At 68.9% G+C, this 56,012-nt stretch carries 50 protein-coding genes and 4 pseudogenes (1 of these 54 running past the window's edge); 29 read left to right on the forward strand and 25 right to left on the reverse strand.

What is annotated here, in order from left to right; genetic code table 11:
- On the reverse strand, positions 1–268 hold a 268-nt coding region (locus tag ACIRQP_RS30090), incomplete at its 3' end, for an aldehyde dehydrogenase family protein (RefSeq protein WP_403895297.1).
- 295 nt (positions 269–563) lie between these two features.
- Between ACIRQP_RS30090 and ACIRQP_RS30095 the strand changes: the two genes are divergently transcribed.
- Complete coding sequence (locus tag ACIRQP_RS30095) at positions 564–1,109, forward strand: TetR/AcrR family transcriptional regulator (RefSeq protein ID WP_403895299.1); 546 nt, start codon at positions 564–566, stop codon at positions 1,107–1,109.
- 110 nt (positions 1,110–1,219) lie between these two features.
- Here ACIRQP_RS30095 and ACIRQP_RS30100 read toward each other — a convergent pair.
- Together ACIRQP_RS30100 and ACIRQP_RS30105 are read right to left on the reverse strand one after the other, a co-directional pair.
- A pseudogene (locus tag ACIRQP_RS30100) lies at positions 1,220–1,594 on the reverse strand (VOC family protein); the annotation flags it as partial.
- Between the two features lie 151 nt (positions 1,595–1,745).
- Positions 1,746–2,639 (reverse strand): LysR family transcriptional regulator, encoded by an 894-nt coding sequence (locus tag ACIRQP_RS30105; RefSeq protein WP_403895302.1) that lies wholly within the window; start codon positions 2,637–2,639, stop codon positions 1,746–1,748.
- A 235-nt stretch (positions 2,640–2,874) separates the two neighbouring features.
- Here ACIRQP_RS30105 and ACIRQP_RS30110 point away from each other — a divergent pair, with 235 nt between their 5' ends.
- Entirely contained in the window at positions 2,875–3,666 is a 792-nt protein-coding gene (locus ACIRQP_RS30110) for a YoaK family protein (protein ID WP_403895305.1), read from the forward strand.
- 70 nt (positions 3,667–3,736) lie between these two features.
- Here ACIRQP_RS30110 and ACIRQP_RS30115 read toward each other — a convergent pair whose 3' ends face one another.
- Positions 3,737–4,408 carry a TetR/AcrR family transcriptional regulator gene (locus ACIRQP_RS30115; RefSeq protein ID WP_403895307.1) on the reverse strand — a complete coding sequence of 224 codons (672 nt, stop codon included), beginning with the start codon at positions 4,406–4,408 and terminating at the stop codon, positions 3,737–3,739.
- Between the two features lie 141 nt (positions 4,409–4,549).
- On the opposite strand from ACIRQP_RS30115, the pseudogene ACIRQP_RS30120 reads away from it, so the two are divergent.
- Positions 4,550–5,673: pseudogene (locus ACIRQP_RS30120) on the forward strand (FAD-dependent oxidoreductase); the annotation flags it as partial.
- Between the two features lie 265 nt (positions 5,674–5,938).
- Here ACIRQP_RS30120 and ACIRQP_RS30125 read toward each other — a convergent pair.
- Complete coding sequence (locus ACIRQP_RS30125; protein WP_403895309.1) at positions 5,939–7,432, reverse strand: alkaline phosphatase family protein; 1,494 nt, start codon at positions 7,430–7,432, stop codon at positions 5,939–5,941.
- 719 nt (positions 7,433–8,151) lie between these two features.
- Here ACIRQP_RS30125 and ACIRQP_RS30130 point away from each other — a divergent pair.
- Positions 8,152–8,868 carry an SDR family oxidoreductase gene (locus tag ACIRQP_RS30130; RefSeq protein ID WP_403895312.1) on the forward strand — a complete coding sequence of 239 codons (717 nt, stop codon included), beginning with the start codon at positions 8,152–8,154 and terminating at the stop codon, positions 8,866–8,868.
- A 100-nt stretch (positions 8,869–8,968) separates the two neighbouring features.
- On the opposite strand, the gene ACIRQP_RS30135 is transcribed toward ACIRQP_RS30130, so the two are convergent.
- The gene (locus ACIRQP_RS30135; RefSeq protein ID WP_403895315.1) at positions 8,969–9,145 is read right to left on the reverse strand and encodes a hypothetical protein; all 177 of its coding nucleotides are present in this window, start codon (positions 9,143–9,145) and stop codon (positions 8,969–8,971) included.
- A gap of 193 nt (positions 9,146–9,338) precedes the next feature.
- On the opposite strand from ACIRQP_RS30135, the pseudogene ACIRQP_RS30140 reads away from it, so the two are divergent.
- Positions 9,339–9,809 (forward strand): annotated as a pseudogene (locus ACIRQP_RS30140) (MOSC domain-containing protein); the annotation flags it as partial.
- A 337-nt stretch (positions 9,810–10,146) separates the two neighbouring features.
- Positions 10,147–10,965, forward strand: coding sequence for a 2Fe-2S iron-sulfur cluster-binding protein (locus ACIRQP_RS30145; protein ID WP_403895317.1), 819 nt, complete (start codon positions 10,147–10,149; stop codon positions 10,963–10,965).
- A 196-nt stretch (positions 10,966–11,161) separates the two neighbouring features.
- Here ACIRQP_RS30145 and ACIRQP_RS30150 read toward each other — a convergent pair whose 3' ends face one another.
- Together ACIRQP_RS30150 and ACIRQP_RS30155 are read right to left on the reverse strand one after the other, a co-directional pair.
- Positions 11,162–13,375: a glycosyl hydrolase family 95 catalytic domain-containing protein gene (locus ACIRQP_RS30150; protein WP_403895320.1), complete on the reverse strand. Its 2,214-nt coding sequence runs from the start codon at positions 13,373–13,375 to the stop codon at positions 11,162–11,164.
- Positions 13,376–13,871: 496 nt separating this feature from the next.
- On the reverse strand, positions 13,872–15,794 hold the full coding sequence (locus ACIRQP_RS30155; protein WP_403895323.1) for a glycoside hydrolase family 97 catalytic domain-containing protein: 1,923 nt from the start codon (positions 15,792–15,794) through the stop codon (positions 13,872–13,874).
- A gap of 762 nt (positions 15,795–16,556) precedes the next feature.
- Here ACIRQP_RS30155 and ACIRQP_RS30160 point away from each other — a divergent pair.
- Complete coding sequence (locus ACIRQP_RS30160) at positions 16,557–16,937, forward strand: VOC family protein (RefSeq protein ID WP_403895326.1); 381 nt, start codon at positions 16,557–16,559, stop codon at positions 16,935–16,937.
- 153 nt (positions 16,938–17,090) lie between these two features.
- A pseudogene (locus ACIRQP_RS30165) lies at positions 17,091–17,307 on the forward strand (IS5/IS1182 family transposase); the annotation flags it as partial.
- Between the two features lie 251 nt (positions 17,308–17,558).
- Here the strand turns inward: ACIRQP_RS30165 and ACIRQP_RS30170 are convergent.
- Positions 17,559–17,741, reverse strand: coding sequence for a hypothetical protein (locus tag ACIRQP_RS30170; protein WP_403895576.1), 183 nt, complete (start codon positions 17,739–17,741; stop codon positions 17,559–17,561).
- A 403-nt stretch (positions 17,742–18,144) separates the two neighbouring features.
- On the opposite strand from ACIRQP_RS30170, the gene ACIRQP_RS30175 reads away from it, so the two are divergent.
- The 3 genes from ACIRQP_RS30175 (at position 18,145) to ACIRQP_RS30185 (ending at position 21,325) form a co-directional block, all read left to right on the forward strand.
- On the forward strand, positions 18,145–18,552 hold the full coding sequence (locus tag ACIRQP_RS30175) for a nuclear transport factor 2 family protein (RefSeq protein ID WP_403895329.1): 408 nt from the start codon (positions 18,145–18,147) through the stop codon (positions 18,550–18,552).
- Between the two features lie 226 nt (positions 18,553–18,778).
- On the forward strand, positions 18,779–19,585 hold the full coding sequence (locus ACIRQP_RS30180) for an SDR family oxidoreductase (protein ID WP_403895331.1): 807 nt from the start codon (positions 18,779–18,781) through the stop codon (positions 19,583–19,585).
- A gap of 228 nt (positions 19,586–19,813) precedes the next feature.
- Positions 19,814–21,325 carry a GMC family oxidoreductase gene (locus ACIRQP_RS30185; protein WP_403895334.1) on the forward strand — a complete coding sequence of 504 codons (1,512 nt, stop codon included), beginning with the start codon at positions 19,814–19,816 and terminating at the stop codon, positions 21,323–21,325.
- Positions 21,326–21,427: 102 nt separating this feature from the next.
- Here ACIRQP_RS30185 and ACIRQP_RS30190 read toward each other — a convergent pair whose 3' ends face one another.
- Positions 21,428–23,155, reverse strand: coding sequence for a (2,3-dihydroxybenzoyl)adenylate synthase (locus ACIRQP_RS30190; protein ID WP_403895336.1), 1,728 nt, complete (start codon positions 23,153–23,155; stop codon positions 21,428–21,430).
- A gap of 234 nt (positions 23,156–23,389) precedes the next feature.
- Here ACIRQP_RS30190 and ACIRQP_RS30195 point away from each other — a divergent pair, with 234 nt between their 5' ends.
- From ACIRQP_RS30195 to ACIRQP_RS30220, 6 genes are all read left to right on the forward strand, one after another.
- Positions 23,390–24,859 (forward strand): benzaldehyde dehydrogenase, encoded by a 1,470-nt coding sequence (locus ACIRQP_RS30195; protein ID WP_403895339.1) that lies wholly within the window; start codon positions 23,390–23,392, stop codon positions 24,857–24,859.
- Between the two features lie 110 nt (positions 24,860–24,969).
- Positions 24,970–25,725 (forward strand): Asp/Glu racemase, encoded by a 756-nt coding sequence (locus ACIRQP_RS30200; protein WP_403895341.1) that lies wholly within the window; start codon positions 24,970–24,972, stop codon positions 25,723–25,725.
- Between the two features lie 45 nt (positions 25,726–25,770).
- The gene (locus tag ACIRQP_RS30205) at positions 25,771–26,424 is read left to right on the forward strand and encodes a VOC family protein (protein ID WP_403895344.1); all 654 of its coding nucleotides are present in this window, start codon (positions 25,771–25,773) and stop codon (positions 26,422–26,424) included.
- A complete protein-coding gene (locus ACIRQP_RS30210; protein ID WP_403895347.1) occupies positions 26,421–26,666 on the forward strand; it encodes a hypothetical protein in 246 nt (81 codons plus the stop codon). Before ACIRQP_RS30205 ends, ACIRQP_RS30210 begins: the two co-directional genes overlap by 4 nt.
- Entirely contained in the window at positions 26,663–27,904 is a 1,242-nt protein-coding gene (locus ACIRQP_RS30215) for a hypothetical protein (RefSeq protein ID WP_403895350.1), read from the forward strand. Before ACIRQP_RS30210 ends, ACIRQP_RS30215 begins: the two co-directional genes overlap by 4 nt.
- Positions 27,905–28,011: 107 nt before the next feature.
- Entirely contained in the window at positions 28,012–28,725 is a 714-nt protein-coding gene (locus ACIRQP_RS30220; protein WP_403895352.1) for a TetR/AcrR family transcriptional regulator, read from the forward strand.
- Between the two features lie 188 nt (positions 28,726–28,913).
- Here ACIRQP_RS30220 and ACIRQP_RS30225 read toward each other — a convergent pair whose 3' ends face one another.
- Together ACIRQP_RS30225 and ACIRQP_RS30230 are read right to left on the reverse strand one after the other, a co-directional pair.
- Complete coding sequence (locus ACIRQP_RS30225; RefSeq protein ID WP_403895354.1) at positions 28,914–29,918, reverse strand: LacI family DNA-binding transcriptional regulator; 1,005 nt, start codon at positions 29,916–29,918, stop codon at positions 28,914–28,916.
- A 167-nt stretch (positions 29,919–30,085) separates the two neighbouring features.
- Positions 30,086–30,892: a sugar phosphate isomerase/epimerase family protein gene (locus ACIRQP_RS30230; RefSeq protein WP_403895356.1), complete on the reverse strand. Its 807-nt coding sequence runs from the start codon at positions 30,890–30,892 to the stop codon at positions 30,086–30,088.
- Positions 30,893–31,170: 278 nt separating this feature from the next.
- Between ACIRQP_RS30230 and ACIRQP_RS30235 the strand changes: the two genes are divergently transcribed.
- From ACIRQP_RS30235 to ACIRQP_RS30270, 8 genes are read left to right on the forward strand one after another with little or no spacing between them, the layout of a single operon-like run.
- Positions 31,171–32,625: an ABC transporter substrate-binding protein gene (locus ACIRQP_RS30235; RefSeq protein ID WP_403895359.1), complete on the forward strand. Its 1,455-nt coding sequence runs from the start codon at positions 31,171–31,173 to the stop codon at positions 32,623–32,625.
- Between the two features lie 57 nt (positions 32,626–32,682).
- On the forward strand, positions 32,683–33,696 hold the full coding sequence (locus ACIRQP_RS30240; RefSeq protein WP_403895361.1) for a carbohydrate ABC transporter permease: 1,014 nt from the start codon (positions 32,683–32,685) through the stop codon (positions 33,694–33,696).
- Entirely contained in the window at positions 33,696–34,550 is an 855-nt protein-coding gene (locus tag ACIRQP_RS30245) for a carbohydrate ABC transporter permease (protein ID WP_403895364.1), read from the forward strand. The genes ACIRQP_RS30240 and ACIRQP_RS30245 overlap by 1 nt, the downstream gene beginning before the upstream one ends.
- A gap of 5 nt (positions 34,551–34,555) precedes the next feature.
- Positions 34,556–35,755, forward strand: coding sequence for a hypothetical protein (locus tag ACIRQP_RS30250; protein ID WP_403895367.1), 1,200 nt, complete (start codon positions 34,556–34,558; stop codon positions 35,753–35,755).
- Positions 35,752–36,741, forward strand: coding sequence for a hydroxyacid dehydrogenase (locus ACIRQP_RS30255; RefSeq protein WP_403895370.1), 990 nt, complete (start codon positions 35,752–35,754; stop codon positions 36,739–36,741). Before ACIRQP_RS30250 ends, ACIRQP_RS30255 begins: the two co-directional genes overlap by 4 nt.
- Positions 36,738–37,715, forward strand: coding sequence for a D-2-hydroxyacid dehydrogenase (locus ACIRQP_RS30260; RefSeq protein WP_403895373.1), 978 nt, complete (start codon positions 36,738–36,740; stop codon positions 37,713–37,715). The genes ACIRQP_RS30255 and ACIRQP_RS30260 overlap by 4 nt, the downstream gene beginning before the upstream one ends.
- Positions 37,716–37,731: 16 nt before the next feature.
- Entirely contained in the window at positions 37,732–38,880 is a 1,149-nt protein-coding gene (locus ACIRQP_RS30265) for a mandelate racemase/muconate lactonizing enzyme family protein (RefSeq protein ID WP_403895375.1), read from the forward strand.
- A gap of 29 nt (positions 38,881–38,909) precedes the next feature.
- Positions 38,910–39,734 carry a polysaccharide lyase family 7 protein gene (locus tag ACIRQP_RS30270; protein ID WP_403895378.1) on the forward strand — a complete coding sequence of 275 codons (825 nt, stop codon included), beginning with the start codon at positions 38,910–38,912 and terminating at the stop codon, positions 39,732–39,734.
- 85 nt (positions 39,735–39,819) lie between these two features.
- Here ACIRQP_RS30270 and ACIRQP_RS30275 read toward each other — a convergent pair whose 3' ends face one another.
- From ACIRQP_RS30275 to ACIRQP_RS30295, 5 genes are all read right to left on the reverse strand, one after another.
- Entirely contained in the window at positions 39,820–42,225 is a 2,406-nt protein-coding gene (locus ACIRQP_RS30275) for an ATP-binding cassette domain-containing protein (protein ID WP_403895381.1), read from the reverse strand.
- Positions 42,222–42,389: a hypothetical protein gene (locus ACIRQP_RS30280; protein ID WP_403895383.1), complete on the reverse strand. Its 168-nt coding sequence runs from the start codon at positions 42,387–42,389 to the stop codon at positions 42,222–42,224. The genes ACIRQP_RS30275 and ACIRQP_RS30280 overlap by 4 nt, the downstream gene beginning before the upstream one ends.
- Positions 42,390–42,679: 290 nt before the next feature.
- Entirely contained in the window at positions 42,680–43,090 is a 411-nt protein-coding gene (locus ACIRQP_RS30285) for a VOC family protein (RefSeq protein ID WP_403895385.1), read from the reverse strand.
- A gap of 10 nt (positions 43,091–43,100) precedes the next feature.
- Positions 43,101–43,544, reverse strand: a complete 444-nt coding sequence (locus ACIRQP_RS30290; RefSeq protein ID WP_403895388.1) for a helix-turn-helix transcriptional regulator — start codon at positions 43,542–43,544, stop codon at positions 43,101–43,103.
- Between the two features lie 165 nt (positions 43,545–43,709).
- Positions 43,710–45,353 carry a SpoIIE family protein phosphatase gene (locus tag ACIRQP_RS30295; RefSeq protein ID WP_403895390.1) on the reverse strand — a complete coding sequence of 548 codons (1,644 nt, stop codon included), beginning with the start codon at positions 45,351–45,353 and terminating at the stop codon, positions 43,710–43,712.
- Between the two features lie 225 nt (positions 45,354–45,578).
- Here ACIRQP_RS30295 and ACIRQP_RS30300 point away from each other — a divergent pair, with 225 nt between their 5' ends.
- The gene (locus ACIRQP_RS30300) at positions 45,579–46,268 is read left to right on the forward strand and encodes a LuxR C-terminal-related transcriptional regulator (RefSeq protein ID WP_403895393.1); all 690 of its coding nucleotides are present in this window, start codon (positions 45,579–45,581) and stop codon (positions 46,266–46,268) included.
- Positions 46,265–47,341 carry a sensor histidine kinase gene (locus ACIRQP_RS30305; protein ID WP_403895396.1) on the forward strand — a complete coding sequence of 359 codons (1,077 nt, stop codon included), beginning with the start codon at positions 46,265–46,267 and terminating at the stop codon, positions 47,339–47,341. Before ACIRQP_RS30300 ends, ACIRQP_RS30305 begins: the two co-directional genes overlap by 4 nt.
- Positions 47,342–47,351: 10 nt before the next feature.
- On the opposite strand, the gene ACIRQP_RS30310 is transcribed toward ACIRQP_RS30305, so the two are convergent.
- On the reverse strand, positions 47,352–48,377 hold the full coding sequence (locus ACIRQP_RS30310; RefSeq protein ID WP_403895399.1) for an MASE1 domain-containing protein: 1,026 nt from the start codon (positions 48,375–48,377) through the stop codon (positions 47,352–47,354).
- 108 nt (positions 48,378–48,485) lie between these two features.
- Between ACIRQP_RS30310 and ACIRQP_RS30315 the strand changes: the two genes are divergently transcribed.
- Positions 48,486–48,824 carry an antibiotic biosynthesis monooxygenase family protein gene (locus tag ACIRQP_RS30315; RefSeq protein ID WP_403895402.1) on the forward strand — a complete coding sequence of 113 codons (339 nt, stop codon included), beginning with the start codon at positions 48,486–48,488 and terminating at the stop codon, positions 48,822–48,824.
- Positions 48,825–48,936: 112 nt separating this feature from the next.
- Here the strand turns inward: ACIRQP_RS30315 and ACIRQP_RS30320 are convergent, their stop codons facing one another.
- The 4 genes from ACIRQP_RS30320 to ACIRQP_RS30335 all read right to left on the reverse strand — a co-directional run bounded on the left by ACIRQP_RS30320 (position 48,937) and on the right by ACIRQP_RS30335 (position 53,046).
- Positions 48,937–49,791, reverse strand: coding sequence for a hypothetical protein (locus ACIRQP_RS30320; protein WP_403895405.1), 855 nt, complete (start codon positions 49,789–49,791; stop codon positions 48,937–48,939).
- On the reverse strand, positions 49,788–51,656 hold the full coding sequence (locus ACIRQP_RS30325; RefSeq protein ID WP_403895408.1) for a GMC family oxidoreductase: 1,869 nt from the start codon (positions 51,654–51,656) through the stop codon (positions 49,788–49,790). Before ACIRQP_RS30325 ends, ACIRQP_RS30320 begins: the two co-directional genes overlap by 4 nt.
- Entirely contained in the window at positions 51,653–52,078 is a 426-nt protein-coding gene (locus ACIRQP_RS30330) for a hypothetical protein (protein WP_403895411.1), read from the reverse strand. The genes ACIRQP_RS30325 and ACIRQP_RS30330 overlap by 4 nt, the downstream gene beginning before the upstream one ends.
- A gap of 173 nt (positions 52,079–52,251) precedes the next feature.
- Complete coding sequence (locus tag ACIRQP_RS30335) at positions 52,252–53,046, reverse strand: LysR family substrate-binding domain-containing protein (protein ID WP_403895413.1); 795 nt, start codon at positions 53,044–53,046, stop codon at positions 52,252–52,254.
- Positions 53,047–53,104: 58 nt separating this feature from the next.
- Here ACIRQP_RS30335 and ACIRQP_RS30340 point away from each other — a divergent pair, with 58 nt between their 5' ends.
- Positions 53,105–53,509, forward strand: coding sequence for a DUF5997 family protein (locus ACIRQP_RS30340; protein WP_403895416.1), 405 nt, complete (start codon positions 53,105–53,107; stop codon positions 53,507–53,509).
- On the opposite strand, the gene ACIRQP_RS30345 is transcribed toward ACIRQP_RS30340, so the two are convergent.
- The 3 genes from ACIRQP_RS30345 to ACIRQP_RS30355 form a co-directional block, all read right to left on the reverse strand.
- Positions 53,457–54,800 carry a Gfo/Idh/MocA family protein gene (locus tag ACIRQP_RS30345; protein WP_403895419.1) on the reverse strand — a complete coding sequence of 448 codons (1,344 nt, stop codon included), beginning with the start codon at positions 54,798–54,800 and terminating at the stop codon, positions 53,457–53,459. The two genes, ACIRQP_RS30340 and ACIRQP_RS30345, sit on opposite strands and share 53 nt — an antisense overlap.
- Positions 54,801–54,866: 66 nt before the next feature.
- On the reverse strand, positions 54,867–55,730 hold the full coding sequence (locus tag ACIRQP_RS30350) for a ketose-bisphosphate aldolase (RefSeq protein ID WP_403895422.1): 864 nt from the start codon (positions 55,728–55,730) through the stop codon (positions 54,867–54,869).
- Positions 55,731–55,852: 122 nt separating this feature from the next.
- Positions 55,853–56,012 carry the 3' end of an SIS domain-containing protein gene (locus ACIRQP_RS30355; RefSeq protein ID WP_403895425.1) on the reverse strand. Its footprint extends 734 nt past the window's final position, so the window shows 160 of its 894 coding nt (coding positions 735–894); its start codon lies off the right edge, out of view; its stop codon occupies positions 55,853–55,855.

Below are 56,012 nucleotides of genomic sequence, written 5' to 3' on the forward strand. Positions count from 1 at the left end.
CCGCGGCGATCTCGTCCGCGCGCTTCGCGCGCAGCGCGTCGTAACGCCGGACGATCACCTGCCGCTCCTCGGGCGTGGTGCGTGGCCAGGAGCCACGGTCGAATGCCTCACGTGCCGCGGCGACGGCCGCGTCCACGTCGGCGGGGCCGGCCTGGGCCACGCGGCCCAATAGGGACTGGTCGTGCGGGGAGAGTATGTCGAGCAGCGGGTCCGGGGTGCTGGGGGAAACCCAGGAGCCGCCGATGTACAGCTTGTCGCGGACAGTCATGTCTCTCAGTTCCTTCATGCCGGACGGGCTGGGGAAAACAGGGGATCGGGGGCGTGTCCCGGGCCGGCCGCTTCTGAGTGGGACCCCAGTCCCTGTGAACCGCCGGTGATCAGCCAAGTCCACGCCATGGCGCATTTCTCACGTCGTCACTGCTTCGCTGCCCCCGACGGGGCATGACTCCAAGGTAGGAGTTTTCCCAGAAAACGCAACACCCATGTTGTAGTAACTTAAGGATTCACTTCTCAGCGTGGGATGTTGGCGATGTAAACGCAGCCAAGGGTAGGGTTGGCGGATCATGAGAGCTGATGCCGCACGCAACCTGATGGCGGTCCTCCACGCTGGGGCCCGTCTCCTGGCCGAGGATCCGGGCACCCCGATGGGGGTCATCGCCGTTGCCGCAGGCGTGGACCGCACCACTGTCCATCGCCGCTTCGCGAACCGGGAGGCACTGCTCAGCGCCGTCTTCCAGGCCAAACTCGACTCGACCGAGCGGGTCCTCGACGAGGCGCGACTGACCGAGGCCCCGGTGCCGGTGGCCCTCCATCGCTACCTTGAGGGGATCATCCCCGTCAGCCGCGAGTGGCCTGTCGACACGCGCCGCATGATGCAGCAGGACCCCGCGGCCCGCACCCGCCGCCAGGAGCAGAGTCGGCGGGTCGACGTCCTCATCCAGCGCGCGGTCAACGAGGGCTATCTTCGCGCCGATATCGAGGCGGCCTGGGCGCGCGTGGTCCTCGACGACCTCGTCGACAGCATCGCCCACCGATTCCCCGCGGTGGACCCTCCACGGGCGGCCGACCTCGTTGCCGACACTTTCCTCAACGGCGTCGGCGTGACGTGACCCCGTGTTGACGTGAGCGATTGTCAATTCCGGTGGACGGCTGGGTCATCGTGGGCAGCAGCCAGTGGTGGTCGATGCTGGGCCGACCGGCGTTTTCCATCCGCTCCGCGTCAGGACGGCGCGAGGACGCAGAACTCGTGGCCCTCCGGGTCGGCCAGGCACGTCCACGGGACGTCGCCCTGGCCGAGGTCGAGGTCGGTGGCGCCGAGGGCCCGCAGCCGGGCCACCTCCGCTGCTTTGTCGTCACCGGGGTACGGCAGCAGGTCAAGATGGACGCGGTCTGGCACGGTCTTCACGTCGGGTGTGCGGAGGAACTCCAGATACGGGCCGACACCCTTGGCGGAGCGCAACACCGCACGCTCGTCGGTCACCTCGTGCAGGGTCCAGTCCATCGCCTCGTCCCAGAACCGGCCGACCGCCAAGCCATCAAGAGCCTTTATGTTCACCTGAACAGGTCGCAGTGCCATGCCGGCGATCCTATGCACCCGCTCCGCAACGACATCCGCACTGTCGCCAAACAGAGATCGACTCGCTCACCAGCCGCAATGCTCAGCGGATGCCATCGTCGGCTCTTGCGACGGGCACAGCGCAGCCGTGCGGGGGCGGTCGGTCCCGGGGACAGGCCGCGGCGCCGGATCAGGTGTGGCCTGGGCCGACGGCGCCGTTCGCAGCGGCGGTGAGCGTTTCGAGGAGGGCTTCAGCGGCCGCCGTCGGACGGCGGTGGGCGCTGACGGCCGCGGACAAGTGCCATGTCAACTCCGGCGCGTCGAGGGGAATCACGCATACGCCGTCGCAGGTCACCGCCGAAGCGGGCATCAAGGTCGCGCCGAATCCGGCCCGGATGAGCTTGACCATGAGCGCGTAGTCGGCGATCTCGGTCGTGGAATCCACCGGGCCGAGCACCCGATCCACGGTGTCCCGCATTCCCCAGCCCGGTGGGAACCGCAGAATCGGCAGGGCCGACAGTTCGGGCAGTGTGATCAGGGCCCGCCCGGCCAGCGGATGGTCCGCAGGGCAGACGAACGCGAGCGGTTCGTCGGTCAGGGGCCGCAGCACGATCCCGTCGGGCGGCCGCTCGCCGCTGGCCGTCAGCGCGATGTCCAGCGAACCGTCCAGGACCGCCCGCAGGTTGCCCGCGGACCCGGCCGAGGACTGGCGCAACTGGATGACAACCTCCGGATGGCGCGACCGCATGTCGGTGAGCACCACGGCGAGATCGAGCGGACCCGTGCTGAACGTGCTGCCGAGCATGACCGTTCCCCGCACCCGGCCGGAGACGGCGTGGACCTCGTCCCGCGCGGTCCGCACGGCGTCCAGCACCCGCTGGGCGGCCGTACGGAGGGCGGCCCCATGCTCGGTCATGGCGACGGGTGTTACCGAGCGGTCGAACAGTGCCGTACCCAGATCCCGTTCCAGCCGGGCGATCGCGCTGGACATCGCGGATTGCACGATGTGCATCTTGCGAGCCGCGGCGCTGAAGCTCCCGGTCTCGCAACAGGACAGGAAGTACTCCAGGTCGCGGATCTCCACAACGCGAGTCTAAGAGCTGTCCCGCTAACCCCCGGCGGGTGGGACAGCCCTTAGGGAATCGATCGCTGAAATCGCTGGGCCCCATCGATTGTGATCGTTGGACACGATGAGGAAGGGGGCGGACGCTCAAGGCAACGCCCCGCGGCACCGGTGGCGGTGCACGTAGGGCCGCCGTTCGCTCATCGGTCCCCGGGCCGGCCGCCGCTCATCCCCACCCTTCGAAACGAGAGCCCCCATGGCCGTCCTCTCACCCCTCAGCCGCCGCCCGACGGTGGCCGCCATGCTGGTACTGACCGCGGTGACCGGGCTCATCGACACCTACAGCTATCTCAGCCTCGGGCATGTCTTCGTGGCCTACATGACCGGCAACGTCGTCTTCCTCGGTGTTGGCCTCCAACCGGGCGCTGATCTGGCGTGGGTCGTACCCGCCGTCGCCGTCGGCGGGTTCGCCCTCGGATCGCTCACTGGAGGTCGCCTCGCCGCCCGTCTGTCCGGCCGACCGCGCCGCTGGCTGGTCGCGGCCCTGGCCGCGGAGGCAGTTCTGCTCGCCCTCGTCGCGGTGGTCAGCGCCGGCGGTCTCATGACGCCCGACGGACGAAGCGCGCAACACGGCGGCGCACACGCCGGTGGTCCCTGCGCATACGTGTCCATCGCGCTCCTCGCTCTGGCGGCGGGACTGCAAAACAGCACGGTCCGCCACTTCGGCGTACGCGAACTCAACACCTCCGTGCTGACGTTGACGCTCACAGGGCTGACCGCCGACAGCACCCTCGGCGGAGGGCCGGGGGCGAAGGCTCACCGCCGGGTCGGCTCGATCGCCGCGATGCTTGGCGGCGCGGCGGTCGCCGCGACCCTGTTCCGTATCTCGGCCACGGCCGTCGTCGTTCTCGCCGCGGTCCTGGTCGCGCTGGTCTCCGGCGCCTTCGCGACCGGGAGGTCCGCGGCGTCCGGAGCGGACGTCGTCGCTGGGAAAGGTGGAGCGGGCGAGGAATGGCCGGGGGAGTTTCAGTCAACTCGATCCGGTTGACATGACTTTCCACTGTTCCGGTGTCCCAAGGCCGCGAGAAGCCGACTACTACCGCGGAGGGGCCGGCCCACTACCGACGAGCCGCGATACCGGCGAGGATGAGGTCGATGCTGGCGAGAAACTCTGTTCGGTCGTCGTGATCGCGTAGTTGGCCGGCGACGTTACGGGTGAACGCGTACTCGTCGGGATCGAGGCTTGCCCACGCGGCCGCGACGGTGTCGAGGAACTCGGTCCGGCTCGTGTCCGGCTGGAGCAAGCGGGCGTTGGCCGCGTTCTGTCCGCCCACTCCGAGGATGTAGTTCCACAGCGCGGACGCGACGGTGAACTGGGCGGTGTCGGGTACTCCGAGCGCCTGGACCTGGCGCCCGATGTGTTCGAAGACCCGCAGCATCGGCGATTGCCCCGGGGTGCGGGCGAGTTGAGCGCCGATCCACGGGTGGGCGTCGATCGCGTCGAACACGCCGAGCGCGAGGGCGCGGATCGCGTCCTGCGGCGTTGCATCGGTGGTGTCCGCGGTCATGGCGCCGGCGACGACGGCGTCGGTGGCGGCACTGAGGAGTTCATCCTTGCCCGCGACATGCCAGTAAATCGCACCGGGCCCCGTGGCGAGGCGCTCGGCCAGCGCGCGGAACGTGAGTCCGCCCTCGCCCGCCGTGTCGAGAAGCCCGATCGCGGCCTCGACGATGCGCTCCCGGGAGAGCGGTTCCTCCCGTCGCTCTGGACGGCGCGTCCTGGTTGCCATGCGCACATCCTGACACACGCCTGGAACCCTGTTCCAGCTTGACATCTCTGGAACGCCGCTCCAGTCTGGCGTTGGAACGCCATTCCAGAAATGACCTGCCGGGTGCCCACCCGGCAGCCGTGCGACACACAAGGAACCGCCATGACCACCGACATCACGATCATCGGCGCCGGGCTCGGAGGGCTGACCCTCGCCCGCGTCCTCCATGTCCACGGCATCCCCGCAGCGATCTACGAGGCGGAGCCCTCGGCGGAGGCACGCACGCAGGGCGGCCGGCTCGACATCCACGAGCACGACGGGCAGCTCGCGCTCGAAGCGGCCGGCCTCACCGACCAGTTCCGCGCGATCATCCACGAGGGCGGCGAGGCTTCGCGCGTGCTCGACTGGACGGCACGGTGCTGCTCGACGAGCCCGACGAGGGCACGGGCGGGCGCCCCGAGGTGCTGCGTGGAGACCTTCGTCGGATCCTGCTCGACTCCCTGCCCGACGGGATGGTCAACTGGGGACGCAAGGTCACCGATGTCCGGCATCTCGGTGACGGCCGGCACGAGCTGACCTTCGCGGACGGGCCGACCGTGACCACCAGCCTCCTCGTCGGTGCCGACGGTGCCTGGTCGAAGATCAGGCCGCTGCTCTCCGACGCCAAGCCCGAGTACGTCGGCACGACGTTCATCGAGACCTACCTGTTCGACGCCGACGAGCGGCACTCCGTGACGGCCAAAGCGGTCGGCGGGGGCGCGATGTACGCGCTGACCCCGGGAAAGGGGATCGCCGCCCACCGCGAGGCGGGGAACATCCTTCACACGTACGTCCAGATGAACCGCTCCGCCGAGTGGATCGCCGGCATCGACTTCACCGACGCCACCGCGGCGACCGCTCAAGTCGCGGCCGAGTTCGACGGGTGGGCGCCGGAGCTCACCGTACTGATCACCGACGGCGAAACCGCACCGATCCCGCGCATGATCCACGCACTCCCGGAGGCACACCGATGGGACCGCGTGCCCGGGGTGACGCTCCTCGGGGACGCCGCGCACCTGATGCCGCCGTCCGGGGACGGCGCGAACCTGGCGATGTTCGACGGCGCCGAGCTCGGCAAGGCGATCGCCGCGCACCCCCGCGACATCGAAGCGGCACTCACCGCCTACGAAGAGGCGCTGTTCCCGCGCAGCGAGTCGGCCGCCGCGGACGCGCACCTGACCCTGGAGCTCTGCCTCGGCGACCGCGCACCTTTCGGAGTCATCGACCTCATCGCCGGCGCCCCCGAGGAGGAGCGCGAATCACACGGGCAGCTCCCGGTCCACACCGCCGACGGTCCCGGTGCGATCGCGGTCAGGTCGGACGGACGCGTCGTCGGCCCGCGGACCGCCCACGCCGGACAACCCGGCGGGGCGGCACTACGAGTTGGTGCGGTGGCGGTCGGCCTGGGCGTCGCCGCCCATGGTTGGCCCGATCCGGGTTACGGACCACGGACTGCCGAGAGCGGCGGAAAGGGCTCACGATTCTGAGACCGCCGAGCGTGGTCGTCGGGTGTCAGGAGGTGTGCGGGCGTTTGCCCGGCTCCTGGCGCGGCATCCTCTGGTTCGAGGTGGGCGCTACCGGCAACGGCAGCTGACTGGCCTCGTACTGGGCAAGGTTGTACCGACTGTTGGTGCCAGGCAGCGACGGGGCCTTCTTGCTCGCGTCGTGGAATCGGAACGCCGACGTCAGGTCGCCGACCGTACGGCGCCGCCACTCGCTGATGTTGGTTTCCTTCACCCCGGTCACGGCTTCGAGGAAGCGCAGCTGCGAGGTGTGGTCCGAGATTTCGGAGCTGACCCAGCCGCCCACCGTCCACGGTGAGACGATGATGGCGGGCACCCGGAAGCCGAGGCCGACCGGCAGACCGGCACCGTCGATGCCGCTCGGCGAGGTCTTGGTGACGAACTCGTCCGGTGTGCCGGTCTTCGGGGTCGGCGGCACGACGTGGTCGAAAAAGCCGTCGTTCTCATCGTAGGAAAGGATGAAGGCCGTCTTGGCCCACACCTCGGGATTCGCCGCGATCGCGTCGACGAGGCCGGACACGAACTGGGCACCCGCAGCCGGGAGGTGGTCCGGGTGCTCGTTGAACTCATCCGGAGGGAGGATCCAGCTGACAGTGGGCAGCTGGTCGTTCATGGCGTCGTACTCGAACTGCCCGATCGGCGAGGTCGCGATGGTGCGCCGGTACAGCTCCGAGTCGGGCGTCAAGCTCCGGTACTGCTTCATCTTCTGAATCGGCGACAGTCCGGTCACGGGGCCGTCCGAGTGGTAGAACTTGAAGCTGACCCCTGCTTCGAGCAGTCGTTCGGGGTATGTCTTCCAGGAGTACGTGCCCTTGAGGGCGTTGTTGTCCAGCGCGGGTCCGCCGGCCAGGCCGTTCGGGTCGATGGTCCCGCTCATCCACATGTAGCGGTTCGGGTGGGTGGAAGCCATCACGCTGCAGTGATAGTTGTCCAGCACAGTGAACGCCTCGGCGAGCGCGAACTGGAACGGAATGTCATCACGGTTGTAATAGCCCATCGTGTACGGGCCGTTGGCGCCGTCGGCGGCACGGTGCGCGGGCAGCCAATTGTCCATCTTGCCCTGGTTCCAGGCCTCGTGCTGGACTGCCCAGGAGTGTTTGATGGACGGGATGGCCTGGGCGGAGGTGGTCCTGCTGTCCAAATGGTAGGGGAGCAGGTGGCCTTGAGGGCCCGTCGGGTCGGGTTGCATGAAGACCGGGTCGCCATTGGGCAGTTTCGCGGCCTTCGGGTCACTGAAACCTCGGACGCCCGACAGGGTGCCGAAGTAGTGGTCGAAACTCCGGTTCTCCTGCATCAACAGGACCACGTGCTTGATGTCCGAGAGCTTGCCGCCCTTGACCTGGCCGGCTGCCACAGCCTTGCGGATGTTGGCGGGCAGCGCCGCATCGACAGCCGCGAGACCGGCGACCGTCGCGGCGGAGCCAAGAATTCGCCGCCGCGTCAATTTGGAGGTCGCATTGCCCACTTCGGGAGTGTCGTTCATCGAAATCCTTTCAAGATCGGCAATGAGCCGATTCCGGGGACGCGAGAACACTCACTCCGTTAGTTGCTGACTACATCTGTCCCGAGGTGACCATGGACTGAATTCCGCTTGAAGTAATCGACGGTTGGTGCACCAACTGCCCACTGGACACAGTTCCGTTGCCTGGAATTCGCCCTGGTGGCGCCTCGTCGGCCCGGCTCCTCCGGTTGTCCGCGCCATGGCCATGGGCGCTCCGCAACCCGCAAACCGTGACCGCTGCGGACACCGACCCCACCGATCCCGACCCAGCCCCCCGCGCGATGCGACGCGCAGCCCCTTCGCGCACGTCGCACCCGCGCCGTCGGGATGGCGGCTGATCCGCGCGGGCTCGGCGATTACGGGCCGGCCGCCACGGGCTTCGACACGGGACGCCGGCGGAAGGCATCGCCGAGCTGATGAGCGGGCTCGGGTGCGACTCCTGCCGTGTCGTCGGCGAGGACCGGAGCGCCGCGGTCGCCCATCGGCTCGCGGCCCGCCCCCGATCGAGTACGGCAGCTGGTCTACCAGGAGGCATTCCCGGCGGGCTTCGGCCGGGAGGAGGTGACCCACCCAGGACGCCCGTGGGGCCCGCCGTCCGGGGATCGTTCCCGCCTTGTGTTTTGATCATCCAGGACTTCTATGTGCGAAATGTTCATGTATGGGCGCGAGGCTCTTGCCTCGCGGACCAATCGAAGGAGCAGATGGTGGCGGGTTCTTTGCAAGGCGAGACGGTCCTCGTGGTCGGGCGCGGGAGCGGCATCGCGCGGGCGATTGTCGACGCGGCCGCGGCCGAGGGCGCACGGGTGATCGCCGCGGGTCGCAACCGGGAGGCGCTCGAAACCGCGTACAAGGACACGACCGTCGCCGTGAAGAGTGTCGACGTTACGGACGAGACCTCGATCGCGGCTCTGGCCGACGAGGTGGGCAGCGTCCATCATGTGGTGTCCACCGCATCGGCCAGGGCCCGCGGCGCCGTCGCGGAGCTGAACCCGGAGGCGATCCTGCTGTCCTTCCACACGAAGGTCGTGGGTCCGATCATGCTGGCCAAGCACTTCGCACCGAAGATGCCGAGGACAGGGTCGTTCGTACTGTTCTCCGGGGTGGCCGCTCTTGAGCCGGATCCCGGATATCTCGGGGTGGCGGCGACCAATGGCTCGGTGAACGTGGTGATCCGTTCGCTGGCCGTGGAACTCGCCCCACTGCGGGTGAACGCCATCTCCCCGGGGACCGTCGACACCGGGGCGTGGGACGGGATGGGCGAGAAGAAGGACGCCTTCTTGGAGAGCAAGTCCGCGACCAACCCCGCCCGCCGGATCGGCACACCCGAGGACATCGCCCAGGCCGTGCTCTTCGCCTTGACCAACACCTTCATGACCGGCGTCAGCCTGGCGGTCGACGGAGGGCAGCCGCTCGTATGAGCGTGCCCGGCCATCCTCGGTGAGGCCAGCTCTCAGCAGAGCCCCGGGCTCCGCATGTCAGTCGCAGCCAAAGGCTGACAGGCTATTCCTCGCGTTCGGGCTATTCCTCGCGTTCGAGCTCGGCCCGGGCACGCTCGGCGTCGAGGTCCTCCTGTGCGGCACGGTAGATGTCGCTGGCCAGCTTGCGGGCGGCCTGGGGGTCGTGCGCCGAGGAGACCCTCCGGATCCGGTCGGCCCATTCCTCTATGTCGCGAGGCGTTTCTGGATTCTTGCTCACATAACCTTTGTACCTTTTAGAGGGCTTCTCTGCCTCTCGTGGCGGAGTGCGGACCTGGTGTGCGGCGTCGCTGAGCTGGGAGGATGCGATGGCAACCCTGCTGTCAGTCAATGTGGGACTGCCCAAGGACGTGCGCTGGCAGGGCAGGACGGTACACACGGGCGCGTGGAAGTATCCCGTCGACGGCCCTCGGATGGTGCGTCGCCTCAATATCGACGGAGACGGCCAGGGCGACCTTCAGGGCCATGGCGGGGAGCAGAGGGCGGTCCTCGTCTACCAGACGCAGTCGTACACGTACTGGCGCGAGGCTCTTGAGCGTGACGATCTCGAATTCGGTCGGTTCGGGGAGAACTTCACCGTGGACGGGCTGGCGGACGACGAGGTGTGCATCGGCGACCGGTACCTGATCGGCGAAGCCGAATTCGAGGTCACCCAGCCGCGTGTCACCTGTTACCGGGTCGGCATGCGGCTGAACGAACCGCGCATGGCCTCCCTGCTGGTCGCCCACCATCGCCCCGGCTTCTACCTCCGTGTCATCACCGAGGGCCGGGTCCGGGCGGGAGACCGGATCACCCGGACCCGCACCGGCGAGGGCTCGCTCACCGTCGCCGAGACCGATGCTCTTCTCTATCTCCCGGGGGCCGATCCGGCCAGGCTGCGTGCCGCCCTGAGCATCGAGGCGCTCAGCCCCGGATGGCAGCAGTCCTTCCAGGACATGATCCACCGGCTCGACCAGCCGCCCGGCCCCGCACCCGCCGCGCCGGGCTGGAAAGGCTTCAAGCAGCTGCGCGTGAGCCGGATCGTCCCCGAGACCCCGGTGGTCTCCTCGTTCTACCTGCGGTCCGCGGACTCCCAGCCACTGCCCGAGGCCATGCCCGGCCAGTACCTGAGTGTACGGATCCCCAAAAGAGGGCCGGCCCAGTCTGGTGCGTTCGTATTCGCTGTCCTCCGCTCCCGGTGCCACCGAGTACCGGATCAGTGTCAAACGCGAGGACCGCGGCGTGGTCAGTACCTATCTCCACACTCATCTGAACAGAGGCGACGTCATCGAAGCGGCCGCCCCACGTGGGACGTTCGTGCTGGCCGACGAGCGCACGCCCGTGGCACTGTTCTCGGCGGGCATCGGCGTCACCCCCGTTCTGGCGATGCTGCACCAGCTGGCCCGCGAACACAGCTCCCGCGCCGTGTGGTGGGTGCACACCGCGCGCGACCCCGGGCAACACGCCTTCGCGGAAGAAGCCCGGCAACTGCTCGGGCGGCTGCCCAACACCCACGCCTTCATCTACTACACCGCCCCGGATCTCAAGGTCACCGAGAGGCCGAACGTCACCCACGGACGCATGACCGGCGGAGGCATCCGGAAGCTGGGCATCCCCGCCGACGCGCACGCCTACCTGTGCGGCCCCACGGGCTTCATGTCGGACGTGACATCCGCTCTCCAGCTGGCGGGGCTGAGCGGTTCGAACATCCACACCGAAGTCTTCGGAGCGCTGGCGTCCATCAACCCCGGCGTCACCGATCCAGTCACCGGACGACCCCACCAGCCACCCGGCCCCCAGGGCACGGGGCCCTTCGTCACCTTCGCCCGCAGCGGACTGTCCACCCGCTGGTCGGACCAGTACGCAACGCTGCTGGAGCTGGCGGAGGCATGCAACATCCCCACCCGCTGGTCCTGCCGTACCGGGGTGTGCCACACCTGCACCACCCCCCTGCTCGCCGGTCAGGTCCAGTACACAACGCAGCCCCTGGAGGATCCTGCCTCGGGTGAAGCGCTGCCATGCTGCAGCATCCCCACCACGGATGTCCTTCTGGACCTGTGAGGTGACCGGACCGCGGACGGCGTCGATGCCCGGCTGGATCTCAATCTCCCTGGTACGTAAGCCGATTGCGACGATGCCGGCACCTTGGCCACGACGGTCCGGCCGGTGCGCCGGGACCGGAAGGGCAAGCCGCCGACAGTCGCCGCCGTCGGAAGGGAGGGTACGGGTGGCCGATCCCTTTTCTGTTCGGCCCTGATCAGGCGGGCAGCCCCCACCGGGGGGCCGGTTCGTTGGGTGTGACGGGGCGGATGGTGAGGTCCGGGGCGTCGCCGGCCGCGGTGATGAGCGCCGCTTCACCCTTGCGGAGGGGGATGCGGATCTCGCCTTCGCCGGTCTGCTCGTACCTCCTGGGCCGTCCCCGGCTGTCCCGGACTTCGATGGCTCCCACTATGCCGTGGCGTACGACGCACACGGCGCCCGCCTCGCTGGTGAGCCGCACCCAGCGGGTCGCGCCCTTCTCCCGTGCCGCGCTGAGCAGGAAGGCACCCTGAGTACGGAAGTCGTGCACGACCAGATCGCGCCAGACGGCGGGGAGAGCCGGGAACACCCTGATCGTGCCGCCCCAGGACTGGCACACCATGTCGTGCAGCGACTGGGCGGCGGACAGCGGGGTCTCGATGACCGGGCCCGACTCCTTGTACATGGTGTTGGGCTGGATGAAGCGTGTCATCAGTTGACCGAGATAGCTGAGCGCGTCGTCGCCCTTGCCGAGGAGAGCGGACATGGAGGCCGCACCGGTGAATGTGTAGCCCTGGAGGGCTCCTTCGAAGCCGACCCAGTGGGCGAGCGACTTCTCGATCAGCGCGCGCTCGTCGGCCGTCCGGCCCGTGACCTCGTACAGCGGATAGACGGCGAGCATGTGCGAGTAGTGGCGGTGTGACTTGGCGAACGGGACCCCGGCCCCGATCATGTAACCGTTGCCGTCCACCGGGTACGGCGTGAGCCTGGCCAGCACCTCGCGCCAGCCGTCCGCCAACGGGTCCCGCTTGCCCAGCAGTTCGGCCGAGTCGAGGAGGGTACGGCAGCCCCAGCGCAGCAGCATCAGGTCGTAGTTGCAGTCGGGCGCGTTGACCCCGTACTCGGGGGAGAAGGTCGCCGGGAGGTGCAGCTTGCCGTCGGTGCCGGGGGACAGGAAGTGCAGATAGTAGTTGACGGCCCTGCGCAGCAGCGGGAAGAGGACATCGCGCAGGATGGCCTCGTCCATGGTGTGCCGGTAGCTGAGCCAGACGTTGTGCAGGGCCCAGGTGAGGTTGCCGACCTCGGGGGTGGGCGGGTCCTGGCCGGGGATGCCGACGCCGTAGCCCAGATCTCCCGATGTGGCGCCACCGTTGACGAGCTGGGGGTCGGTGGTGCGCGGAATGCCGTACGAGTCACCGCGATAGGGAGCGGCGAGCTCCACACCCAGCTGATCCCGGAACTCACTCAACGCGCGTGTGACGGCGTCGAGTTCGAGATGGTTGGAGCCGTGGATCAGCCAGTACTCGAGCTGGACGTTGAGGTTCCACCAGGTGTTGGGCCAGGGCGTCGGCTCCAGCCACGGCCCGGAGGTCGCCATCACCGGCGCGTCCTTGCGGGCGGCCGCCGCGACCTTGTAGAGCTGGAGCCAGTAGAAGCGCTGCAACCGGGCGTCGGGCAGCGACAGGAAGCCCTTCCGGTAGTAGCGCTGCCACAATGCGCGGTGGGGGAGCGCGTGCACGTCGTACGGCACTGCCCGAGCCGTCCGCACGGAGCGCAGCGCACGGTCACGGGCGGTGGTCGCCGGATGGGAGTGCGCGACCGTCGCGTAGAGGGTGCGGGTGCGCCTGCCGTGGCGGGCCACCTCCTGCCAGGCGGTGACGTGCTGGCCGCCCGCGAGCAGCGGCTGTACGGCGGCGGTCACGTCCCCGTGTTGCTCGATCGTGGCCGGTGGATTGGCCACGTATCCCGCGGGGATGGGTTTGGACTCGGCGCGCGGGCTGATCGCCTCGGCCGGGTGGAAGACCCAGCGAAAGCCGCTCTCTCCCTCGCTCGGCGTGACCTCGATGGCGAGCAGGTCGGTCGAGGAGTGCACGAAAGCGCGCACCGTCAGGGAGCCCGCGGTGGTGGTGAGGGTGCCGGTCAGCTCGGCGTCGCGCAGCCGCAGCCGCCAGTCGAGGCCGGTGATGGTGCCGACGGGCTCCAGCGTGAAGTAACCGATCGGCAGCCGGGCAAGGCCGAAGAGCGAACCGAACTCCGGCCGGTGATCCTGGACTTCGGAGTGTTGGACATTGAAGCGGACCGCGTTCTTGTCCGGTTCGGCGTAGATGCCGGAGCCGAGGAAGCCGTTGCCGAGGAACGGACCCTCGTACCAGGTCTTCGGCATCCGCTGCCATACCGGGTCGGCGTCGTCGAGAACAGTGCGCCAGGTGTCCGGGGATACGTGTGGTTCCATCGGCGCGTTCCGTGGTGATGCGGATTCCCCGGCGGGGGAAGCGGCCTGGGCCGACACGGCCGTGCCGCCTCCCACGACCAGCGCGCCGCCCAACGCGGTGCCTGTAGCGAGCAGGGCCCTTCTCGACGGATCTGGTGCAGTGGCCATGGTGCCTCCCGGCGGCTCGTACAAGATGACGTGATTGATCAGAGCAATCCCTTGAAGGAAGGGAGAGATAGGGAGATGTACCGGTCAATGAGGCGGGAAAGATCCGATGTGTGAGTCCGTCTTGATCACCCGCGTCGATGACCTTCGGATGTACCCGCCCGGGGCACGACCCAGTGGCGGGAGGGGCGGCGCCAGGGCGTGTCGCGAAAGTCCCGCCTGGACTACGGCGCCCGGTACACGCGCTTGTTGTGTTGTCGGGGTCTCCCCAGTACGTCCAGTCCTGGGGAGACCCTCCGCCTTGCGATCACACGCACCGGCCGCCCCGGGCCCGCCCTTCGGGCGGACGGCGCTACTTTGAAGACAGGCCCTGGCGGTCGCAGCTGGTACGGCCCTGATACCAGTGGCACGCCACCGCCGCGAAGCCGCCGTTCGCGACCACCGGCACGGAAAGCTTCGCGTCACCGCGCAGCATCCTGCCCTCGCGCACCGGGCCACCGGGGCCGTCGGTGACCGTCTCCACCAGCCACTTGCCGTGGCCGAAGCGCAGCGGGACCTCGGCGGTGCGGGCCGCGCCGGCGAAGGTGCCGCCGATGAACCAGCGTTCGCCGTCGCGCCGGGCCAGGACCGCGCTCCTGCCCGGGTCACCCGCCAGCAGTTCCGTCTCGTCCCAGGCCGCCGGGATCTGCTCCAGGAAGCGCCGGGCCTCGGGGCGTTCGTCGTACGACTCCGGCGTGCCCGCAAGGTTCTGGATGCCGGACTCGTAGAGCACGGAGAGCCCCAACTCGCCCGCGTCCGAAGCCGCGTTGGGACGCTCCGGTCGCTGGAAGGCGCCCGGCGTGTAGTCCATCCCACCGATCACATTGCGGGTGAAGGGGAGCGTCGCCAGGTGCTCCGGGGTATTGGTCTTCTTCTCCTCGCCGTTGACGCCCTCCATCGTCATGACCTGCGGCCACGTGCGGTGGATACCCTTGGGGATCGTCGAGCCGTGGAAGTTGACGAGGAGGTGGTGTTCCGCCGTCCCGGCCAGGATCGCGTCGTACCAGCGGAAGGTCTCCTGCGCCTCGGAGTCCATAAAGTCGATCTTCACGCCCTTGACGCCCCACTCCTCCAGCGTCGGCAGCCACTGCTCCCGTTCCTCGGGAGTGTCGAGGTCACGGTGGTGGATCCAGACCTGGATGCCGACGCCATGCTCACGGCCGTACCGTACGAGCTCCGGCATCCAGCTGTTCGTCTGCCAGTCGGGATCGGTGACGTCCCACTGGTCCGGGTCGAAGTACCAGCCCGCGTCGACCACGGTGTACGGCCAGCCGCGCTGAGCCGCGTAGTCCACGTACGCCTTCTGCTTCTCCAGGCTCTGCCCGGCCGGCCTGCCTCCCGCGAGCCAGGTCCACAGCGCGGGCGCCGGCTTGATCCAGGAGGTGTCACGAACCTTCGAGGCGGGAGCGATGTCATCGACGAATGTGGACTCGGTGACGATCGCCAGATCGCCGGTGATCACGGCACGCCAAGGCGTGGTGAGCGCCCCGTCGACCTGCACGTGCTCGTCCCAGAGCTTGACGCGGTAGGTGGCCGACCCCGTGTCGTGCACGAGGCGCGCGCCCGAGTAGGTCCCGGTGAGGTCGGACTCCGCGACCAGCGCGTAGCTGTCACCGGCCTTGAACAGCGCCTGCATCATGTACTCGCCGGCGGGGGCGCCCGCCGCGTCGTACTGGGCGAACAGATTCTCGTTGTCCTTCCGGTACTTGCCGAGCCAGGCCGCCGAGCCCGCGGGCAGAGTGAACGCGGAGGCTTCACCGACCACGTTGCCGGTGTCGGCGGGCAGGACATAGCGGTAGGCGACCCCGTCGCCGGAGACCCGCACGAGCAGATCGAGCCTGGCCCCGTCCGCGGTGCCGAAGCGGAAGCGCGCCTCGGTCATCCGGGCATGGCGGGTGCGGTCCTTGCCCACGGTGGTGCGGTACGACTCGGAGACCTTACGGTCGCTGCGCCCGAGAAGGCGCAGCCCGGTGGAGAGGTCGGCTCTTTCCGTGATGATTCCGAGGGGAGAGGGCTCGACGACGGTCTGCCCGTCGTGGGTCACCTCCAGCGACGGGCTGCCGCTGGAGGGATCGAGTCTCAGTACGGCACCAGGACCGTGCCCGGCATGCGCGGACGGGGCGGAGACCTTCCAGACGGCCGGCTCGGCGCCGGCCGGCAGCGCGGAGACCAGCACGCCCGCGAGAGCGAGACAGAGCATCAACACAGTGGTGCGGATGCGGACATGGACCGCCATGCGGATCCACCCTTCCCCAAGTCATCGGATGAATCGGAGCGTGGCGGAGATTTGAGGGCCTGTCAATGCACCTGACACGTAATTCATCGGGTGGCTGGGTGGTTCAGCTTGACTACATGTCATGTGGGTCCGACCTGACCCCGGGACGACCGGAGCCACACCGACCGAAGCACCCGCGTGCCGACGGCGCGGGACGGCTCGCCCCAGCGGCGCCCGCTACTAGGTCCTGTCCGGTCGATCTTCGTGGATCAGTCTGCGGCGTCTGGTGCGGTGCATCGCAAGGCGGAGGATCGTCGTTGTGGATGGCCCGGCCTTACGAGGACGACTCCGACAACGCCGCGAGGTGCCGTGCCAGGCGTCGCGGGCCCACGAAGATCGGCCGGACAGAACACCTAGGGCCTGTCTTCAAAGTCCCGCCTGCCCGGCGACGCCCGGTACGCACGCTCGCCGCGTTGTCGGGGATCTCCCCAGTACGTCCAGTCCTGGGGAGACCCTCCGCCTTGCGATCGCACGCACCGGACGCCGCCGGGCCCGCCCTTCGGGCGGACGGCGCTACTTTGAAGACACACCCTAGGCGTGTCTCGAAGTCGGTCGCGCGGCCTACCGCCGTCGCCTGGCGGACCGGCCGGGCCAGGGCCTGAAATCAATTCGCCACTGCGCGCGTCGCCCAGTACGGTCGCGAGAGTGTCCTCACTGCCGGGAGCCCCTGAGATCTGCGCGCGGCCACCCCGGCGGTTCCCACGCTGAGAGTAGGTTTCGTCAATGGCATGCCGTATCGGAGAGCTCGTGTTCGGTTGCCGCGACCCCGAGGTGCTGGCGCGGTTCTGGTGCGAGGTCCTGGACTTCGTGGTGCTCGATCGCGAGGACGACGGAAGCGTCGAGATCGGGCCGCGCGAAGGGTTCGGCGGCGCGCAGCCGACGATCTTCCTCAGCCGCAGAGATGAGCCGGAGCGCGGGAAACCCCGGCTGCACATCGACGTCAACGCCACCGACCGCGATCAGGACGCCGAGCTCGAACGCCTCCTGAAGCTCGGAGCGCGCACGGCCGACATCGGCCAGACCGGGGAAGAATCCTGGCACGTCCTGGCCGATCCCGAAGGCAACGAGTTCTGCCTGCTCAAGGCCCGCCTCGCGCCACTCTGACGCCCCTCGTCGGCAACGAGCCAGCACCCGGGGTGGTCGTGATCGTGGACAAGATCAGCGTCCCGCCACTCGGCACCGGCTGACGAGCTCGCCGTCCGCTACGAGGCTACCCTCCACATCGCCGTCATCAACGACTGGCCCCTGACCTCACGTCGAGCCGACAGCCGGGCCGCTCGCCTACGCAAGGGCTCACGCGGCGGAAGGCCGCCCGGCTTCGACAAGGAGCGGTATCAAGAAGCGCAACACCGTCGAACGGGCGATCAACCGCCTGAAGCAGTCCCGGGCGATCGCCACTCGCTACGACAAACGCGGCTACGTCTTCCTTGGCACCGCGACGACGGCAGCCATGGTCATCTGGCTTCGGACCTGACGATCCGGGGCGCAGGCCCGGGACCGCCCTCGGCCGGCCTCTTTCGCCCACACGGCGCTGGGGCTTCGTTCCTGTCGAGGACCTCGGCGTCGTTCCCCGAGTTCACACAGACCGCAACGGGGGCTTCGTGGCCCGACCACGTCCGGCGTTGTTGTCCAGGGCGTGTCGTCGAAGTCCCGCCTGCTCGGCGGCGTCCGGCGGCGCCGCCGGGCCCGCCCTTCGGGCGGACGGCGCTACTTTGAAGACACGCCCTAGTCGTCCGAGCTCGGGCTCCTCCGGTCCGTACGCCCCGCCCGGCTCACAAGCTCACCCGCCGTCCGCGTCGCGACGGCCACCGCGCGCACCCAGCGCGGGCCGCCGCGCGCCGCCCACACGACGCAGACACACCCTCCGACGGTGAGCACGAGGACGCCGGACAAGACGAGCACGAGCATGCTCATCCCCCTCCTTCTGTTGCGATCCGCGTCATCCTCTCAGCCTGCGAAACAGGTCGTCGCGGTGGCCCGGGTCAGGTCGGGCGGACGGCGCTCCGCGCACCCCGCACCCTGTGTGCGAGTTGCGCGGGTCGTTTTTTGCCCGAAATCGGCGTACTCGATGTTGTGGATGACCGTGTGCCGGACGGCGATCAGTCCATAGTCATTCGCGTCGATAATTTGACGTCAATGAGGAAGTGTGTGATGGTTGATCTCGTCGGTGCTCCTGTCCGCCCACCCCTATCGGCCGGAACCGCGCCATCGATCGACGCGATTCGCGGTGGTGATGCGGTGCTGCCGCCGTCCCTCGGGGTGAGGTGAGCGCGAGCGCACGCAAGTGACGGGTCGGCTGGAAGGAATGCTCATGCCAGGAAACGCAGACCTACTCCGCTTTGCGTCGGACCTCGAAGCGAGGCGAGGTGCTCTGCTGGTCTCCGGTGACACGGACGCGTTGGCCGTTCTTCTCTCCGAGGAGCTCTATTACGCCCACTCGACGGGGCTGGTGGACGACAAGAAGTCCTTCGTGGAGAAGTTCCGCAACGGCTCGTTCGTCTTCCGGTCCGTCGACGCCCAGGTGGAGTCGGCCCGGCAACTGGGGGAGCACGCGTTCCAGGCCGGCGGGGTGCTCACACTGCGGGTTCTGGTCGATGGCGCAGAACGGTCGATCGTGGCCGGCTATCTCGTGGTCTGGCGGCAGGAAGAGGGGGCTTGGCGGCTGATCGGTCATCAGGCGACCACCGCGCCGACCGAACCGGAGAGGGCGACGGCCTGACCGCACTCGGACCGACGAGTCGGCGTCGGTCGTACCGTCGCGTGACGGTCTGACGGCTGTCGGGCCGAGCGCCCGGCGGGGGGCTCGGCCAGGGGGTTCGTGTCGCCGAATCGACCGGGCTTCAACCGTGCCGCGCTCTGGCGTGCTCAACTCCTCGCCCCTTCCTGACAGTTCCGAAGGTGTCGGCGGTGTCGGCGGTGTTGTGCGATGCCGACGGTGTTGTGCGATGCCGGCCGAGATTCTGGCGAGCCATAAGGCGCAGGAAATCCCAAGAAGGAATCGAGGAATCATGAAGAGACTTGACGGCAAAGTGGCCCTCATCAGCGGCGGCGCTCGCGGGATGGGCGCGGCTCACGCGCGTGCGATCGTCGCCGAAGGCGGCAAGGTGGTCGTCGGGGATCTGCTTGACACGGAAGGTCAGGCCCTGGTCAAGGAGATCGGCACGGATGACGCCGTGTACGCGCACCTGGACGTCACGAGCTACTCCTCCTGGGAAGCGGCCGTCCAAACGGCGGAGGACACGTTCGGATCTCTCGGCGTCCTGGTGAACAACGCGGGGATCATGAACTTCGGGAGTCTGGAGGAGTACAGCCTCAAAAGCTGGGAAAAGATCATGTCGGTCAACGTGACGGGTCAATTCCTCGGCGCCAAGGCAGCGCGCGCGAGCCTCATCAATTCCGCCCCCGCATCCATCATCAATGTGTCGTCGGTAGCGGGATTCCGGGGTTTCGCGGGGCTCCACGGGTACAACGCGTCGAAGTTCGCGCTGCGCGGTCTGACCAAGTCCCTTGCCCTGGAACTCGCCGAGTTCCGCATCCGGGTCAACTCGGTGCACCCCGGCGCTGTCGCCACGGCGATGACCGAGGGACTCGACGTGGCTCAGCTGAACCCCATGAAGAGGGTCGCCGATCCGGCGGAAATCGCGGGGCTCATCGTCTATCTGGCCAGTGACGAGTCGAGCTTCGCCACGGGCTCCGAGTTCACCGTCGACGGAGGCGAGTTGGCCGGCGGCGGAACCATCGCCGCAGGCTGAGGCGCTGCGCGACGACGGCGGGAGAGAGGTCGGTTCCTGGCCCCTCTCCCGCCGTCGTTGTGGTGGCCGCATCGAGCGTGCCGTCGCAGCCACAACGGCCTCGCACGGTTTCCGTGGGCGAATTCGACACTTGCGTTGAAAATTTGACGGTCATGACGTACGGTGGTGCGTGAAGGTGAACATGAGCCGCGCGTTTCCGGCGTGGCCAGGCCAAGGGACGTGCGTGCAGTGACTGAGCAGAACTTCGATGTGATCGTTGTTGGAGGCGGGTCCGCGGGAGCGGTCCTCGCGAATCGCCTGACCGAGGACGCCTCCCGGACGGTGCTCCTGCTGGAAGCGGGCCGGGCGTACGCCCCCGACGAGTACCCCGACGTGATTCGGAACAGCGGCCGGGTGGGTGGCGACGCGGACCATGACTGGGGTTACTCCGCCGCCACGGGCCAGGGTGACAATGAGATCCCGGCTCCGCGGGGCAAGGTGCTCGGCGGCAGCTCCGGCGTCAACGCGGGTGTCGCGCTTCGCGCGCGTTCCGCCGACTTCGCCGCCTGGCGCGCCCACGGTCTCTCGGGCTGGACCGAAGCCGAGGTGCTGGAGGCGTACAAGCGGCTGGAGACCACCCCGGCAGGTGAGGACAGCCTCCGCGGCCGCTCGGGACCGCTGCCCGTCCACCAGCAGGGATACGAAGAGCTGACCCCGTCGCTGCAGGCGTTCATCGACGCCGCCGCCACCGAAGGGTTCAAGCACCTGGAGGACGTCAACGGAGTTGACCAGGACGGAGTCACGGCCTACCAGCTCAACGTTCTGGCCGGAGTTCGCCAGAACACGGGCATGGCCTATCTGACCGACGAGATTCGGCGGCGCCCCAACCTGACCATCCGTGGGGGTGCGGAGATCGACCGGGTACTCGTCGACAACGGTGAGGCTCGGGGAGTCGTGACGACCGACGGCACGGTCTTCACCGCCGGTGAGGTGATCCTCTCCGCCGGCACCTACGGCAGCCCTGCCATCCTGATGCGCTCGGGCGTGGGACCGGCCGACCACCTGCGGGCCCTGGACATCCCCGTCGTGGCCGACCTGCCGGTGGGCCTGCGTCTGCGGAACCAGCCCTTCTACTTCAACGTGTACTCCCTGCGTCCGGGCAAGCTCGGCATGACGCCGCCGGGAGGCGCGCTGGTCTGGACGGGAACCAGCGAGGCAGGCGAGGACGAACTCGACATCCACATCTCCGCGACTCACCTGATCGATCCGGCATTCAGTCCGACGGGCGGCGCCATCGTGCTCGCGGTGTCGATCGTGCGGCCGGACTCGATCGGAACCTTCCGGCTCCGGAGCCGCGACCCCAAGGACGCCCCGGTCATCGACTACAACTTCCTTGCCGAGCCCCGTGACGTGCGGCGCATGGTGGAAGCGGTCAAGCTCAGCCGGCGCATCGGGGCCAACGACGTGTTCGCGAAGGTGGCCCAGGCCGAGCTGCTGCCCGGGGACGCCGTCCAGGACGACGCGACGCTCGAAGGCGTCATCCGCGACAATCTGGGCTCCTACGAGCACCCCACCTCGACTGTGCCCATGGGTGGAGACGACGACGAATGGGCCGTGGTGGACAGCGTGGGCGCGGTTCGCGGGGTGGGCAACCTGCGGGTGGTGGACGCCTCGATCTTCCCTGAGGTCCCGTCGACCGCCACCAATCTCACGGCCATCATGACCGCCGAGTACATCGCCCAGCAGGCATACGGCAAGTGAGTCGCCGGACCGAGTAGGGGAGCCGGCGGACCCGGCTCCCCTGCGCGCGTTCGCTCCCCTGCGCGCGGTCGCCCGCCGCGTCCCCCGGAGGAGTCAGAGGAGTCAGGACCGGCTGCCGGGGCGGTCGGGCAGGTCCTCCTCCTCCGCGAGCTTGGCCTCGATGTCCTCCCGCAGGGACTTCTTCGAAACCTTGCCCACATGGGACAGCGGCAGGCCGGCCACCACCTCGACGCGCTCGGGCAGCTTGTACGTGGCCAGGCCCTGCGTCAGTAGGAACTCGCCCAGCGACCGCATGGTCAGCGGCTCTCCGCCGGGCTCAAGGACGAGACAGGCGCATCCGCGCTCTCCCAGGACCTTGTCCGGCATGGCCACCAGGGCGGCATTGGAAATGGCGGGGTGCCGCATGATCAGTTCCTCGACCTCGTCGGCGTGGATCTTCTCCACCCCGCGGTTGATCACGTCCTTGATGCGGCCGTCGATCGAGTAGCAGGTCAGGCCGTCGATGACGTGCCGCCTGGCAAGGTCGCCCGTGCGGTAGAACCCGTCCGCGGTGAAGGCCTGCGTGTTGTGCTGCTCCGCGTGGTAGTAGCCGCGGATCGTGTAGGGGCCGCGGACGCACAGTTCACCGATCTCGCCGGGTGGGACCTCCGTGTCCTGGCCGGGCCGCAGGATACGGATCTCGTCGGCGGGGGAGAGCGGCTCACCCACGGTGTGGTGCCGCACTCGTTCACCGGCGTGCGCGGGCGTGACGAGGAACATCCCTTCGGCCATGCCGAACTTCTGCCGCACCGTGATGCCCAGTTCGTCCCGCAGGCGCTCGGCCACGTCCTCGGCCAGTTTCTGCCCGCCGATGATGAAGTCCTTGATGGAGGACAGGTCGGTCTTCTTACTGCGCGGGTCGTCCAGCAGCCGGATCGCCAGGGTGGGCGGCACGAGGGGGATCACCTCCGGGCGGGTTGTCTCGATCAGGTCGAGCAGGGTGCCGACGTCCGCCGAAGGGGGCAGTACCAGCGTGGCGCCGCTGAGCAGCGCGGGCTGCAGGGCCAGGGCGATTCCCGCGTTGTGCATGATCGGGAGGGGATACAGAATCACGGTTCCGCTGCCCCAGCCCAGTGTTCGGGCCCAGACGCGGGCGTTGTAGGCGTATTCCTCGTGCAGCCGGGGCGCGATCTTCGGCAGGCCTGTGGTGCCTCCGGAGAGCTGGAAGACGGCGATCCGGCGAGGGTCGCAGTGGTGGTACGGCAGGGCCTCGGGAGCGGCGGCCGTCCCGGATGCGAGCAGTTCTTCGTACCCCACGAAATCGGATGTCCGACCACGGGCCACGACGACGTCCTCGATGACGCCACTGGCGACGAGCACACGGGCGTTCTCGGGCAGCGGCCCGCGCCCGAAGTCGGCCTGCAGGACGAGGCCACGGGCGCCGATGTGCTGGGCCAGCACGCTGATCTCCCGGACACCGTGCTGCGGCAGTGTGCACACCGGCCGCACCCCGGCCAGCAGGCAGCCCAGATAGGACACGACGGTCTCGGCGACGTTGCCCATCTGGAACATCACGGCGTCCCCGGGCCGCAGGCTCGTCGACTCCAGCAGGCCGGAGGCAAACCGCTGGGCTTCGCCGAAGAGTTCCCGGTAGCTCCAACTATCCTCGGGAGTGATCAAAGCCGTGCGTTCGGCATACACGGATGCAGCGGACATCAGTTCCACCGGCAGCGACCGGCCGGACCAGAGACCGGCTGCCCGGTAACGGGCCTCGACCTCTGCCGGGTACGGAACGAGTCCCGGCTCGTCGACTTCGCCGCCGGGGAATGTGCGCGCCGTTGTTTTCGCCATGCTCCGCAATCTAACGACACTCCCTCCGAAGTTCCCTCCTTGGTGTCGAATATTCGACGATTACGTCACTCGAGTGCGGGTGCCCCGCGATGAGGTCTTGACTTGATCGTCGATAGTTCGACGTTTATGTTGGCGGGGTTGCGTGCCGGGTTCATTGTGGGACGCGAGCCGTCTCGGCGGGCGCTGATGGGACTTGTCGCGCTCCCGGGGCACGTGACCAGCGAGGAGACGTTCATGTCCAGCACACTCTTCGCGCCCTCCGGCGCGTGGAACGGCAAGATCTACAGTAACGGCTGGAAGGAGCCGGGCCTCGGGATCGAGACGGTGACGGAGAAGGCCACGGGCGTCGTCCTGGGCCACACCGGGCTTGCCTCGGCGGACGATGTCGCGGCTGCCGCGGCCACGGCCAGGGTGGCGCAGGCCCCCTGGGCCCGGGTCCCCGCCCCCGAGCGCGGAGACGTCCTCCGGAGGTTCTCGGAGCTTCTCCTGGAGCACGTCGACGAGATCGCCGAGCAGCTCATGCGGGAGACCGGTGCCATCCGCCTCAAGGGGGAGTGGGAGGCGCGCATGACCGCCCGCGAGATCCTCGAAGCCGCCGCACTCGGCAGTCGGCCGACGGGCATCCTGGCGGCCAGTGCGGAACCGGGACGCCACAGTGTGGCCCGCCGGATTCCGGTGGGGGTCGTCGGCATCATCACGCCGTGGAACTCTCCCCTTCTGCTGGCCGCACGTGCCGTGGGTCCCGCGCTGGTGATGGGCAACGCGGTTCTGCTCAAGCCCGACATCCAGTCGCCGGTGTCCGGTGGCGTCGTCTTCGCGCAGCTGCTGGAGGAGGCCGGACTTCCCTCGGGGCTGCTGCATGTACTGCCGGGCGCGATCGAGACCGGGCAGGCCCTGGTCAAGGACCCGGCGGTCGACATGGTGAGCTTCACGGGTTCGACCCGCGCGGGCCGTGAGATCGGCTCCGTGGCGGGCGGCATGCTCAAGCGGGTGTCCCTGGAGCTCGGGGGCAACAATCCCTACATCGTGCTGGACGGCACCGATATCGAAGCGGCGACCAGCGCCGGCGCCTGGGGCTCCTTCTTCCACCAAGGACAGATCTGCCTCACCGCCGGACGCCACCTGGTGCATGAACGGATCGCGGATGCCTACACCGAGGCGCTGGTCAGGAAGGCCAAGGCGCTGGTGATCGGTGACCCGACGACCGAGGGCGTGACGGTGGGGCCGATCGTCGACGAGCGTCAGGCGGCACGTGTCGAGCGGATCGTCGGAGACACCCTTTCTCGAGGAGCGCGAGCTCTCGCGGGCGGTTCCCGTGACGGAGTCTTCTTCGAACCGACCGTACTGACCGGTGTCGCTCCGGGCATGCCGGCCTTCGACGAGGAGATCTTCGGCCCGGTCGCGCCCATCACCACGTTCAGCACCGATGAAGAGGCCATCGCCCTGGCCAACCGGACCGGCTACGGGCTGGTGGCGGCGGTCGTCTCGGCGGATCGGGCGCGTGCCCAGCGGATCGCGGACCAGCTCCGTTCCGGAGTCGTCCACATCAATGACCAGACGGTGCTGCACGAGGTGTACGGGCCGATCGGTGGCGTCGGCGCGTCCGGCAACGGCTTCAACCACAGCACGCACACCAACGCCGACCAGTTCTCCGAATGGCAGTGGGTCACCAGCCGCGCCGAGATTCCCGAGTACCCGTTCTGAGGGGAGCCTCGGACCGGCCGAGCCACCGGCCGCATTGCGGGCGCACCACTTGACATGCTGACGCTGGTGTCGAAAAATAGTCATGAGAGTCAACCCGGAGGGAATGTCTCATGCCTGCACCGATTCGGATCGGACTCGTCGTGCCCAGCTCGAACGTGACGGTCGAGACCGAGATGCCACAACTGCTCGGCCGGCACCCCGAGGCGAACTTCTCGTTCCATGCCAGCCGGATGCGCATGCACACGGTGTCCCCCGAGCACCTGCGAGCGATGAACGCGCAGCGCGAACGGTGCGTTCTGGAACTGGGTGACGCGGGTGTCGACGCCGTCCTCTACGCCTGTCTGGTGGCGCTGATGGTCGGCGGACCGGGAGAGCACCAGCGCGCCGAGTCGGCGATCAGTGAGCAACTCTCCACCGGCGGGGCGAACGCGGCGGTGCTGTCCAGCGCCGGCGCGCTGTCGGAAGGACTGCGCGCCCTGAAGGCGCGCAGGATCGCCCTGGTCACCCCGTACACGCTCCCCCTGGCGCGGAAGGTCGTCGCCTACCTGGAAGCGGAGGGGTTCGACGTCGCCGACTGGCGGGCCCTCGAAGTCGAGGACAACGAACAGGTCGGCCGCATCCCGGGCGTGCGTGTGATGAGTGCCGCACGAGACCTGGACCTGGACGGGGTCGACGCGCTTGTCATCTCGGCCTGCGTGCAGATGCCCTCACTCGACCTCGTCCAGGCCGCGGAGGACGAGTTCGGCGTTCCGGTCGTCTCGGCGGCGACAGCGGGCGCGTACACCCTGCTCCGCAAGCTCGGACTGACCGTCGACATCCCCGGAGCCGGGAGCCTGCTCCGGCTGGATTCCCCGGTCGCCGGTTGACCCGCTGCCACCCATCGATCCGCTACGAGTACGAGGAGGTCCGACATGAATCAGCCCGAGCACCGGGTCAAGGGTGTGGACCACGCCGCTTTCCCCACCTTCGACCCCGTTGGCACCGTGCGCTTCTACCGTGATGTGCTGAAGTTCCCGGTGGTTCACTCCATCTGCGCCGCGGGCTGGGGCCCCGAGCGACACCCGGACTTCATCCACTTCTTCTTCGACATCGGCAACGACGACCGCATCGCGTTCTTCTACTACTTCGGATTCGAGCCCCCGGCCGGAGCCGGTGACGCGGGTGACGTCTACGCGAGGTTCGCCGATGACGTGCCCCAGTTCTTCATCAACTCCCGCCACCTGGCCATCCATGTGGACAACGAGCAGGACCTGCTCGAATACCGCGGTCGTCTCGACGCGTCCCAGTGGCCGGTCGAGATGCAGGTCATGCACGAAACCATCGAGTCGATCTACACCCACGACCCCAATGGCTACATGGTCGAGATCACCCGCGCACTGCGGCCGGTCACGCCGCAGGAAGACCTCGACGCCGCCCTCACGGTCGGCGCTCTGGTCGACGTGGCCTCGGGGCCGGAGCCCAGTATGGACAAGCTGCTCACCCGCAAGGCGGAGCTCATCGTCGAGCGGGCCGCGCAGTGGGAGAAAGACCGCGTCGGCACCGCGGAGGAGCTGACCCGAGGATGAGCACCTTCTTCGTTCTGGACGTCCCGGAGAACACCACGATTCCCGAGGTCGCCGCGCAGGACCCCGCTGTGGAGGTGGACAGGATCGGACCGTACTTCCGCATCACCTCCCCCAGGACCATCGTCGTGGACCGCCGGGCCACGGGGTGCCGGCACGCTGTCTGGTACAGCGCGGTGGCCGGGCTCGTGGACTCCCGGATCACTCAGCAGGACAAGAACGCACTACGCGTGGAGGCACGGTGAGCACCTCCGGCCGACTGGGAGCCGGCCGGTACATCACCGCCCGCGCGATCCCCGACTCGACAGTCTCCTCGCTGCACGAACTGACAACCGCGGACGGTGCGACGGTGACGGGTGTACTGCGCCGCCTTCCCGGCGCCCGCACGGTCGTCTGTCTGATGCACCCGCGCCAGGACTTCACCCACCACGTTCTGGTGCCCGAGCTGCTTGCCAGGGGAGCGGCGGTGTGGACACAGGGAACGCGCTCGGTCAACAACGACCTCAACCTGCTTCACGAGCAGGCCGTACTCGACCTGGCCGCGGGCCTGACGTTCCTTCGGAGCAGCGGCTTCGATCACATGGTCACGCTCGGACACTCGGGCGGTGGCACACTCGCCGCGCTCTACCATGAACAGGCCGGACTCCTCCCCGAGCAGCGGATTTCCCGCACACCCGCCGGCCGCCCCGTCGATCTGGCCGGCGCCGATCTGCCGGTCGTGGACGCAGCCGTCTTCATGGCGCCCCATCCGGGACAGGGCGCGCTGTTGCAGCGCCTGATCGATCCCTCGGTCACCGACGAGACCGACCCCATGTCCGTCGACCCCGGTCTCGACCCGTACAGCGCCGCCAACGGCTTCGCCCCCGCTCCTCGGAGCTCCGCCTACCCGGCCGAGTTCGTCGCGCGCTACCGGGCGGCCCAGCGAGCCCGTATCGAGCGCATCGACGCCCACGCTCGGGAGCTGGCCGACGAAGCGGCTGCCGCGCGCAAGCGCTTCAAGCGGAGCGGCGACGCCGCCGACCGGCGACGGGCGCTCGCCCCGAGGATCATCACGGTCTACCGCACCGACGCCGACCTGCGGAGCGTCGACCAGGCCCTGGACGCCAACGAACGCCCCTACGGGTCACTCTTCGGCAGCCGCCCCGACCTCATCAACTACGGCCTCGTGGGATTCGGGCGACTGTCCACACCGGAAGCCTGGCTGTCGACCTGGTCCGCCGTATCGACCAACGCGGACTTCCTCCGCTGCGCACCCGGCATCACCGCACCCACGCTGCTTGTCGAACTCACCGGGGACCAGGCGTCCTTCCCGCAGGACTCCTCGGCCATGGTGAGCAGTCTCGGCTCGGCGGACGTGACGCATCGCAGCGTACGCGGGCTGCACTTCGGCGGCCCCATCGCACCTGGTGAGCCGACCGGCAGCAGTCTCGCGGCCGAGGTGATCGGCGCCTGGCTGGCCGACCGGTTCCCTCTCGCGGTGTGAACGAACGTCCGCTGCCCGCGCCGGGAACAGCGTTTCGGCCGGCTACGGCCCCCCGGACCGGGAGCGAGGATCCGCCCCGGACGGCCTTCTCGCCTACGATCTCAGACATGGCCAAAGCAAAGACACCCGAAAGCGGGCGGCGGAGTACCGCGCGACGCTCACTCGTCACGCGTGATGTCCTGGAGAAGGCGACCCAACTGTTCGCGGAAAGGGGATACGAGGCAACCACCCTCCAGGACATCGCCGAGGCGGTGGGAGTCTCCCGGACCGCGCTCTACCACTATGTCTCCAGCAAGGAGCAGTTGCTGGAAATGCTGGTGGAGCAGATCGGCTTCGCGCTCGCCGAAGCGGTTGTCAGCCTGCGCGCTCGTACCGACCTCTCCCACGAGGGAAAGCTACGGGAACTCACCGACCTGGTCGTACGTCAGCGGGCCGCCTCTCCCAGCCAGTTCCGGGTGCTCGACCAGTCCGAGTCGATGCTCCCGGAGCCCTGGCAGGTTCGTCACCGCGAGGCGCGACGCCAAGTGCTGGCGGAGCTGTCCGGAATCATCGAAGACGGCATCGCCGCAGGGGAGTTCAAGCCGCTGGACCCTCACGTGGCCGCCTTCAGTGTGCTGGGCATGTCCAACTGGGTGGCGTGGTGGTACCACCCCGGCCTCGACTACGACGTGGACGCGGTCGCCAGGCAGATCACCCAATCCGCCATCGACATGCTTGTCGTCGAAGGTGCCCGTGGGCCGGCCGACTCGGTCCGCTCGGCTCTCGTGATGGCGCGATCGAGTCTCGACGCCCTGGAACGACTGTTGCCGGGTGGGGCGTGACACCTGGGTGTGGTGGCGGTTCGGGCGCACCACCGTCATCGCTCGACCGGGGCGCGCTCGGGTGGCGGCCGTTGCCGGGTGACGGTGCGCCGTGGACGCCGGCCCACCCGGAGAACGGCTCCACAGCCTGAAGGACAGCCTTCGGGCAGGCGGCGAGGGACGGGAAGGTGCCGCGGGTCGGGGAGGGCCTACAGCGCGTGCGACGGTCTCGTGGGCCCGGGAGGGACACTGGTGTCCCTGATGACCAACTCCATCGGGATGAGGCATGGTTCGCTGTCGAATTCCGAGGTCATGAGCAGCTCCAACCGCTCGGCGGCCTGCCTGCCGAGCTGGTCCCGGGGCCCCGACACCGTGGTGAGGAGGCGGCCCGAGGACGGCATACGGTCGAGCGAGAGGTTGTCGCACCCGATGACGGAGATGTCCTCGGGGACCTTGATGCCTCGTTCGTCGAATCCGGCCATGGCCCCGAGGGCCACGAGGTCGTTGTACGCGACGATCGCCGTGATGCCGGAGTCCGGCAGCGAGGCGATCGCCTCGTACCCCTGGCGGGTGGTGGAGCCGCAGGGGACGACGGTGACGTCGAGGCCGAAGGCCGCGGCCGCGGCGAAGGCCCGTACGCGCTCCGCGTTGGCCCAGGAGGCTTCAGGGCCACTGAGATAGGCCACCCGGCGGTGGCCGAGCTGGGCGAGGTGGCCGCAGACCAGTGTCATGCCGCCGTAGAAGTCGACCGAGACCGAGGGCGTGCTGAGCCCGGGAACCACCCGGTTGACCATGACCATCGGGGTGCCCTGGAGACTCAGGGCCACCAGCGAGGCACGGTCCATGCGGGTCGAGCAGAGCAGTACTCCGTCGCAGCACCGCATCAGGTCCTGCGCGTATTCGTATTCGCTCGCCGCGATCTCGTCGGATTCCATGATCATGACGCGGCGCCCGTGCGTACGGGCCACGCTGGAGACCGCCTTGAGGATGTCGGGGAAGTACGGGTTCGCCAGATCCGGGACCAGGACTCCGATCGCGCCCGCCTCGCCGCGGGCCAGCCCCTGGGCGGCCGCGTTGGGCCGGTAACCGAGGTCCGCGACGGCGTCGTGCACCCGCTGAACGAGCGAAGGGTCCACCTTGGCGGTGCCGTTGAGTACCCGGGACACCGTGGATGTCGAGACGCCGGCCGCCGCGCCCACTTCACGGATGGTCACCCGGGACCTCCCTGTCTCGCTGCCTGATCTGCTGATCCGCGACCTGCTCAACGAGCGCCTCCGAAAGTTCGGGAGAGAACAAGAAACTCAAGCGGGAACCATCTGGGGCAAGCCCCCGGCCGGTCGCAGCGAAGGCCGTGGGCGTACCTCTGACAGGGTAAATCGATTCACCGCGTCTCGTTTTCCCTCCGCGCGTCCGCGACGAGGCCCCGTAGGTGGTCCACGTCCCGCTGAAGCACATGCTCCAGGGACTCGAACGGGTAGTGGACGTGGAGCGAGAGCGGACCCCGGTAGCCGCGCCGGAGCAGTTCCGGGAGGATCTTCGGCCAGTTGACCACGCCACCGTCGGCGAGCGGCTGCCAGTCACACTCCCAGCCCCGCGTGCCTCGCCGCCACACCGCGTTCTTGACACCGACGCAGCCGATGCGCTCGATGCCCAGCATGTCGAGGCCGAGCCGCCAGTCCTCACTTCCCTCCTTGGCCTGGTTGCCGGGATCGGCGTAGACCAGAACGTCGCCGTGTCCCTCAAGGAGCCGCAGAGCGTGTGCTGCTGAGATGTGCAAGGTGCCGTGGTGCAGTTGGAGCGCCGGCCGCACACCGTGTGCGGCGGCGAGGTGTACAAGACTGTCCAGCTGACGGCGGGCTTCGTCCAGGCATGTCGCGTAGTCACCGTGCTCGGGGTATCGGTAGAAGCCGATACGCACCAGAGGGACCCCCGCTTCGGCGCAGCTCCCGATGATCCGCTCCGCCTGCGGCCCGGCGGTCGTCAGATCGGTGGTGACGATGTCGAGCCCCAGCCCCGCGCGCACCAGGGTGCGTGCCGCGGCGCCAATGCCCTCCGGTGCGTCCGGGGTCACCGCTTGCCCCGCACGGACGAGAAGGTCGGCGCCGTCCACTCCCAGGGAAGCGAGCCGGTCGGCGAGCCGGCCGACGCCGGTGGATCCGAACGGTTTGGTCAGGACGATCAAGCGCACGGTGGCGGTCCTTCCGGTCTCGGTCCTGGTGCGTGAAAGCGTTCCCTGAAATCTACCAGTCAGATCATTCGCCTGGTCGACCTGGCATGAGGTGCAGCTCAGAGGCGTGGTGGAGGAGCTTGCTCCAGGGCATTCCTAAATGATCTTGTGAAAACGCTTGCACGGGTCTTCCGTCGCCCCTAGCCTCGTCCGCACCTCGGGCCCCGGGTTTCCTGTGGGGCCGTTCGGTCGGCAGAGGCCATGCGTGCCTTCGCCGCGACGCCAGCAGGAGGACTCCGATGCTCAACAGACGACGTTCGCGGACACTCGCCGCGCTGATGACGGGGGTGGCGGTGGGCCTGTCCGGCTGCGGGACAAGTGGGGACGGCCCCGCGGAGGACACACTCACCATCTGGGACTTCTCCGTGGAGCAGGCCGGCTTCCATGACAAGGTCGTCGAGCAGTACGTCAAGGAGCACCCCGGCACCAGAATCGAGTGGCGGTCGATCTCGCAGGACGAGTATCAGCAGACGCTCCCCCTGGCCTTCCAGAGTCACCAAGGGCCGGACATCTTCTACTGGAGTGCCGGTGGCCCGTCGAATATGGCCCAGTTGCTCGACCAGAAATGGATCCGGCCGCTGACTCGCGACGGCAAGGTCTCCGAGGACTTCACCCGCCGTTGGCCGGAGGGCTCCTTCGTCGAGGGGATCAACACCTACCAGGGGAAGACCTACGGCTTTCCCTTCTCCGAGAACCTCTACTGGGGTCCCGGATACATGTTCCTGAACAAGAAGGTCTTCGAGGACGCCGGACTCGACACGGCGAACCCGCCACGGACCTGGTCGGAACTGAAGGACTCATGTGCCCGGATCGAGGCCAGGACCTATGCCTTTTGCATAGCCTCTCCCAGCAAGGAACAGGACCTGCAACGTCTGTGGTTCGCGCTCGCGTCGGGAGCGTCGACGGACCTGTTCTTCAATTTCCACGAAGGCAAGTTCTCGTTGGACGACCCGCAGGCCCTGAAGACGTTCTCGTACATTCAGGAGCTCGAGAAGGCCGGTCACCTGGCCCCCGGGCTGAACGACAAGAACTTCTCCCGCCAGCAGTTCGCCGTCGGGCAGGCCGGGATCTACCTGGACGGGACGTGGGTACCCAGTGTCTGGAACAGCCAGGGTTTCACGGCCGGCAAGTACACCGTCGCCGCCCGTCCCGTGCCTGACGGCGGGGCGACCGGCGCCTTGGCCCGTCAGCACGACGGCAACAAGTACTGGGTGAGTTCACAGACGAAGAACGGGGACGCCGCCTCGTCATTCCTGCAATGGATGACCGAGCCCGACGGTTACTTCGCGAAGGAGTACCTCAAGGCCGGCTTCGGAACGCTCGCGTTCGCCGATGCCGCCGAACACGTCACCGACCCCGCGGTTCAGCAGATCATGAAGATCGCGGATCAGCCCGGCTACCGCGTGAACGTCCCCGTTCCCGTCCAGAAATGCCCCGATCTCGTCAAGTCGACGGCGTATCTGGATGCCATCTCCAAGCGGCCCAACTGGGAGTACGAGGCGATGGTCGAGGCACTCACGAGCGGAAAACCGCTGGCCCCGGAGGCCAGGAAACTGGTCGCGGACCGTCAGAAAACCCTGGAGGGCGGGCTCAAGAAGGAAGCGGCGTCGGGCCTGAAGGTGTCGATCGACTGCTACACCTTCCCCGACTGGACCTACACCGAGGACTACTCGCGGGACCAGCGGCGTCCATGAGTTCAACGCGCCCGGTCCGTCCTGGACAGCCTGTGCTTCCCCGCGAGAGGACCTTTCATGACAGCCGTTCAGATCGCCCCGCCGGCCACACCCTCTTCAGCGGAGTCCGCTTCGCGGAAGGACGCGTCGCGGGAGCCGCCGCCCAGGCGTGAGGCACCACGGGAGCGGGCCAAGGGATGGGACCGCCTGTGGGTGGCGCTCTTCATGGCCCCCTTCCTCCTTCTGTACATCGGATTCACGATGTGGCCACTTGTCGCGACGGTCTACTACTCGTTCTTCGACTGGTCGGGCAGTGGGCCGATGGACAACTACGTCGGCGCCGGGAACTACCGGTCCATCCTCGGCGACGGCCTTTTCTGGCTCGCCGTGGCCAACACCTTGATCTTCGCCGTCCTGACGACAGCGATCAAACTCCCGCTCTCTCTCGTCGTCGCCGTGCTCTTCACACGGAAATGGCTACGGGGCAAAAGATTCTTCCGTACCGTGTTCTTCGCGCCGTTGATCATCCCTGTGGCCATGGCGGGCCTCGTCTTCACCTACCTGCTCAATCCGTCGAACGGCGCGCTCAACGCGATTCTGCGTGATCTGGGGATCATCGACGAGTCGGTCGATTTCTTCGCCTCACGGTGGAGTTCCCTGCTGGCTCTCGTACTCATCTCGGTATGGCAGGTGTTCGGCCAGTACGTCATCTACTGGATGGCCGCCATCCAGAACGTCCCCGACGAGCTGTACGAGGCGGCCGAAATCGACGGCGCGAGCGAATGGAAGAAGCTCACCCGCATCACGCTGCCGATCATCAAACCGGTGGCGGTCATCATCCTCTTGCTCGGGCTGGTCAATGCCATGCATCTGTTCGGGCTGGTCGTCACCCTCACCGGCGGCGGTCCCGGCACCAGCAGCTATGTCGTGTCGTACTTCATCTACGAAGAGGCGTTCGGAAGTCTGCCCTTCTCCTACGGATACGCCTCGGCCGCGGCGCTGCTCTTCTCGGTCATCGCCTTCGTCATTGTCATGAGCCAGGGCTTTTTCGTGCGCCGGGCGCAGAAGCTCCGGAAGGAGTACGGCGTCTGATGAGCACAACACGAGAGAGCTTCCGACTGCGCCGGGCGACCCGGGCCAATCTCATCACGCTGCCCCTGCTCGTGGTGGTCTCCCTCATCTGGATCTACCCCTTCCTCTGGACCGTCTCGGGGGCGTTCAAGACCCAGACCGGACTGTTCACCGGGGGCGCGGGGCTCATCCCCGACCAGTTGAGCTTCGACAACTTCCGACGCGCCTGGGTGAACGCCGGGTTCTCGCGATACTTCCTCAACACCGTGCTGTACACGGTGATATCCACCGCCGTCGAACTGGTGAAATCAGCTCTGTGTGGTTACATCCTCGCGCGCTACGATTTCCCCGGCCGCAGACTGCTCCACCGGACCATCGTCGCGACCCTGTTCATCCCGGTCGCCTCGATCATCATTCCCCAGTTCGTTCTGGTGGACCAGCTGGGCCTGCTCAATACCAGGGCCGGTGTCATTCTCGCGATGTCGGGAGCGGCGGGCGCTCTGTACGTACTCCTCTTCATCGGGTTCTTCTCCAGCGTGCCCCCCGCTCTCTTCGACGCGGCCAAGCTCGACGGCGCGGGCTTCCTGCGCACCTTCCGCCTCGTCCTCCCGCTCGCGAAACCGGTGATAGCGGTGGTGGTCATCTTCCAGTTCGTCAGCAACTGGAACGAGTTCAATATCCCACTGGTCTTCACCCTGGGGCAGCCGGAGCTGCAGAACCTCGCCGTCGGAATGCTCTCGTTCAAGGGCGAACACGCCGTGGACTGGACCGGGTTCGCCGCCGGGATGACGATCTCGTTCGTTCCCATGCTCCTCGTCTTCCTCTTCTTCCAGAGCTACTTCGTGCGTGGCCTGGCCGGCGCGACCAAGGAGTGACACGCGTGATTCGAGCGACTCTTCCCGCCGGCCGGTCCACGGGCCCGGCCCGGGGCCGCGACGGGACGTTCGCCTACACCTGGGACATCGTCGGCGATCCGGCGGCGGCAAGCCGGATCGCCGACCTGGGGGTGGGCACGGTCACCCTCCAGGCGACCTATCACGCCGTACGGGCGATATCCCCCCGGCACCCGCGCCACAGAATCGTGCACGCGGCGCACGCCGCCGCGTACTTCCCGCTCACCCCCGAGATCTGGCGGGGGCGGCCACTCACGCCGCTGCCCCCCACCTGGGGGGTGGACGTGCCGGACCGGTTCGGCGCCGCGGCGGACGCCCTGAGCACGGCGGGGCTCCGTGTCGAGGCATGGCTGGTCCTCACGCACTCGTCGGTCCTCGGCGCGCGCGCCCCCCACCTCACGGTCCGCAACGCCTTCGGCGAGCACTACCCGTACGCTCTCTGTCCGGCCCATCCGGAAGTGCGCGCGTACGCCCTCAATCTGGTCCGGGAGATATGTGGCCGGTACGACGTACCCAGCCTGATGCTGGAGGCCTGCGGCTGGCTCGGATTCGAGCACGGCAGCCATCACGAGAAGACCCATGGCGCGGACCTCTCGCCCGGCTGCCGCGATCTGCTGTCGGTCTGCCTGTGCCCGGCCTGCGCCGCGGCGCTCGCCGACAACGGAGTGGACCCGGACACCCTGGCGCGCGACATCCGTGCCGCCGTGGACGACGAACTGGTGCACGGCCGCCCGGCCCCCGCAACACTCGCCGAGACGCTGGGGGAGGACCGCGCACTGCGGCTTTTCCGTCACCGGCACGCCGTCATAGCCGAACTGACCAGCGCTGTCGCCTCCGTGGCCGCGGACCGTGAACTGCTGCTGATGGCCGATGACAACCCCCAGGCGACCGGCCCCGACAGCGGGCTGGACGTCACCTCGTTCGGCGGATCCGCCGATGCCTTCGTACTGAAGTGCTGGGGCGACGAGGACAGCGCGGTCGCCAGAGTCGAACAGGCCGTGCGGCGCACGACCGTTCCCGTCATCGCCAATGTCTCCGTACTCGAAGGCCCGCCGGACACGATCGCGCGGCGCGTGGCGCGGCTCGGCGCCGCGGGCGCCCAGCGGATCCGCTACTACCACGCGGGACTGGCCTCGGCCGCCCGGCTCGCCGCACTGCGCACCTTCGTACAAGGGGAACAGCGATGACACTCACCGGCATCTATGCCATGAACCCGGCCCTCTTCGACGGTGTCTACGGTCCCGAGGAACGCGCCGCCATCGAACAACATGTCCACATCCGGCAACCTCTGTGCCCCGGCGACGCACTCACCCCGGACCACCTCGCCGAAGTGGACGTCCTGATCACCGGCTGGGGCGGCCCACGGCTGAACGCCGAACTGCTCGCGGCCGCCCCCCGCCTCGGTCTCGTGCTGTACGGCGCCGGTTCCACACGCGGCCTGGTCACCCCCGATTCCTGGGCCCACGGCGTCAGGGTCACCTCCGCGGGACCGGTCATCGCCGAGACCGTGGCCGAGTTCACGCTCGCGCAGATCCTGTACGCGCTCAAACACGGATGGCGCTACGCCCTTGGCTCCCTGCGCCACCGGGCACCGGTACCCAGGCAGCCCGAACTCGGCACCGGCGGCTCGACCGTGGGCCTGGTCTCGCTCGGCGCCGCCGGCCGCGCGACGGCGCGTCTGCTCTCCCGCCACGACGTACGCGTCCAGGCATACGACCCCTACGCGAGGCCGGACATGGCCGCGGAGCTCGGGGTCCGGCTGATCCCCCTGGACGAACTCTTCGCCACCAGCGACGTGGTGAGCCTGCACACCCCATTGCTTCCGGACACCGAGCGCATGGTCGGCACCCAGCTTCTCGACTCCATGAAATCCGACGCCACTCTGATCAATACCGCGCGCGGTGGACTGATCGACGAGCCCGCGCTCATCGAGGTGGCCCGCCGGAGGCCGGACCTGTTCTTCGCACTCGACGTCACCGATCCGGAACCACCGCCGGCCGGTTCGCCCCTCTTCTCCCTGGACAACCTTGTGATCACACCTCATCTCGCCGGAAACCTCGGACCGGAGCGCCGTCGCCTCGGCCGCGCCATGGCCGACGAACTGGCGCGTTACACGACGGAGCGCCCACTTCGCCACGAAGTGACGGCCGACGGAACGCGGCACGCGGCATGACCGGGGACCGCTACCTGCTGGTGATGCTGCCGCCCCACGACCAGCGCACCGCTCAATGGCCCGCCCGGCTGGAAAGCGCCGTACCGGCGATCAGGGTCGTACGGCCCGAGACGCGGGAGGAGACGATCGAGGCGCTGGGCCGGGCCGACGCGGCGTACGGCGCGCTCCCCGAGGAACTCCTGCCGCACGCCGGCCGGCTGCGCTGGCTACAGGTCCCACAGGCGGGACCGCCGCCCGGCTTCTACTATCCGGAACTCGTGCGGCACCCCGTCCGCATCACCAACATGCGTGACACCTATACCGACCATGTCGCGGCGCACACCATGGCGCTGATCCTCGCCCTGGCCAGGGGCCTGCCGCGATACATGCGGAACCAGCTCGCGCCGCTGTGGGCCCCCGACTGGTCGCCGGAGTCGGTGACCCCCCTCTCGGAGATTCGCGCCCTGATCGTCGGAACGGGAGCGGTGGGCGCCGAGGTCGGGCGGCTGCTCGCCGCGTTCGGTACCGAGGTCGACGGCATCGACGCCCGGCAGACGGCGGTCCCGCCCGGGTTCACCCGTCTCCACCGGCCGGAGCGGCTGGAGGTCTGCCTCCCCGAAGCCGACCTCGTCGTGGTCACTGTCCCGCACACACCGCACACGGAAGGGCTGTTCAACGCCGAGCGGCTGGCGCTGATGAAGCCGACCGCCTGGCTGGTCAACGTCGGCCGTGGCCAGACGGTTCGGCTCGACGCACTGACCGAGGCTCTCGACCAGGGGCGGCTCCGGGCCGCCGCCCTGGACGTCTTCGAAACCGAGCCGCTCCCGGCGCACCACCCCCTCTGGCGTCGCCCCGATGTCCTGATCACCCCTCATGTCGCCGGAGCCGGCCCGCACGCCGACGAGCGCCGCCTCGCCGTCCTCCTCGACAACGCCAGAAGATTCGCGGAGGGAAGACCGCTGGTCAATGAGGTCGAGAAAGCCGATTGGTACTGAGGAGACACGGACCGCCATGAACCATCACACGCCTGGATCGCCCACCATCGACCGCGTCGAAACCTTCACCATCGCCCTGCCCACCCTGCGCGACTTCGCCGTCGCCGGCGGGCCCGTCACCCGCGGCGACCGGCCCGCCATCCGTGTCGTGGTCAAGGTGACGGCCTCGGACGGCAGTACGGGCTGGGGCGAGGCGACACCGATCCCCTCGTGGACGTACGAGACCACCGAGTCGATCGTCTCCACCATCGACCACTATCTGGCACCCGCGGCGACCGGACGGGCACTCTGGGATCTCGACGGACTCGTCAGAACCTTCGACCGGACCATCAGCCGGGGCTTCTCGATCGGAATGCCCCTGGCCCGTTCCGCCGTCGACGTCGCCTGCCACGACGCGCTCGCCCGGTCACGGGGCCTGTCCCTGGGGGAACTGTGGGGCCGCCGCCGCAGCGATACCGTCGAACTCGCCTGGATAGTGACGGGCACCGACGCGGCGACGGCCCGGGCATCCGTCGCCGAAGGCCAGGCCCATGGCTACCGCCACTTCAAGGTCAAGACAGGGATCGCCACCGGGGCCGATGACCTCGCCGTCGTCACCGCTGTCCGCGAAGCCGCGCCGGACGGCATCCTCTGGGTGGACGCGAACCAGTCCTGCACCGTGGACTCCGCGCTGCGCATGGCACGGGCACTGGAGCCCCTCGGCATCACAGCGTTCGAACAGCCGCTTCCCGCCAACGACATCGACGGTCTGCGCAGACTGCGCGATCTGAGTCCGGTGCCGGTGGCGGTCGACGAAAGTCTGCGCCACCCCAGCGATCTGGCCACCTTCGTACGCCTCGGCGCCATCGGAACAGCCGTCGCCAAGGTCCAGCGCTGCGGCGGCCTCACCCTGGCGCTGCGCCAGTGCCAGCTCGCCGAGGACTGCGGAGTGGAGATCATGGGGTCGGGTCTGACCGAGTCCGACATCGGCCTCGCGGCCTCGCTCCATCTCTTCGCCGCCTTCGGCATCAGCACACCCGTCGACCTCAACGGTCGGCAGTTCCTCACAAGCCCCTACGCCACCGACCCGGTCATCCCCGTCACCGAGGGGACTGCCGAGGTGCCCGCGGGACCGGGCCTCGGAATCGGGATCAACGAGGAGGTGATACGCGAACTCTCCGTCTGACCCTCGAAATCCCCGAACAGGAGTCGTATATGTACCAGTTCACGTCCCCGATACGGCGCCGCGGGTTGTACTGCGGTCTCGCCTCCCTCGCCACCTGCGTCACGCTGGTCGCCGGCAGCCCCGTGGCCTTCGGCCGGCCGGCTCAGCCGTCGTCGACGGGAGGGACCCCGGCCGCCTGCCCCTCGCCGTCCTCGGTGCTCGGGCTCACCGGTAACTGGAAGCTCCAGCTGCCGGTGGACGATCCCAACGCCTCGGGCACCCAGCCCCTGGAGATCAAGCAGCCCGCACTCGCCTCGTACAACAGCAACCCCTGGTTCACCCCGACCTCCGACTGCGAGGGAGTGAAGTTCCGCGCGGCGGTCAACGGGGCCACCACGACCAACACTTCCTACCCCCGCTCGGAACTGCGGGAGATGACGAACAACGGTGGGTCCCTCGCCAGTTGGTCCTCGTCCTCGGGCACGCACACGCTCATCATCGACCAGGCCGTCAACCGTCTGCCCGCGACGAAGAGCCATGTCGTCGTGGGACAGATCCACGACGGCAACGACCGCTCGGTCTTCCGGCTGGAAGGAACCAGCCTGTACGTCACCAAGGACAACGACACCCACCACAAGCTGGTGACCGGCGACTACCGGCTCGGCACCGTCTTCGAGGCGAAGTTCGTCGTCAGCGGCGGCAAGATCAAGGCGTACTACAACGGGGTCCTCCAGACCACCATCACCGCGGCCTTCACCACCGGGTACTTCAAGGCAGGGGTCTACACCCAGGCGAACTGCGGCAATTCCTCGCCGTGTAACAGCGACAACTATGGCGAGGCCACGATCTACAACGTCAGCGTCAAGCACAGCTAGGGCATCTCTCTGAAGTGATGCCGTCCGCCGCTGGGCGGGGCCGCGCCCGCGGCGGTATGTCGCCGCGGGCGCGGGCCGGCCTCGGTCAGGCGCCGACGTAGGCCGCGAGGTGCTCGCCGGTGAGAGTGGAGCGGGCGGCGACGAGGTCGGCGGGTGTGCCCTCGAACACGATCCGGCCGCCGTTGTGGCCGGCGCCGGGGCCCAGGTCGACGATCCAGTCGGCGTGCGCCATGACCGCCTGGTGGTGCTCGACGACGATGACCGACTTACCGGAGTCGACAAGCCGGTCGAGCAGGCCGAGCAGCTGCTCGACGTCGGCGAGGTGGAGGCCGGCGGTCGGCTCGTCGAGGACGTAGACGCCGCCCTTCTCGGCCATGTGCGTGGCCAGCTTGAGCCGCTGCCGCTCGCCGCCGGACAGTGTGGTGAGCGGCTGGCCGAGGCTGAGGTAGCCGAGCCCGACGTCGGCGAGCCGGTTGAGTACGGCGTGCGCGGCCGGCGTACGCGCCTCGCCGGCGCCGAAGAACGACTCGGCCTCGGTCACCGACATCGCGAGCACCTCGCTGATGTCGCGGCCACCGAGGTGGTAGTCCAGCACCGATGCCTGGAACCGCTTCCCCTCGCACTCCTCGCAGGTGGTGGCGACGCCGGCCATCATCGCCAGGTCGGTGTAGATGACGCCCGCGCCATTGCAGTGGGGGCAGGCGCCCTCGGAGTTTGCGCTGAACAGCGCGGGCTTCACGCCGTTGGCCTTCGCGAACGCCTTACGGATCGGGTCGAGCAGTCCGGTGTACGTCGCCGGGTTGCTCCGCCGCGAGCCGCGGATCGCGCCCTGGCCGATCGACACCACACCCGCGTCGGCGGCCCCCGACCGTTGTGGCAGTGACCCGTGCACGAGCGAGCTCTTGCCGGAGCCGGCGACGCCGGTGACGACGACAAGCACCCCGAGCGGGATGTCGACGTCGACGTCGCGCAGGTTGTGCGTCGTCGCGCCGCGGATCTCCAGCGTGCCGGTGGGCTTGCGCACCGTCTCCTTGAGGGAGGCCCGGTCGTCGAAATGGCGGCCGGTGATGGTGCCGCCGGCCCGCAGCCCCTCGACGGTGCCCTCGAAGCAGACGGTGCCGCCCGCGGTGCCGGCGCCGGGGCCGAGGTCGATGATGTGGTCGGCTATCGCGATCGTCTCCGGCTTGTGCTCCACGACGAGCACGGTGTTGCCCTTGTCCCGCAGCCGCAGCAGCAGGTCGTTCATCCGCTGGATGTCATGGGGGTGCAGCCCCGTGGTGGGTTCGTCGAAGACGTAGGTGGTGTCGGTGAGCGAGGAACCGAGGTGGCGGATCATCTTGACGCGCTGCGCCTCACCGCCCGACAGCGTGCCCGACGGACGGTCGAGCGAGAGGTAGCCCAGCCCGATCTCCACGAACGAGTCGAGGGTCTGTCCCAGCGTGGTGAGCAGCGGTGCCACCGACGGCTCGTCGAGGCCGCGCACCCACTCGGCGAGGTCGCTGATCTGCATCGCGCACGCGTCGGCGATGCTGATCGCGCCGATCCGCGACGACCGGGCCGCCTCGCTGAGCCGGGTGCCGTCGCACTCGGGGCATGCGGTGAAGGTGACCGCGCGGTCCACGAACGCGCGTATGTGCGGCTGGAGCGCGTCCTTGTCCTTGGAGAGGAACGACTTCTGGATCTTGGGGATGAGCCCCTCGAAGGTGAGGTTCACCCCCTCGACCTTCACCTTGGTCGGCTCCCGGTAGAGGAAGTCCCGCATCTCCTTCTTCGTGAACTCGCGGATGGGCTTGTCCGGGTCGAGGAGGCCCGACTCGGCGTAGACCCGCACCGTGAAGAAGCTGTCGGACTTCCAGCCGGGGATGGTGAACGCGCCCTCGGCGAGCGACTTGGAGTCGTCGTAGAGCTGGGTGAGGTCGATGTCGGAGACCGTGCCCCGGCCCTCGCAGCGCGTGCACATGCCGCCGGTACGGCTGAAGGTCTGTTTCACGGTCTTGCCCGCGCCGCGTTCGACCGTGATCGCACCGCTCGCCCGGACCGAGGCGACGTTGAAGGAGAACGCGTTGGGCGAGCCGATGTGCGGCTGCCCGAGCCGGCTGAAGAGGATGCGCAGCATCGCGTTCGCGTCGGTGGCGGTGCCGACCGTGGAGCGGGCGTCGGCGGCCATCCGCTGCTGGTCGACGATGATCGCGGTCGTCAGCCCGTCGAGTACGTCGACCTCGGGCCGCGCCAGCGTCGGCATGAAGCCCTGCACGAAGGCGCTGTACGTCTCGTTGATCAGCCGCTGCGACTCCGCGGCGATCGTGCCGAACACCAGGGAGCTCTTGCCCGAGCCGGAGACGCCGGTCAACACCGTCAGCCGGCGCTTCGGGATCTCGACGCTGACGTCCTTGAGGTTGTTCACGCGCGCGCCGTGCACGCGGATCACATCGTGGCTGTCGGCGACGTGCTCCGCAGGCGACCGCGTGTCCGTCCTCATGGCCATGCTCATTGTGACTTCTCCATCTGTTGGGCGGGGCCGCCTTCGCGGTCTCCGTCGGCGTCCCCGCTGCGGCCCGTGGCACACGGGGCCTCGGCCACGCGGGAGATACGGAACCAGTGATACGTGGCCGACGCGGCCGGGGCGATACCGGTGTGCGCGACGAACCGGTCCACCCCGCTCCCGCGTCGGCGCGCCGATCTCAGGGATCTCGGCTTCGCCCTCGATCACGCATGCGTCGCGGGTGTGGTCAGGACCAAGCCGGACGGCCCGGGTGGCCGGGTTCCTGCCGGTCGGGCTGTCCGTCGGCGCGGCCGTCAGCAGCGCCTCGCCGTCCCGGTCGGGCGGCAACGGTATCAGGCACGGCGCACCGTCCGCCGAGGTACCGGCCACCCGTACCGCCTGCCGTGCGCGGGCACCTTCACGGTGCCGTGCGTGCGGGTCATGCCGGCGATCACCGGATGGTTCAGCGGACCTCGTTGATGCGGATCAGGTTGCCCGCGGGATCGCGGAAGGCGCAGTCGCGCACCCCGTACGGCTGCTCGGTCGGCTCCTGGACGACCTCGGCGCCGTCGGCCCGCAGCCGCGCGAAGGTGCCGTCGAGGTCGGCGGTGGCGAGGATGACGCGGGTGTAGCTGCCTTTGGCCATCATCTCGGCGATGGTGCGGCGCTCGTCGTCGGTGATGCCGGGGTCGGCGGCCGGCGGTTCCAGGACGATGGACGTGCCGGGCTGGTCGGCGGCGCCGACCGTGATCCAGCGCATTCCGCCGTATCCGACATCGTTGCGGACCTCGAAGCCGAGTATGTCGCGGTAAAAGGCCAGGGAGGCGTCAGGGTCGTTGTGCGGGAGGAAGGTCGTGTGAAGTGTGATGTCCATGGCCGTCACACTAGGTGTGGCTCGGTGACCGCGCTTCTCGATTCCTGATCGGTCTGGTCACCTGTTTCGCCACGCAGGACGGCATCCCCGCCGTCGCGCGTGCCGCCTCGTGCCGATAGACGCTGGGTGGCATACCGACCAGCTCGGTGAAGCGCGTGCTGAAGGTGCCCAGCGACGCGCAGCCGACCGCGAAGCAGACCTCCGTGACGCTGAGATCACCACGACGCAGCAGCGTCATCGCGCGCTCGATGCGACGCGTCATCAGGTAGCCGTACGGCGACTCGCCGTAGGCGAGCTTGAACTCGCGGCTGAGGTGCCCGGCCGACATGTGCGCGCCGCGGGCGAGCGCCTCGACGTCCAGTGGCTGTGCGTACTCCCGGTCGATCCGGTCGCGGACGCGACGCAGCCGCGCCAGGTCGCGCAGGTGCCGCTCCGAGGTGGGTCTGCTGGTCACATGCGCGATGGTACGTCGTGCCGGAACTGTCGCCCGAACCGTTCCCACAGGCCGGTGACCGTCAGCGAGGACGTGATGCTCGCGGGTCATCGAGCCGTGGCCCGTCATGACGGCGGAGCCGGCGCAGGCGTCGGCCTCGCGTCACCGGGTGTGGCCGTCATGCCGTCATACCGGGAGGGGCTGCTCGGTCCAGATGATCTTGCCGGAGGAGGTGTAGCGGGTCCCTTGGTTCTGGGTCAGTTCGCCGACGATCGACAGGCCGCGGCCGCCCTCGTCGGTCGCTTTCGGCTGGCGCCTGTGCGGGCCCGAGCCGCTGGTGTCGGAGACTTCGCAGATCAGTGTGTGGACGTCCCTGATCAGGCGGAGACCTATGGGGCCATCGGAGTAGCGAATGGCGTTCGTGACGAGTTCACTGATCACCAGAGTGGTGCTGTCCGCGAGGTCGCCGAGCGTCCAGGTAGCCAGCTGACGGCCGGCCCAGTCGCGGGCGGCGGGGACGGCGACGGGATCCGACGGCAGGGTCAGAGCGGCGACACTCCTGGCCTCCAGCGCCCGTGTGCGGGTCAGGAGCATGGCCGGTTCCCGGTCCGGTGGCAGGTCGCGCAGCACGAGGTCGAGGAGTTGTGACATATCGGGTCCTGATTCGGCCAGCGCCTCGTGGAACCGTTCCATGACCGGGGCGGCGGCGGGTTGTGGTGTGGGGGAGCGGCCGCCGTTCAGGAGCAGGGTGCTCCCCGGGGGCGCGTCGAACTCGGTGTTCTCGAAGGGCTGGTCGTCGGAGCCCAAGGGGGAATGGGAGGCGAGGCGGGGGGCACTCACGTCGCCGTTCGGCTGGGCGACCACAAGCGTCGGGTCGCCCGCACGGGCGGAGACGCAGCGTTCCGTGGCGGGATCGTAGACCACGTAGAGGCAACTGGCCCCGGCCTTCCGGTCGCAGGGGCCCTGGCGCGAGACCGGGCGTTGACGTTCCAGGCGACTGACCGTGTCGTCCAGGCGCGTGAGCAGTTTGTCGGGCCGCAGGTCGAGCGCCGAGAGCGTGGTGATCACCGCTCGCAGCCGGGTCATGCCGATCGCGGCGTCAACTCCCGTCCCCTCCGCCGTCCCCACCACCAGGGCCACCCGCGCGCTCGACAGCGGGAGGACGTCGAACCACTGCCCCGGGGAGGCCTCCGCCGGGACGTGGCCGTGGGCCGCTTCGATCGCGCTGAGAGGTGGCAGCCGCTCAGGCAGCAGCGAATGACGCAGAAGCCGGGCAAGAGCGTCCTCGTCGATCTGGCGGCGGACGGTCTCCAGGCACCCGGCGGCACTGTCCGCGAGCTGGGCGGCTTCCCGGAGGTCGTTCTCGTTGAACGGGCTCGATTTGTCCCGCCGGTACAGAACGAACAGACCGAGGACCACGCCCCGGACGGTCAGCGGCAGCACGATGAGGGAGTGTGCCCCCGCTTCACGGAGCAGGCGCGCGCGCCGGGGGTCACGGACCAGCCACCGGCTGTTGTGGTTCAGATGGCGGATCAGGCGTGGACGCAGATCGGAAAGGCTTCGCGCGTAGGGTGTCCCGGGCCTGATCCGGCTCACTTCACCGACCGCGTACGCACCGCGGGCCGCCTCTCCCCGCGTACTCAGGAAGGCGGCACGTCGCAGCTGTTTGCCTCCGTCCACCGGTCCGGGCGGGGGCACCTCGCCGCGAAGCAGGACTTCGAGGACGTCGACGGAGCAGGCGTCGGCGAGCTTCGGCACCGCGGCGTCGGTGAGGTTCCCGGCGACCTGGAAGAGCCTTCGGGTGTGGAGTGAAATAGTGGGATAGGTCATGATGTCCAACCTGCGGAAGGGCGCTCAGCTGCTCTCCTTCCGAGCGTGCTGCCTGGGCATCTCCGCGGCGTCGGCACTGATCCGCAGGCGGTCCTCCGCGTTGCCGCACCGCCGGTTGCGGGTGATCCCGCCCGGCCCGCGGCAGCGCCGCGAGGCTGTTGCGGGTTCCCCGCCGCCCTGGCCGTCGCGCTCTCGTGAACGGAGTTTGCGATTTACGGTGGGGCTATGAAGGTCGATCGCGTCATCAGCGGGGAGTCCGCGTCACACCTGACCGTGGTGCTCGCCGACGACCACCTGGTCGTGCGCGCGGGCATGCGGCTGCTGCTGTCCCAGGACCCGGCGTTCGACATCGTCGCGGAGAGCTCCACTCTTCCCGAAACCTTTCTGGCTGTTGAGCGCCACCACCCGTCGGTGCTGGTCCTGGATCTGACGCTGGCGGGGCAGTCCAGCCTGCGGTCGATCCCGGAACTGCTGGCGACATCGCCCCGTACCCGGATCCTCGTCCTCACCATGCAGGAAGATCCCGCGTTCGCCCGCGAGGCATTGCGGATCGGCGCGGTCGGCTACCTGCTGAAGGAGGCAGCCGCGGAGGAGCTCCTGGGGGCTGCCCGCCAGGTCGCCGCGGGGGCCACATACGTACAGCCCTCGCTGGGCGCACGCCTTGCGGTCACCGGCCCCGGCACCTCGGCTGCGGGGGCGGGGGCGGGGGCAGGGGCGGAGGACTCGCTGACGGCGCGAGAGGTGGAGGTGCTGTCCCTGCTCGCCCTGGGCCACACCAATCAGGAGATCGCGGAACAGGTGCATGTATCCGTTCGGACGGTGGAAACGCACCGGGCCAGGATCCGGGAGAAGCTCGGGGCCGCGACCAAGGCGGACCTGGTCACGGCGGCACGAGAGCGTGGGCTGCTGGCATGACCCACCTGTCGCGAGCACGCGCCGGCGCCGTCATGGAGACGACGGGCACGTTCCTGCTCGTGGCCACACTGGTTCTCGAGATCGTGCACCATTCACTGCCTGCCGAAGCCGGGCTCTGCCTCGCCGCGGGCGCCGTCTTCCTGGTGGCCGCGGCGCTGAGTCCGGAAACCCGGCGGTCGTGGCTGGCGATCATAAGCGGGATGTCGCTCGTGATCGCTGTGGCGCTCCTGGTCCGCATCGTCGAGGCGCCGCTTCTCAACGGTCTGCACCTCGTGCCTCTCACGCTGATCGCCAGTGCCGCCGCCATCGGACATCGTTCGGATCAGCGCCGCCGCAGCCTCGACCGGGAGCGGACCCGGGCCCGACATGACGGAGAGGAACGAGAGCGCCGGCACTGGGCCCGCGAGCTGCACGACGACACGCTCCAGGAACTGGGCGCTGTTCAGATCGTGCTGGCCGGGGCAACCGCCAGTAGCCGCCCCGACGTCATGAAGAACGCCATCGAAGAGGCGCGGCGCCTGATCGGCAACCAGATCACCTCTCTGCGGCACTTGATCGCGGAACTGCGCCCGGCGGCCCTCGACCAGCTCGGACTGCGCCCGGCCCTGGAGGCTCTGTGCCGGAGCACCTCGGAGAACTACGGTATAGACGCCGAACTGCGCGTGGGGGCGGAGTGGGACCGGTTCGGCGCGGAGCTGCCTCCCGAGGCGCAGGTCCATGTCTACCGGATCGTGCAGGAAGCGGTGACCAACGCGGTGAAGCACGCCCGGCCGACACGGATCCTCGTCGAACTCGACAGCGACGAGCACACCCTCTCCACGAAGGTCACGGACGACGGCAGCGGGATGACGCCCGAGCCCGCCTCGGCGGCCATGCGCACTCCGCCTCAGGCGATCGCCTCGGGAGGCATGGGCATGGCGGCCATGCGGGAGCGCGCTCACTTGCTCGACGCGCACCTCACTGTGGACTCGGCGCCCGAGGAAGGCACGCGCGTCACCCTGCGGATGCCGCGCCACGGCAGACTCGGGAGACGGAACCGGTCCAGGCCGCGGAGCCCCGGGCAGTACGTGTGACGGTGGTCGGTCACGTACTGTTTTCGTCTCCGTCCTGTGGTGGCAGCACCGGCATCTGTCTCGGCGCGAGCCGCTCCACCACCGCGGCCAGTTCGTCACATGCCTGCTGGAGCTTTTGCCGGATGTTCTTCTGCTCGGCGACGGTCGCCGCCAGTAGCAGGGATGTCAGTGCCACGGCCCCGTTGAGCAACTGAAGGCTGACCAGCCGTTCCATCAGGGTGTGTTCGGCGAAGGCTCCGTAGCGTTCCCCCGCCTCGAAGATCGCGAGCACGGAGACGAGCAGCGCGTAGGGCGCGCTCCCGGCGAGCTGGAAGCGCAGGGCCGCCCAGATGAGGACGGGAAAGAAGAGGAAGATCAGGGTGAGGGATCTCGTAATGGCGAGTGGTGTGATGACGGCGGCGGCGAGCACCAGGGCCGTTGCCTCGGGCCAGCGGTGGGTGCGCAGGGGCAGCCGGACACGGCAGACGAGGAGCAGGAAGGGTGTGACCACCAGAACGCCCATGGCGTCGCCCGTCCACCATGCCAGCCAGGCCAGCTGAAATCCCTCGGGCAGCTTGCCGTTGAGCAGCTGTATCCCGGCGCCCGCCGTGGCACTGATCAGCATCCCGGTCAGAGCGCCCAGGAATACCAGTGCCATCCCGTCCCGCAGCCGGTCCAGCTCGATACGGAAGCCCACCCGCCGCAGCAGCAGGTAGGAACAGACGGGCGCGAGGGTGTTGCCCGCCATGATCCCGACGGCGGTGGCGGTCAACGGAGCCTGCGTCACCAGGGTGAAAAGGGTGCCCAGAGTGATGCCGGGCCAGATCCCGATGCCCAGGAGAAGGAGGGCGGCCAGGGCGATGCCCGTGGGCGGCCAGAGAGGTGAGATGGCCGTGCCCTCGGCCCTCACCACGCCTTTCAGCGTGCCGATGCTTGCGCCCGCGTAGTAGACGAGAGCGACGCCAAGGATCCGAAGAGCGGCCACGAACGGATGTCGGATTCCCTCGATGCTCGCCACAGCAGCCATCAGACAGTGCCCGTCGCCCGGTGAGGGCATGACACGCACTGCCGGAGCGCCCATGTCACCTGGTCTGCGCCCCCGTCTTCGCCACCGCGCCCGACGGGTGGCCACCCCGCTGAGGCAGGGCTGAGGCAAGATGGAGCCATGAGCATCGTCAAGATCAATGTGCTGCAGGTTCCGGTGGAACAGCGTGAGGTACTGGAGAAGCGCTTCGCCTCCCGCGCGGGGTCGGTGGAGAACTCCGACGGATTCGAGTGGTTCGAGCTGCTGCGCCCGGTCGAGGGCACCGACCAGTACCTCGTCTACACGCGCTGGCGGAGCGAGGCCGACTTCCAGGCCTGGATGGAAGGTCCGATGAAGGCGGCCCACCAGCGTGGCGGCGCGGACGGCTCCCCTCAGCAGAAGCCGGCGGCTTCCGGCTCCAGCCTGTGGTCCTTCGAGGTGGTCCAGCAGGCCGCCCCCAAGGCTGCTGACGGTAAGTGACTCACCGCGTCACAAGTCCGGAGGGCGGGATGGCGACCACGGCCGGGACGGCCACCGTCCCGCCCGTCCGGCGCGGGGCGTCCACCGCGTGTGCGGGGCGCCCGGCGGTGTGTCAGTCGGCGCGTGGCACGTAATAGGGGCGGTTGTGCGCCGCGACCGGCGGCGACTGGTAGGTCCACGCTCCGGTGGCCGTGGCGTCTCCGATGAGGGTGGTCAGGTCGGCGCCGACGGGTGAGGACGCGTCGTGGACGGTGAGCCGCACCCGGTCGGCCTCTCCGGTCAAAGCCCGGTAGTCGTAGGGCTGGTGGACGTTCATGGGGCCGGCCAGCGGCCGGCCCTGCGGGTCGGTGCCGTAGCCGGTGATGGGGGTGTTGTTGACGGGGGTACGCGGGAGCCCGGTCAGGTCGGCCGAGAAGGAGAACAGCGTCCGTTCCTGGCGGTCTATGCCGGCGCCCGAGGGGGCGTGCGTCGCCTGCTTGCACGCCACGGTCCAGACGTCACCCGAGGGGCCGTTGAGGGAGGGCATGGTCGCCTCGAACCACGCCGGATACTTCGGTTCTCCGTAGAGCTTCGTGCCGGCCTCGATGGCCAGCGGGTTGTCGCACAGCACATGGAGCCGGGCGATACCGAGCAGCTTGGTCTGGTCGTAGCCGTGCGCGAACTGCTCGTACGACAGCCGGGCCAGGCGCCCGGCGCTCGCGGTGGGGTGGGCGACGATGCTGTATTCGATCTCCTGGGTGATGCCTCCGCCGTTCGGGTACTGGGCGAAGTACAGCTGGTAGTTGAGCGTGACGCATGCCCGGCCGTCGAATTCGGCGGCGCTGAGATCGGGATGGTGTTCGGCCAGCGCCTTGCGTACCGGCGCGGGGTCGACCAGGTAGTCGAGGCCGATGTTGTGCAGGGCCCCGTAATGGAACGGCAGTTGGTACGGGGCGGCGACGGGCGGCAGGGTGAGGTCGTCGGTCACGGGGCGTGAGTCTCCTCGGGGGTGGCCGGGTCCGGGAAGTATCCGGCGGCCGGCGGGCGGATCGTGACGCGCTGTTCGGACAGGTCGCGGTCGATCTGTTCGGCGCTGCGCAGAGTGATCGCGGCCATGGTGAGCGTCGGGTTGGAGGTGCCGAGGGAGGGCATCGAGCCGCAGCCCACCGCGTAGAGGTTGGGGTGGTCCCAGCAGCGCTGCCACGAGTCGACGACGGAGTCGGCGGGGTCGTCACCCATGATGTGCGTGCCCGCGCCGTGGCCCGCGCCGCGATAGGCGTAGGGTCGGCCGCCGTACTCGAACCACCCGGGCTGGGACGGCCCCGGCTCGTACCGGCTGTGGTCCTGCGCCCCCAGAAGGGCGAAGATCTGGTCGGAGACGGACTTGGCCGCGACGATGCCCTGTTTCACATGGTCGGACAGGTCATAGGTCAGGACGGGACGCGGGTTGCCCAGCGGGTCGCGACGGAGGGCGTCGAGCGTGACGCGGTTGGCGGGATCGGCGCTCTGCTCCATCTCGAACTGCAGGGCGAACTGCCGCCCGATCCGGTCCCCGGCCGCCTGCCGCAGCGCCGGGCCGAACAGCGCCCCGCCTCCGCCGGGCGTCGCCGGGTCCGTGGGGCGCAGCAGGGCGGCGACCTCGTGGCCGGGCGGGCCGACCGCCCAGTTCCAGCCCCAGTTGCCGATCTCGATCCGGAAAGGGGCGCGGGCCGCGCGGGCCGGGCCGAAGCGGAATCCCTCCAGGCCGGAGGTCGAGCCGGGTCCCCGGTAAGGGCCGATCCGCCGGGGCATGAGGCCCCAGGTGAGCAGCACGGGGTGGTCCATCAGATTCCGGCCCACCTGGTCACTGGAGTTGGCGAGGCCGGAGGCGAGCAGGAGCCGGGCGTTCTCGATCGCGTGGGCCGCCAGTACCACCGTGTGCGCGTGGACCGTTCGTCTGCTGACGGAAGCGGGGCGGGCGGGGTCGTCGTAGCGCTGGTACTCGACGCCCGTGATCCGGCCGGAGCCGTCGGCCAGGAGCCGTCCGGCCACCGCGCGGGTGCGCAGGGTGACGCTCGGACCCCAGCGTTCCTGGGTGCGCCGCGGGGTGTATTTCGCCCCGGTGGGGCAGACGGGGATGCAACTGGCGCTGCCCTCGCACACCGGACCGTGCTCCTCGGTGGCCGCGCTGTTGCGCGCCTGGGGCGTCCCGACGACCCGCAGTGCGGTGGGGCACGGATGCGAGGGATCCACGATCTCGCGTCCGTTGAGCCTCTCGGCCAGCAGCCGGTCCAGATAGCTCGCGGGGAGCGGCCCGTGCGGGAAGGCGTAGCCGTCCGCGAGCGGCAGACCGACGTGGTCCCGCTGCTCCGCGGGATCGGCGGCGACACCCAGCTCGCGTTCCGCGGCACGGTAGTACGGCTCCAGCTCCGCGTACCCGATCGGCCAGTTACGGCCGTATCCGAAGTCGGCGGTACGGAAGTCCTCGGGATGCATGCGCGGGGCCAGCCCCGTCCAGGCCGTGCCCGTACCGCCGTTGACCCGCAGATAGCCACTCGCGTACGGCAACGGGCCGTTCTGGACGAGGTACCCGTCGGCACGGTAGCCACCGCCGGGGCGGCCCGCGAGATCCAGTACGTCGGGTGACGGCACCAGGGCGTTGTCCGCGATCGCCGCGCTGGGAACCGTCACCGGCGCGGCCAGGAACCGTTCCACGTCCGCGGCCCGTCCGCCGTCGGGTCCGGTGTCACCATCGCCGACACCCGATTCCAGGACCAGGACACGCCGGCCGCGGTCCCCCAGCCGCCGCGCCACCAGCGACCCCGCGATACCGGCTCCGACCACGATCACATCGAAACGCTCCCCGGCGGTCAACGCTCCCCGCCTCCCGCCGCACCGGCGGGACGCTCGGCCCAGGTGCCGTAGCCGGGCCGCCCGGCGCCGGGGGCGTGGCCACCGAAGCTGCTCCACACCAGCCCGCGGGAGTAGGCGCGCGACGGGAGCGGGAAGGGTACGGTCCGGCCGTCGTCCCCCCGCGGTCCGGGCCATGTCCCCAGATACCAGAGGTGACACACGGCTCGGGCCAGCTCTCCCAGGTCCTCGTCCTTGTCCGCCACCGCTCGCGGGTCGGCCGCCGGATCGGCCAGCGAGTCCACCAGCCGTGCGTAGAGCGCCGGTTCGACCCGCCGGATCACGAACTTCCGGTAGATCTCGGTCATTCCGGTCGCCGTCAGTTCGGCGGTGTCGAACCCCGTCAGCGCGGCCGAGAGCGTGACGAACCGTTCGGTCAGCGTCATGGACAGAACCCCCCTTGTCGAGCCATTCACCGGAGACCGGGCACATCAGCCGGGATCCCTACCTCGATGGGAACCCGTTCATGCCTCGAAATCTCGCCGAGTGTGAGCATGACTGGACTTAAAGTGACGGAGGGGTCGTGTGCCGCAGCGGAGTTACGGCTGCGGGACAGTCCTCAGGAGCGACGGCCCGGTTTGCCGCGCCGGCCGCCCTTGGGGCCGCCGGAGCCGCTCCGCGGACTCTTGCCGGTCGATTTGCCGGCCGACTTATGAGTCGCCTTACCCGTCGGGTTACCGGCCGTCGGCTTCCGCCGCGCGCCACCCGTGACGGGGCGTTCACGCTTCGGCTGCGGCGGGGTCGGGCGGCCCCGTGAGCTGTTGACGGTCCGCCCGCGGACGATCCCGATGAAGTCCTCCACCAGTTCGGTGGTTTCGTCCTCCGGCCATGACAGAGCGACGCGCGACTCGGGGGCGTCCAGGACCGGCCGGTACGTAAGGTCCCTGCGGTGATGCAGGCGGGCGAGCGACTGCGGGACGACGAGCAGTCCGACCCCTGCCGCCACCAGCTCGATGGCGTCCGCCGTCGTGGCGGGGCGGGCGTTCGCGGGCCGTCCCGGCCGGAGCTCCCAGTCGAGGGTGTCATCAAGGGGATGCAGCACGATCTCGTCGGCCAGATCCTCGGCGGACACCTCGTCGACCGCCGCCACCAGGTGGTCCTTCGGGACCACGACCACCGTCGTCTCGGTGTAGAGGGGAATCGCGCTGAGGTCCGTCCGGTCGATCGGCAGCCGTACGAAACCGGCGTCGGCTCCGCCGTCCCGCAGGAGACCGGGCGCCTCGGCGGCGGACACCGTGACGAGGGCCAGCGGGATGTCGGGCAGCCGCTCGTTCCAGATCCGCACCCACTTGGTGGGCGTCACGCCCGGGACGTACGCGAGCCGGAACGAGGGAGGTACTGCCGAGCCTGTCACGCCACCAGGTTACCGGCCGTGGTCGGAGGTATCGCACACGCTCGCTACTCTTGGCACCATGACGTCGCACCAGACCATCCAGACCATGAAGCCCGCGACCGCGGCGAAGAAGCTGGGTGTGTACCTCGAAGCCACCCCCGCCGAGTTCCAGGAGGGTTCCGTCTCGCGCACCGAGCTGAGTGCACTGCAGGCCGACCCGCCCGAGTGGCTGCTGGAGCTGCGACGCAACGGCCCGCACCCTCGGCCGGTGGTGGCGGCGAAACTGGGCGTCTCCATCTCGGGTCTCGCGCGCGGCGGAGTCACGGAAGCCCTCACCACCGAGCAGATCGAGGCGTTGAAGGGCGACAGCCCGGAGTGGCTGCGGCAGGAACGCGCCACCCAGGCCGAGGTGCGGAAAGAGACGCTGCGCATCAAGGAGAAGAACGCGGAGCGACGCGAGCAGCCCCGCCGTCCGCGGTCCTGACCCTCCCCGCCACCGGCATGTCGTCGCGGACGTCGAGTTCGACCACCGTGCCGGTCACCCGGGCCTGTTCCGCCGCCCACACCACGCGGTGGGTGGCGAGGCTCTCGGCGGCGTCGGAGAGCAGCAGGGACGCGTCACCGGCGGCGACGGCGGTGAGGAACGCGTCGGTCAGTGCCTCGTCCCCGCCACCGTGGCCGTCGTCCGGCGAAGGCCCCGGGCTCCCCGTCGCACTCGTGGACGTGTCGATCGTCTCCTCGGAGCCGTCACGGAAATCGACCAGCCGCAGTGTGTTTCCGTCGCCGTCGATGAAGCCGTGTGTGCCCAGCAGCCGGGTGCGGCGCTGTTCCATGGGGGTGAAGGCACTCATGGTGAACGAACAGGTGGCGCCGGAGTCGAACTCCATGGTGACCACCTGGTGGTCGACCACATCGTTGTCGCACGCGTACACGCAGCGGCCGTACGGCCCGGTGCGCAGCGCGTCGAGCACGCCCGTCTCGGTGTGGTCGTCGGTCACCGCCGACAGCGGCCAGAACTCCCGGTCCGGATCGCCCAGGCAGCCGAGGTAGAGCCGCTTGGCCGAGTAGGGGCAGTCTTTCTCCAGCGGGCAGTCGAGGCAGCGGCCGGTCGCGCCGGCCGGGGCGCCCTCGGGGCGGAAGTGCGTCAGGCTGCCGAAGGAGCTGACCCTCCGGGGCGTACGTCCGAAGAGGTGGACCAGCCAGTCGATGTCGTGGCAGGACTTGGTCAGCAGCATGGGGGCGGAGGTGTCCTGGCTGCGCCAGTTCCCCCGTACGAACGAATGGGCGTGGTGCCACCAGCCGACGGGCTCCAGGTGCTGGACGCTCATGAGGTCGCCGATGCGGCCACTGTCCAGCAGTCGCCTGAGGAGCCGGGTGTACGGCGTGTAGCGCAGCACATGGCAGACGGCCAGCAGGATGTCGTTGCGCCGCGCCGCGTCCGCGATCGCCGTGGCCTCGTCCTCACCGGTCGCCATCGGCTTCTCCAGGAGAATGTGGTAGCCGAGATCGGCCAGGGCCACCGCCGGTTCGGTGTGCAGCCGGTCCTGGGTGGCGATGACGCAGGCGTCGGCCAGCTTGCCCGCCGCCGCCACATCGCTCCAGTCCGCGTACACCCGCTCCGGCGGTACCCCGAACTCCTCCGCCGCCCGCGCCCGGCGCCGCGGGTCCGGCTCGGCCAGCGCGACCACCCGTCCCGCTCCTGTGGCCAGGGCGCGCCGGGCGTATGTCACTCCGCGGAGTCCCGCTCCGACGAGGACCATCGTCACCTGGGACATGGAGTCCCCTTCCTGGAATCGCCGAGTCCGTCGAGTCCCTTGAGTCCACTTGATCTTCTTGAGCGCTCAGTTACCGGGGACACGCTCGTCCTGCCCCTTCCCCCGCCCCTGGCCGATCAGCCGCAGCAGCCGGGCGACCTCGTCCGTCACAGCCTCCCGCGCGGGACGCAGATAGGCACGGGGATCGACGGCCGTCGGGTGTGCGGACAGCCAGTCGCGCGCCGACGCGGTGAAGAGGGTGTTGAGATGCGTGGCGATATTGATCTTGCGCATCCCCGCCCGTACCGCGGCGGCGAGGTGGCTGTCGTCCACCCCCGACGAACCGTGCAGCACCAGCGGGACGGGCACCGCCGTGTGCAGGTCGCGGATGAGATCCAGATCGAGCAGCGCGGTACGCCGGGTCATCTGGTGGGACGATCCGACCGCGACGGCGAGCGCGTCGACACCGGTGTCGTGGACGAACCGGGCCGCCTCCCCGGGGTCGGTGCGTACCCCGGGGGTGTGGGCACCGTCCTTGCCCCCGATCGCACCGAGCTCCGCCTCGACCCACACACCGTACGTGTGGCACCAGTCGCTCATCTCGCGGGTGCGGGCGACGTTCTCCTCCCAGGGCAGATGAGCGCCGTCGTACATCACGGAGGTGAAACCGCGCCGGACCGCCTCCTCGATCAGTTCGGGCCGGATGGCGTGGTCCAGATGCAGCGCGACGGGTACGGACGCGGTGGCGATGGCCTCGTGCGCGGCGGCGGTGAGCGGCCCGAGGGCGCCCCGGTACGCGACGGCGTTCTCACTGATCTGGACGATGACGGCCTCGTTCGCCTGCTCTGCGCCCGCGAGGACGGCCTCAAGCTGTTCGAGGAGGACGACATTGAACGCACCGACGCCGTGCGTCGCTTCGCCGAGGATGTCGCCGGTGGGGACGAGTGGCATGTTCTGCTTCCCGAGATGGACAGGTGGGGGCGCGATGGACAGATGGGGGGGAGGGGCGGAGGGGAGAGGGCGGTTGATGGACAGCGGATACCGGACCGAAGTGCCCGCCCTCGTCGCCGCTGTCAGCCGGTCCGCTCCAGGACGACCGAGCGCGTCAGATGAGCCGGCCGGTCGGGGTCACGGCCGGCCGAGGTGGCCAGCTCGACCGCCAGACGCTGTATGACGACGAGTTCGGCCAGCGGATCGAGCCGGGGGTGACGCAGATGGGCGCCCGTGGCACGG

This window comes from Streptomyces sp. NPDC102274 (assembly GCF_044766385.1).
GTDB lineage: Bacteria > Actinomycetota > Actinomycetes > Streptomycetales > Streptomycetaceae > Streptomyces.

Bases quoted from the DNA above. Each gene is read 5' to 3' on its own strand.
- ACIRQP_RS30095 (WP_403895299.1), top strand. From the start codon at position 564: ATGAGAGCTGATGCCGCACGCAACCTGATGGCGGTCCTCCACGCTGGG.
- ACIRQP_RS30110 (WP_403895305.1), top strand. From the start codon at position 2,875: ATGGCCGTCCTCTCACCCCTCAGCCGCCGCCCGACGGTGGCCGCCATG.
- ACIRQP_RS30115 (WP_403895307.1), bottom strand. From the start codon at position 4,408: ATGGCAACCAGGACGCGCCGTCCAGAGCGACGGGAGGAACCGCTCTCC.
- ACIRQP_RS30125 (WP_403895309.1), bottom strand. From the start codon at position 7,432: ATGAACGACACTCCCGAAGTGGGCAATGCGACCTCCAAATTGACGCGG.
- ACIRQP_RS30130 (WP_403895312.1), top strand. From the start codon at position 8,152: ATGGTGGCGGGTTCTTTGCAAGGCGAGACGGTCCTCGTGGTCGGGCGC.
- ACIRQP_RS30150 (WP_403895320.1), bottom strand. From the start codon at position 13,375: ATGGAACCACACGTATCCCCGGACACCTGGCGCACTGTTCTCGACGAC.
- ACIRQP_RS30155 (WP_403895323.1), bottom strand. From the start codon at position 15,794: ATGGCGGTCCATGTCCGCATCCGCACCACTGTGTTGATGCTCTGTCTC.
- ACIRQP_RS30160 (WP_403895326.1), top strand. From the start codon at position 16,557: ATGGCATGCCGTATCGGAGAGCTCGTGTTCGGTTGCCGCGACCCCGAG.
- ACIRQP_RS30170 (WP_403895576.1), bottom strand. From the start codon at position 17,741: ATGCTCGTGCTCGTCTTGTCCGGCGTCCTCGTGCTCACCGTCGGAGGG.
- ACIRQP_RS30175 (WP_403895329.1), top strand. From the start codon at position 18,145: ATGCCAGGAAACGCAGACCTACTCCGCTTTGCGTCGGACCTCGAAGCG.
- ACIRQP_RS30180 (WP_403895331.1), top strand. From the start codon at position 18,779: ATGCCGGCCGAGATTCTGGCGAGCCATAAGGCGCAGGAAATCCCAAGA.
- ACIRQP_RS30190 (WP_403895336.1), bottom strand. From the start codon at position 23,155: ATGGCGAAAACAACGGCGCGCACATTCCCCGGCGGCGAAGTCGACGAG.
- ACIRQP_RS30195 (WP_403895339.1), top strand. From the start codon at position 23,390: ATGTCCAGCACACTCTTCGCGCCCTCCGGCGCGTGGAACGGCAAGATC.
- ACIRQP_RS30200 (WP_403895341.1), top strand. From the start codon at position 24,970: ATGCCTGCACCGATTCGGATCGGACTCGTCGTGCCCAGCTCGAACGTG.
- ACIRQP_RS30205 (WP_403895344.1), top strand. From the start codon at position 25,771: ATGAATCAGCCCGAGCACCGGGTCAAGGGTGTGGACCACGCCGCTTTC.
- ACIRQP_RS30210 (WP_403895347.1), top strand. From the start codon at position 26,421: ATGAGCACCTTCTTCGTTCTGGACGTCCCGGAGAACACCACGATTCCC.
- ACIRQP_RS30220 (WP_403895352.1), top strand. From the start codon at position 28,012: ATGGCCAAAGCAAAGACACCCGAAAGCGGGCGGCGGAGTACCGCGCGA.
- ACIRQP_RS30235 (WP_403895359.1), top strand. From the start codon at position 31,171: ATGCTCAACAGACGACGTTCGCGGACACTCGCCGCGCTGATGACGGGG.
- ACIRQP_RS30240 (WP_403895361.1), top strand. From the start codon at position 32,683: ATGACAGCCGTTCAGATCGCCCCGCCGGCCACACCCTCTTCAGCGGAG.
- ACIRQP_RS30245 (WP_403895364.1), top strand. From the start codon at position 33,696: ATGAGCACAACACGAGAGAGCTTCCGACTGCGCCGGGCGACCCGGGCC.
- ACIRQP_RS30255 (WP_403895370.1), top strand. From the start codon at position 35,752: ATGACACTCACCGGCATCTATGCCATGAACCCGGCCCTCTTCGACGGT.
- ACIRQP_RS30260 (WP_403895373.1), top strand. From the start codon at position 36,738: ATGACCGGGGACCGCTACCTGCTGGTGATGCTGCCGCCCCACGACCAG.
- ACIRQP_RS30265 (WP_403895375.1), top strand. From the start codon at position 37,732: ATGAACCATCACACGCCTGGATCGCCCACCATCGACCGCGTCGAAACC.
- ACIRQP_RS30270 (WP_403895378.1), top strand. From the start codon at position 38,910: ATGTACCAGTTCACGTCCCCGATACGGCGCCGCGGGTTGTACTGCGGT.
- ACIRQP_RS30275 (WP_403895381.1), bottom strand. From the start codon at position 42,225: ATGAGCATGGCCATGAGGACGGACACGCGGTCGCCTGCGGAGCACGTC.
- ACIRQP_RS30285 (WP_403895385.1), bottom strand. From the start codon at position 43,090: ATGGACATCACACTTCACACGACCTTCCTCCCGCACAACGACCCTGAC.
- ACIRQP_RS30295 (WP_403895390.1), bottom strand. From the start codon at position 45,353: ATGACCTATCCCACTATTTCACTCCACACCCGAAGGCTCTTCCAGGTC.
- ACIRQP_RS30300 (WP_403895393.1), top strand. From the start codon at position 45,579: ATGAAGGTCGATCGCGTCATCAGCGGGGAGTCCGCGTCACACCTGACC.
- ACIRQP_RS30305 (WP_403895396.1), top strand. From the start codon at position 46,265: ATGACCCACCTGTCGCGAGCACGCGCCGGCGCCGTCATGGAGACGACG.
- ACIRQP_RS30310 (WP_403895399.1), bottom strand. From the start codon at position 48,377: ATGCCCTCACCGGGCGACGGGCACTGTCTGATGGCTGCTGTGGCGAGC.
- ACIRQP_RS30315 (WP_403895402.1), top strand. From the start codon at position 48,486: ATGAGCATCGTCAAGATCAATGTGCTGCAGGTTCCGGTGGAACAGCGT.
- ACIRQP_RS30330 (WP_403895411.1), bottom strand. From the start codon at position 52,078: ATGACGCTGACCGAACGGTTCGTCACGCTCTCGGCCGCGCTGACGGGG.
- ACIRQP_RS30340 (WP_403895416.1), top strand. From the start codon at position 53,105: ATGACGTCGCACCAGACCATCCAGACCATGAAGCCCGCGACCGCGGCG.
- ACIRQP_RS30345 (WP_403895419.1), bottom strand. From the start codon at position 54,800: ATGTCCCAGGTGACGATGGTCCTCGTCGGAGCGGGACTCCGCGGAGTG.
- ACIRQP_RS30350 (WP_403895422.1), bottom strand. From the start codon at position 55,730: ATGCCACTCGTCCCCACCGGCGACATCCTCGGCGAAGCGACGCACGGC.